The organism is Streptococcus sp. 27098_8_74 (assembly GCF_041431705.1).
Taxonomy (GTDB): domain Bacteria; phylum Bacillota; class Bacilli; order Lactobacillales; family Streptococcaceae; genus Streptococcus; species Streptococcus salivarius_E.
This window is the reverse complement of record NZ_JAPVYF010000015.1, coordinates 1-54,796: the sequence shown is the minus strand read 5'-3', so window position 1 is coordinate 54,796 and position 54,796 is coordinate 1. Positions and strand designations below refer to the sequence as shown.

The window sequence follows — 54,796 nt, the reverse complement described above, 5'->3', positions numbered from 1 at the left end:
AGTTTTTGACCAAGTTTTTGGCAGGAAGAGGAGTAGTAAAGGATAAATTTCCAAACGTCCTGCAATCATAGCAAATCCCATGATAAGCTTAGACAAAGGACTGAAAATAGCAAAGCTATCACTCGTTCCAAGTAAAGGTCCAATATTGTTAAAGGTTGAAGCAGCAGCGCTTGTCACAATCAAGAGGTCTTGATTATCCAGTGATAAAACAGTGACTAAACTTAGTATAATGAGTACATATACAGCTAAATATTTAAGAACACTGTGTTGAGTTTCTTTATCGAGAACACTTCCATTGATATGAAGTGACAGGATACGATTAGGATAGAGACTAGCCAGGGTCTGATTTCGTGCAATCTTAGCAATAATCATAGCACGGATAATCTTGAAACCACCGGCAGTAGAACCTGCTGATCCCCCGATAAACATCAGGAGGAGTAGGATATACTGAGAAAAGAGTGGCCATTTGGTAATATCCGTTAGACCAAAACCAGTTGTTGTGATGATAGTTGACACTTCGAAAAATGAGTATTTGAAAGAGTCAGCCAAATTGTGGTAAATCCCAAAAATATTGAGGAAAATCAAACCTGTTGAAATAGCCACAATCGCAAAGTAGGTACGTAGTTCTTCATCTTGGAAGAAAAACTTGATTTTGCGAAGGAGGATATAGAAATAAAGGTTGAAGTTAACCCCAAAGAGTAGGGTACCAACAGTAACCACATAGGTAATCAGATCACTGTGGTAGTGGGCGATAGAGTCATTATAGACAGCAAATCCCCCAGTACCTGCGCCCCCCATAGCAGTGATGATACTATCAAAGATTGGCATACCGCAAAGCCAGAGAATAACAGCAAAAATAACAAACATAGTCAGATAGATGATGTAAAGAATCTGAGCTGTATTTTTGAGCTTGGCAACGACTTTACCAAATACTGGACCAGGCACCTCTGCACGCATAACCTCATGGTGACCATTTTTACTGTTGTTCATGATGGCTAGGGCAAAGACCAATACCCCCATCCCTCCAATCAAGTGGGCGAAGCTTCGCCAGAAAAGTAGGGAGTGGGTAAGTACTCCAGTATCTGTGAGAATAGTAGCCCCCGAGGTTGTGAAACCAGAGCTCATCTCGAAAAAGGCATCAATGACACTTGGGATCTGACCAGCAAAGACGAAGGGCAATCCTCCAAAGAAGGACCAGAGCACCCAACAGAGGGCTACAATAAGCATTCCTTCTTTGGTGTAAATATGGTAGTTCTTTGGTTTAAAGAGAGTACCAAGCATCCCGAGAAAGAGGAGAATCCCCATCGTACCCAAGATGCTGGCAAATACTTTAGCATCTTCTTGATAAATAAGAGCGACGATAAGTGGTACAACCAAGAGAGCAGCCTCAATCAGTAGGAGCTTGGCAATAAGAAAACGGACAATAGATCGATTCATGGCAACTTACCTCTTCAACAAGTCGTAAATGTGAGTTACATTTTGTAAGAGTGTAACGACCACGATTTTATCCCCAATAGCGAGTCTGTCTTCTCCCGTTGGGAAAATAGATTTTCCATTGCGGATAATAGCAGCGATAAGGACACCGTTAGCAAATTCAAGCTCAGAAAGTTTCTTTCCGGCGATTTTGTTATTTTCCTTAATTTGGAATTGCAAGGTTTCGATACGACCATTAGCCACATGGTGAAGGGCATCAAGACTAGAGTCTTTGGCATTAAAACGCCCACGTACAAAGTGCATTACAGTGTCAACAGCGATACTCTTAGGAGTGACAATTGTTGTTGTCTCACGTGGATCGATAATCTCTAAGAGACTAGTACGGTTAACCTTAGTAATATTCTTGTGAATACCAAGGCTTTCGAGGAACATAGAGGTAATGATATTTTCCTCATCTACTCCGGTTAGGGTAGCTACGGCATCATAACTGGCTGCACTTTCCTCGAGAAGAAGGTCTTTAGCAGTACCGTCACCTAAGATAACAGAAACTTCAGGGAAGACCTGACTAAAGGTTTGCGCACGGTCCATTTTTTGCTCAATCAATTTGACCTTAATACGATTGTTTTTCAAGATATTGAGCAAGTAGTAGGAGATGCGCCCAGCACCAATCAACAAAAGTTTTTTGATGCTTTTTGGCTTGATGTAACTGTGGAAAAGTGCCATATCAACACGTTTACCAGTGACATAAATCTTATCCCCAATTTGCATGGTAGCATTTCCATCTGGAATGATGAGTTCACCCTGACGGTGAATCGTACAAACTAGAATATTGCCGAATTTCCTACGGAATTGTTCCATTGTCATACCAGATAATTGGCTATTTTCAGTAACTTTAAATGCCATAAGAATAACGCGTCCATTAGCAAAAGTTTCAACTGATAGGGCGTTTGGAAATTCAACTGTATTGGCAATATAGCGAGCTGTTAAAAGTTCAGGGTTAACTACTAATGAGAATCCAAGAAAGTTCTTGTCTTTGAAATAAGCATTAGAGTATTCTGGGTTACGTACGCGAACAACAGTTTCTTTGGCACCCATTTGTTTAGCCAGAACTGCTGAAATCATGTTCACTTCATCTTTATCAGTCATCGCGATAAAGACGTCACAGTTGCTAACTTCGGCTTGTTCCAAAATTTTAAAATTAGCTCCATTTCCAGCAAAGCCCATAACATCATAGCGTTTGCTGAGGCGTTTGAGGACCTCTTCCTTTTCTTCAATTAAAATAACATCGTGCTTCTCTTCAACAAGAGAACGACAGAGTGCGGTACCGACTTTACCGGCACCTACGACAATAATACGCATGAGTTACCTCCAAATAATCATTACTATGATACTCTATTTTAGCGGAAAAATCATCCTTTTCAGCTAGCTTTATCAACTATTCCTATTTAAGTAAATAAAGGTGAAATTTTTCTTTAAATTGTCTTGACTTTTAGACCAGAAGTGCTAAAATATATTCAAAGATTCGTTATTTTAAATCTAACCTGTCATGATTTAAGCTAATGAACGTCCACAACCATGTCGTCTGCTGAGCTTGACTCCGGGCGACATGGTATTTTTTATGTCTAGGAGAATTGAGATGTCACGTAATCATATTGTCTTGTTTGAACCTCGTATTCCACAAAACACCGGAAATATTGCACGTACCTGTGCAGCGACTAATAGCCCTCTTCATATCATCCGTCCTATGGGCTTTCCAATTGATGACAAGAAAATGAAACGTGCAGGTTTAGACTACTGGGATAAGCTTGACATCACTTATTATGACAATTTGGCAGATTTCATGTCTAAAAATCGAGAGGGGCGTTTGCATTTAGTCACGAAATTTGCGGATAAGACTTATTCAGAAGAGGCCTATGCCGATGGTGAGGACCACTATTTTATGTTTGGTCGTGAGGATACAGGCCTACCTGAAGATTTTATGCGTGAGCATCCTGAAAAAGCTATTCGTATTCCGATGAATGATGAACATGTGCGTAGTCTAAATGTGTCCAATACTGTTTGTATGATTGTTTACGAAGCGCTTCGTCAGCAACAATTTGAGGGGCTAGAGCTGAGTCACCGTTATCAGCATGATAAGTTAAAATAGATACTTTATTTTGTCTTAAAAGAATAATTATAGTCATTGACTATCAACAGATTAGAAATCCATAATTTGAAAACCTTGTCACCAAGGTTTTTTTATGTTATCCTTAAAAGGTCTTCAGGGCAGGGTGAAACTCCCGACCGGCGGTGATTCTTTGGATAAGTCCGCGAGCGCAAGCTGATGAGGTGTGATTCCTCAACCGACAGTATAGTCTGGATGGAAGAAGACCAGTCTTTTTGCGTAGGCTTTTTTTGGCATGGGCAAATCCATTGGGAACTTCTTTCAAATTGTTAAAATTTGGAGGAATTTTTTTATGACAAACACACGTAAATTGGCTTACATTGCCATTTTATCCGCAGTTTCATTCTTGTTGCTTTATTTTTCATTTCCATTGATTCCAGCAGCAGATTTTTTGAAGGTTGATTTTTCAATCCTTCCTGTTCTTATTGCCTTGGTTATCTTTGATTTTAAGAGTGCCATTGGTGTTCTCTTACTTCGTTCATTGTTGAAGCTCTTGCTAAACAATGGTGGACCAGGATCAATGATTGGACTTCCTATGAATTTTGTTGCTCTAGGCGTCTTTGTTTGGGGCCTAAGCTATTTTTGGAAGAAAAATCAAACAAGCAAGAATTATATTCTTGGTTCTGTTGTAGGAACTGTCTTGCTTACAGTTGTTATGGTTATTCTTAACTATATTTATGCAGTACCACTCTATGCTAAATTTGCCAACTTTGATATTGCGCAATTTATAGGTCTCTATAAATACCTTTTCGCTATGGTAGTACCTTTCAATTTACTTGAAGGTTTGATTTTTGCGCTAGCCTTTGCTTTGATTTATGCTCCACTTAAGTCTATTCTAGTAAAATTATAAATATGAAACACAAACACACACATTATACTTATGCTTCTTTTGCCTTATTGTTATTTGTTGCTCTCGGTTATATGGTTAAGTTCTATCCTGAAGCCTTGACAGGATTTGATAGCAACATTCAAACTTGGGTTCGAGGAGGATTACCAGCAGGATTGACACGCTTTTTTAAAACTATTACCATGCTTGGGAATACGCCTGTACAGGCTATTATTGCAATCGTAGCAGTCATCTGGCTTTATCTACGTCAGTATAAATCAGAAGCTATCTTTGTGGGAGCTAGTGGGCTTCTCGCTAGTATCTTGATTGTAAGTTTGAAGTATATTTATCAGCGTCAGCGTCCATCAATTACGCATTTAGTGCATGCTAGTGGTTATTCTTTCCCTAGTGGTCATTCTTTGGGAACTTTTATGATTCTTGGAGCAATTGCCATTGTCCTTGCTCAGCGTTTGGAGAAAAAAGAATCTAAAATAGTAGTTTATGCTATTACTGGGCTTCTGATTTTCCTTGTTGGACTTTCGCGTATTTATGTAGGTGTTCATTATCCAACAGATGTTTTAGCTGGCTTTACCTTAGCCTTTGGGTTGCTTAATGCGATTTATCCAACTTATGATCGTATTCGCTTTGAATGGCGATTCCAAAGTAAACAGAAATAAAAAAACATGTAGTTTTGAACTGCATGTTTTTTTGATACAAAGGAAGGTCTTTCCTATATAAAATGTATAAAAATAGCTTATTTTGACTATTGTTCTGTTAAAAATGCATTAACTGTATATTAATTATATTATAATTATGATATAATGTTTTTAAAATTTCGAAATAAAGGAGTGTCTCTTGAACATAAAAGACAGCATTGGACTAAGAATCAAAACTGAGCGTGAACGCCAGCAGATGTCACGTGAAGTGCTATGTTTAGATGGTGCGGAATTGACTGTTCGTCAGTTAATTCGCATTGAAAAAGGGGAGTCGCTCCCGTCTTTGGATAAATTATCTTATATTGCAAAACGTCTAGGAAAAAATATGACCGATTTATTGGATCATGATAATATTACTATCCCTGACGAATACTACGAGATGAAGAATCGTCTGATTAAGTTTCCAACGTATAGAAATCCAGAAAGAATAAAGGCTAAACTTGCCTTAATTGAGGAGGTCTATGAGAAATTCTTTGAACTTCTCCCAGAAGAAGAATTGTTAACTCTAGATATTTTGGAAAATATTTTGAGTTTTACTAGTTGGGAAGAGAGTCCTAAAGTTGAGGAAATATATGAAGACTTGTTTGAACAAGTCAAAAGGAAGAAGAAATTCTCAACTAACGATTTATTAGTTATTGACTATTATTTCTTCCATCTTTATGGAAGAAAGCAGTATGATAAAAAACTTTTTGAAAGAATCGTAAAGAGAGTATTAAATCAGGAAATTTGGACAGATGATGTCTATAATATTGTTTTATTTAACGATTTGATGGCTATCGCTGCTTTGAAGATTTTTCACAATTCCTTCTCAGACTTCTTAACAGTTGTGGATAAAGCCTTAGCTGTTATAGAAAAATCACAATTCTATAGCTATAAACCTAATGTTTTTGTTCTCAAAGCCAAATATGAACTTCTGCATAAAGGAAACAAGAAAGAGGCTGCAGAAAATTACGATAAGGCCATAATGTTTGCTTCCGTTTTAGAAGACTCGGTGCTAGAAGAAAGTATAAAGGCAGGTAAAGCGGCAGATGGTTTATAGAAATGGTGGTGACATAAATGTCACTACTTTTTTAATGGTTAAATGTTTACTATAGAAACATAAATAACAGTTAAAAGGAGTTTTATTTTGAAAAAACTAAAATTATTTACACTATTCTCACTACTTATTACTATCTTGCCTTATTTTGCAGGTTGTCTTTAATAAGGAGTCACCATGTCAAAATATCCATATATTTCACAGGTTGATCAGCGTGATTGTGGTGTCGCTACCTTGGCTATGATTCTTAAACACTATGGTTCATCTTATAGTTTAGCTTATTTGCGAGAGTTGGCTCAGACTTCTCGTGAAGGTACTTCTGCGCTTGGTTTGGTGGAAGCGGCCAAGCAGTTGGGTCTTGAAACTCAGGCTATTCGTGCGGATTTAGACTTGTTTAAACAAGAAAACCTATCTTATCCTTTTATTGTACATGTGGTTAAAGAAGGTGGGCTGCAACATTATTATACGGTGTTTGGTCAAATCAAGGGGCAGCTTGTTATTGGTGATCCAGATCCTAGCAAGAAGGTCATTAAAATGCCCTTAGAGGAATTTGCCAAAGAGTGGACGGGAGTTACTCTCTTTTTTGTTCCAGGAGAAACCTACACTAAATACAAAGAAGATGTACCTGGACTTCTTTCATTTTTACCAATTTTGTTTCGTCGTAAGGGTTTGATTGCAGTTATTGTCTTATTAAGTTTTCTAGTGACCCTTGTTAATATTATTGGTTCTTATTATTTGCAAGCTATTATCGACCGTTTGATTCCTCAGGGGGCCTATAATCTTCTGACCATGATTTCGCTAGGCTTATGCATCTCTTATCTTGCTCAACAAGTTTTTACTTTTTTCAAAGATTATCTTCTACATCGATTGGGTAATTACCTGTCCATTGCTGTCATTCTTCCTTATATCAAGCATGTCCTTTCCTTGCCTATTAGTTTCTTTAGTTCACGTCGTACTGGTGAAATCACGTCACGTTTTGGAGATGCTAACACTATTATCGAAGCTCTAGCTTCAACGATTTTATCGATTTTCCTAGATGTGACCATTGTGATGACTCTAGCTGTGGCTCTTATTGTACAAAATCAGTCACTTTTTGTGATGACTCTCACGGTAGTTCCTCTTTATGTTTTAATCATTGTGGTATTCTATAAGCTTTTTGAAAAGGAAAATTATCAATTGATGGAGGCAAATAGTCAGGTCAATACCGCTGTTATTGATGATTTGCGAGGTATTGAAACCTTAAAATCCTTGAGAGTTGAGGATAGACGTTATCGGGAAATTGAGGTGAAATTCCATGACTATTTGAAGAAGTCCTTGTCTAAGGCCAAGTGGCAATTAACGCAGGATGGGTTAAAGACAGGGGTTCAGTTAGTTTCTAATGTCTTTATCCTCTGGTATGGGGCACAATTGGTTATGGAAGGGCAACTATCTGCAGGTCAGTTGATTACCTATAATATGTTGTTGAATTATTTTACAACTCCTTTAATTAATATCATCAATCTCCAATCTAAAATTCAGCAAGCCAAAGTCGCCAATAATCGTCTTCAAGAAGTATATGTTGTGGACAAGGAAGAAAAAGGAAAACTTAAAGAGTTATCTTTTAAACAACTTGCTTTTAAAGGAGTTAGTCACCGTTTTAGTTATCAGCAAGAGACTCTTAGTAAGATTGATTTAACGATTCATAAGGGTGAGAAAATCGCCCTCATGGGTCAGAGTGGTTCTGGAAAAACGACCTTAGCTAAAATGTTGTCAGGTTATTATACGAAATCTAGTGGTCATGTAACCCTAGATAAAGATGCTATTAGCCATGCGGAGTTGCGTCAAATGGTGACTTACGTTCCCCAGCAGACCTATGTGTTTACGGGAACCATTTTAGAAAATCTGCTATTAGGATTTGAAGGAGAAGTTGACGAGAAAAAGCTTATTAAAGTTTGCCAACAAGCTGATATCTTAGAGGATATTCAAAAAATGCCACTAGGCTTTCAGACCCAAGTATCTGAAGACGGTGGTTTGTCTGGCGGTCAAAAACAAAGATTAGCTATAGCAAGGGCTCTATTGTCCAAACAACCTATCTTGATTTTTGACGAAGCTACTAGTGGTCTCGATAGTGATACTGAAAGCAGGGTCATGGCTAATCTTGCTAAGATTAAACGAACAATGATTTTTATTGCTCATCGCAATAGTGTACGTCAACATGTCAGTCGTGTAGTGACCATGGTGAGTGGCCAGATTGAGTCAGACAGTGCTAATTTCAATCCATTCCAGTTTATTTAAAAAAGAATCTTCCTATTATATATGTAGAAAACTTAAGAAGTCTAAATTTTCACATCTTGCACCTATCTTATTAATATAGTATACTGGTAGCATACTATTAAGAGGTGTAAACATGTTAGAGGCATATAAAAATTTTTGGTTAGGCTATCTCGATTTTTATGGTCGTACAAAACGATCAGACTATTGGTGGGTTGTCTTGATTAATGGAATTATCGGTAGTTTGATTTTCCTACTGATGGACTTACTTGGGGAAACAAGAGCTGCTGGCTTTACATTGACAGCTTTCATTCTATTTATAGCAGCAACGGCGCTTCCTACCATTTCTATGCAGATTCGTCGTCTACGTGATGCCAATTTCAATGTTGCTTGGATTGTATTAAAAGCGACACCACTACTAGTAGTACTTTGGGTGATGTATGCCTTTCCTACAAGAGATTCAAAATAACTCCAATATAAAAAGGGTGAAACTAGTTAATCTAGTTCCACTCTTTTTTCTTATAAAATAAAGCTACCTAAGAGGCTAATCAAGGTGAAGCTGATAGTTGCATAAAATACAGCGAGACGGGTTGCCTGGATAGGCTTATAAAGTCTAATAAGTGTTAGGACACACCAAATAAAGAGTACTGTGACAAACCAACCTGATAGTAAGCGGCGTGGCGTTACACCATAGAGTGCGATATAAACGCCAAAGAGTTTCCAGCCGGCGATAAGGGCAAAGAGGCTAGCGAAAGTAAAGAGTAGGGTACTCAACAAACGAAGCCCCTTGTGGGTGAAGAAGTTTTCTTTAGAAAAAATGTAAAGTCCAGCTAGGATTCCCAAGTTAAGGGTAGAGACTCGAACCAATTGCCAGAAGCCCTGAACAGCAATATGTGAGGCTTGATGAGCTGGAATGTTGACTTGGTTGAGAGAAAGGAGTTCTCCCATTTGACTAGTGGCAGTTAATATGAATAGGGCATAAGTAAGGCAGAGGCTTCCGAGTACGATATAAGCTGCTACTTTTGGAAACTGACGGGTTGTTTTAAGACGGCCTTCAAATCGTTTTCGACTAAGTGGCTTTTCTTTTGCCAAATAGGTTGCAACGAGTTGAGCAAAAAGTCCTAGAGCCAGAGGGATACTGGTTATTAAACGAGAGAACAATAATCCGTTATCCTTGAAGGAGATAGTGAAATCAAGTAGAGAAGCAAGTGTCTGGAAGAACTGTTGCCAAAGTTGTCCGAAAGCAGGCAAGACCTAACTAAGCTGACTAGCAGCGAATACAGTCAGTAGCAAGGCAATCACGATACTAATGAGAATCATCCATTTGTGGTTCTGAACTGCGTGTTTTTCTTCTTCAGAGAGCTCTTGTTTAGGTGCTGTTTTATAGAGTAGTGTCCAGGCTCCGATAAAGAAATATTTCAGTGGGAAGATGCAGCTAGTGTATATGAGGTCTAGCCAAACCATAATTCCCAAACGGTCTTGACTACTTTGTCCAGTACGTGCCATTAAGTAAAGGAGGATACTCGCATGAAGGCAAAGAATTTGAGCGCTCCCCCAGTTGTCGTGCAGACCCCAAAGACTAATTTGTAAACCTTGTAGTAGGCTAGTGCCCATAAATATTGCCGATTCAAGTCGCATTCCCTTTGCTTTTCCACCTAATAGACGACAGCCCAGTTCAATCGTACTTATCAAGACAAGGGTTGCTGGAAAGGCAAAGGAAAAATGGGTCAAGTAAGTGACATATAGGAAGCAGGCCACGAGACAGGCGACAATCAGTCCCTTAATTTTCCAAATGTCTTTTGGTGAAAAATATTCCAAGAGTTTCTTGGTTTTGGTTTGAAGACTAGTCTTTTCGTCGGAATATTCCTGGGAGACTAGCTGTAAATTAGTAGTATAGTTATTTGTTTCCATCATAATTCTCCTTTTGGATGTTAGTCCAAAAAAGACTTTATCATAAAAAATGTTCGATTTTGTCACCCAACTGTAAAATTACTAAAAATAGGTCTATGGACTTAGGTCTGAAGAATGAGTTGGAAAAATAGGTGAGTAAAAAATATTATGCTCACATTGAATGATAGATTGTACGGGCTATATTGTTAGAAACTGTCAAATGCTAAAGATAGTTTTTTAGAGATTAACTGTTTGTTTATCTGGGATTGAGCAAAGGACTTCTATCGAGGATCACTAAAGGTGATGTCATTTTTTAACACTATATGTTAGATTGACTACCATCTAAATGTTGCAAAATTTCTGAAAATTCGTTGACATGTGTTTTCAAAGTAGTATGATAATAACATAAAAAAACTTAGGAGGTTCTTATGTTAGGTGTCATCCTACTCTATGTTGGTATGGTTTTGATGAGTAATGGACTCCATCGTTTAGAGGGGATTCCTGATAAATCCAATGTTGTCATGAATATCTTTACGGGTGGTTTGGGTTTGATTCTCAACATTATTGTCATTGCTTACGGAGCTTGTACGGGGCAAGGCGCTGAATGGTTTTATGGTAGCGCCACTGGTCTTTTATTTGCCTTCACCTACCTTTACTCAGCGATCAATACGATTTTCGATTTTGATCAACGTTTGTATGGGTGGTTTAGCTTATTTGTGGCAATTAATACGCTACCAGCAGGGATTCTTTGCTTAACATCTGGATACGGTGGTAATGCTTGGTATGGTATTATTTGGTTCTTGTGGGGTATCCTATGGCTAACTGCCTTTATTGAAATTAATCTTAAGAAGAATCTAGGAAAATTTGTCCCTTACCTAGCTATTTTTGAAGGAATTGTAACAGCTTGGATTCCAGGGCTTTTGATGCTTTGGGGCAAGTGGTAAGCATTGATTTAAGGAGGAAAAACGATGCAATTGACAATGCGCGAGCAGGAAAAAATGATGATTAGCCTTGCGGCTATGATTGCTCAACGACGTAAAGACAAAGGAATCAAATTGAATCATCCAGAAGCAGTTGCTTTAATCACTGACTATGTGCTTGAAGGTGCAAGAGAAGGTAAAACTGTTGCCCAACTGATGGATGAAGCTCGCAATCTCTTAACACGTGAAGATGTTATGGAAGGTATTGCAGAAATGATTCCAATGATTCAAGTTGAAGCTACTTTTACGGACAGTACAAAACTGGTTACTGTTCATGATCCTATTCAGTAAGGAGAAGTGTAATGATTCCAGGTGAATACCATGTGGCGAGTGAGCCAATTGATTATAACGGTGGTTACGAAGCCATTAGTCTTGAAGTGAAAAATGTGGGTGACCGTGCTGCTCAAGTGGGTTCTCACTACCATTTTTATGAAGCAAACGAAGCTGGTCTTCAATTTGATCGTGAAAAGGCGCGAGGCAAACGTCTAGATATTCCAGCAGGTACAGCCATTCGTTTTGAGCCAGGTGAAACGAAAACAGTACAACTTATTGACTTTGGAGGGAAACGTCGTATTTTTGGTTTCAATAACAAGGTCAATGGTTTCTTAGACTAGAAAGAGGACAAATCGATGAGTTTTAAAATGGATCGTGAAGAGTATGCTCAACACTATGGACCAACTGTAGGGGATAGCGTACGTCTTGGAGATACCAATCTTTTTGCAGCCATTGAAAAAGACTTTACTGTTTATGGACAGGAATCTAAGTTCGGTGGCGGTAAAGTTTTGCGTGATGGTATGGGTGTTAGTGCTACGGAAACACGTGACAATCCATCAGTTGTTGATACCATTATTACAGGTGCAACCATTATTGACTATACAGGTATTATTAAAGCAGATATCGGTATTCGTGATGGTAAGATTGTTGCTATTGGTCGCGGTGGTAACCCAGATACAATGGACAATGTGGACTTTGTTGTGGGTGCTAGTACAGAAGCCATTGCTGCAGAAGGTTTGATTGTGACTGCTGGTGGTATTGACCTCCACGTACATTATATTTCTGCTGACCTTCCTGAATTTGGTTTGGATAATGGAATTACGACCCTCTTTGGTGGTGGTACTGGTCCCGCTGACGGTAGTAATGCAACAACATGTACACCAGGTAAATTCCATATTACTCGTATGTTGCAAGCTGTTGATGATATGCCTGCTAACTTTGGTTTCCTTGCCAAAGGTGTTGGTTCTGAGACTGAAGTGGTTGAAGAGCAAATTAAAGCTGGTGCAGCAGGAATTAAGACACACGAGGACTGGGGTGCGACTTACGCAGGAATTGATAATTCCCTTAAAGTTGCGGATAAATACGATGTTTCTTTTGCGGTCCACACCGACTCTTTGAATGAGGGTGGATTTATGGAAAATACTTTGGAATCTTTCCAAGGTCGTACCGTTCATACCTTCCATACTGAAGGTTCTGGTGGTGGGCACGCTCCAGATATTATGGTTTTTGCAGGTAAGGAAAATATTTTGCCATCATCAACTAACCCAACTAACCCATATACTACAAATGCTATTGGTGAGTTGTTAGATATGGTTATGGTTTGTCACCACTTGGATCCAAAAATCCCAGAAGACGTATCTTTTGCCGAATCACGTGTTCGTAAACAAACTGTGGCTGCAGAAGATGTTCTTCACGATATGGGAGCCCTTAGTATCATGACTTCAGATGCCATGGCAATGGGACGTGTCGGTGAAGTAGCAATGCGTTGTTGGCAACTAGCTGATAAGATGAAGGCTCAGCGTGGTCCACTTGAAGGGGATTCAGAGTTTAACGATAATAACCGTATTAAACGTTACGTGGCTAAATATACAATTAACCCTGCCATCACCAATGGTATTGCAGACTATATCGGTTCTGTAGAAGTTGGTAAATTTGCAGATTTGGTTATCTGGGAACCAGCACAATTTGGTGCAAAACCTAAGTTGGTGCTTAAGGGTGGTATGTTAACTTATGGTGTTATGGGTGACGCTGGTTCAAGTCTTCCAACACCTCAACCACGTATCATGCGTAAATTATATGGTGCTTACGGTCAAGCGGTTCACCAAACAAATCTTACATTTGTCTCTCAATATGCTTATGATCACGGTATCAAAGAAGAAATTGGTTTGAATAAGATTGTTCTTCCTGTTAAGAATACGCGTAACTTGACTAAGCGTGATATGAAGCTTAATGACTACGCTCCAAAAACAATCCGTATCGATCCACAGACCTTTGATGTCTTTATTGATGATGAGTTGGTTACTTGTGAGCCAATCCATACGACATCATTGTCTCAACGTTATTTCTTGTTCTAAGGAAAACGCTATATACATGAGGCTGGAATTTTTCCTCCAACCTCTTTTGTATTTTACAGCCATAACGTTTTTAGCACTTTATTAGGTTGCTATATGAGTCTGATGCTAGACTTTTAAAATGTAATAGAAAAGGAAAAAGTATGATTTTTACAAAAGTAGATGCTCTTGTTAAGGATATCGATGTGGACAAATACCATATTGAAACAGTCATTCTTTCGAGTGACGATCTTAACAAAAAAATTATTCGTGTGAAGAGTGATCATGGGAATGAATTTGGTATTCGTCTTGATAAGGGACAAAAATTGCAAAATGGCTCTGCCTTTTTTATCGATGATCACCATGTTCTAGCTATTGGTGTTGAGTCACAGGATTTGATTGTCATCTCACCTAAAGATATGGATGAAATGGGAATCACAGCTCACATTCTTGGGAATACTCATAAACCAATTGAGGTGAAAGATGCCAAGATTTATTTAGAGGTTGACCCAGTAGTAGAGCAAGTCTTGACTCAAAAAGAGATTGCCTACACGATTGAAGAAGTGGTCCTTGATAAACCCCTACGCCATGTGAATTTAACTGCCCATGAACATTAATCCCTTTGCTAATGTGTCTTTGCAAGATTATCTTGAAATTGTGCAAATTGTCGATTCCACCTTTCCAATTGGATCATTTAACCACTCATTTGGGATGGAAAATTATCTGCGTGAAGACACTGTAACAGATGATAAAGGTTACGAAGAGTGGCAAGAAGCCTATTTAGCTAGTCAGTTTAAATATGGTGAAGGTCTTGTAATCAAACTGGTTTATGATGCTATGGTTACAGATAACATAGAGCAGGTTTGGCATTATGATAAGGTCTTGACAGTTTCGACGCAAGCGCGTGAAACAAGACAGGGGACTAAAATGATTGCTAAGCAAATGCTTCGACTCATTCAAAGGCTTCATGCTATTCCGGTATTGGATGACTATCAGTCTAAAATACGTAAGGGTGTGGTCTTCGGCAATCCAGCTATTGTCTTTGCGCTCTATGTGTTTAACAAGGGCTTGGGATGTAGTGAAGCCATAGCACTTTATGGCTATAGTGTGATTTCGACGATGGTTCAAAATGCTGTGCGTGCCATTCCCCTTGGACAGTTTGCTGGACAGGAGATTGTTTTACGTAGCTTTTCACAATTAGAAAAAATGACACAAGAAATTCAAGAATTGGATGCGTCCTACCTTGGGGCCAATACGCCTGGTCTTGAATTAGCTCAGATGAAACATGAAACACAGGTATTCCGCCTATTCATGTCCTAAAATATCAACAAGGTTGAGAGGAAAAAACAATGACAAAACGTACTGTAATTATTGGAGTTGGTGGACCTGTTGGTTCAGGTAAAACCCTTTTGCTTGAGCGTCTTACACGACGTATGTCCGACTTAAATTTAGCAGTTATTACTAACGATATCTATACAAAAGAAGATGCCCTTTTCTTGGCTAAAAATTCAAGCTTAGACGAAGACCGTATCATTGGTGTAGAAACTGGAGGATGTCCTCATACTGCGATTCGTGAGGATGCCTCTATGAACTTTGAAGCGATTGAAACTCTTCAAGAACGCTTTAACCATGATTTGGATGTTATTTTCCTTGAAAGTGGTGGAGACAACTTGGCTGCGACCTTCAGCCCTGATTTGGTTGATTTTACCATTTATATTATTGACGTTGCTCAGGGTGAAAAAATCCCACGTAAGGCTGGTCAAGGGATGATTAAGAGTGATTTGTTCTTGATTAATAAGACTGATCTTGCACCTTATGTTGGAGCCAACCTAGACCGTATGCGTGAAGATACCCTTCATTTCCGTAACGAAGATTCTTTCATTTTCACAAATTTGAATAATGATGACAATGTTAAGGAAGTAGAAGAATGGATTCGTAAGAATTTCCTACTAGAGGACTTGTAAGATGACACAAGCATATGATGGCTTTGTCCATCTTGGATTTTCAAACAGAAATGGTCGTACAATTTCCCACAAGAAATATCAAGAAGGTAACTCTCGAGTGTCAGCGGATAATTCAGATGCCAATGGCGTTCCTTACTATTTCCTAATTAATATGGGTGGGGGCTTTGTCGAGGGTGAGCAGTATCAAGTGACCATTGATGTTAATAAAGATGCTCATGCCTTGGTGACAACTCAAACACCTACCTATGTTTACAAGTGTGAGAAAGGACAGTTGACACAACAGAATACGTCTATCACACTTGAAGAAAATAGTTATTTGGAGTACATGGCTGATGAAGTTATTCCATATTTAAAATCACGCTATTTCCAAACAAGTCGTATTGATATGGATAAGTCTGCCCACTTGATTTATTCAGATGGTGTAACGGCAGGTTGGTCTCATGAGGATTTACCGTTTCAATACCATTATTTTCGTAATTTGACACAAATTTACCAAGATAATGAACTTGTTTATAGCGATCAGACTCTCTTAGAGCCTCAGAAACAAGATATGTTTAAACTTGGTTATTTTGAAGGATGGCGTAATTACAATAGCTTGGTAATGGTGTCACCAAATATTGACGAGGCTTTTGTTAAGGCTTTGCGGAAGTACTTAGAAGGGCTAAATCTTGAGTCTGATTTTGCCATTTCATCCTTAGATATCTCAGGTTTGGTGTTACGTATCTTAGGAAAAACTGCTGAGGATAATCGTCGCGTCATTTATTCTTGTGCAGACTATTTTAGACAAGAAATACATGGATTAACCCCTTTGAATTTGAGAAAAAATGATATGAGGAGATAAAAAATGCATATTCCTGAAAATTACCTAAGCCCTATGACTTGTGTGGCAATGGGGGCAGTTATGTTGCCTATTTGGTATAAGGCTGTCAAGGAAGTGAAGGTAAAGGTTGACACTGATAAAAAAACGATTCCTATGTTGGGAATCGGGACTTCCTTGTCCTTCCTTATCATGATGTTTAATCTTCCAGCCCCAGGTGGAACGAGTGCCCATGCTGTTGGGGCAGTGCTAATTGCTATATTGTTAGGACCTTGGGCCTCCTGTTTAGCAGTTAGTGTGGCTCTAGCTATGCAGGCTTTGCTATTTGGTGATGGTGGGATTTTGGCCTTTGGTGCTAATGCCTTTTGTATGGCTGTTGTCATGCCATTTGTGGGTTATGCTGTTTATAAACTCTTGAATAAGTGGACAAAGAACAGGATAATTGCTAGCTTTTTTGGAGGTTATATTGGAATTGTAGTTGCGGCCCTGACTGTTGCGGTTTTACTAGGAATTCAACCGATTCTCTTTAAAGATAGCAGTGGTAATCCGCTTTACAATCCATACCCTTTGAGAGTGACGCTTCCAGTAATGGGCTTGACTCACCTGCTTATCGGTCTGGTAGAAGGATTTTTCACAGCCGGTGTTCAAGAATTCATTGAACGTTTGAATATTGATAATACTCAGGAAATAACGACTAAGAAACTACGTCCTTTATTGCTCTTTATCTTAGCCTTAATTATCCTAACGCCACTTGGTTTATTGGCGACGGGAACAGCTTTTGCAGAATGGGATGTCAAAGAGTTGGTAGAAAAATTGTCTCATTACCATGTGGAAGCCCAAGCGCCAAAAGGAATGTTGAATGGTTTTTCATTCAATGCCCTCTTCCCAGATTATAGTATCGCAGGCATTCCAGAAGTTTTGGGTTATATCCTGAGCGCTGCCTCTGCTGTTTTGATTTTCTTCATCCTCTATCGCTTGATTTTCGGTAGAAAGGTTGAAAAATGATTCTTCCAGATTGGATGTCGGAAGAGCGCCCAGTAGTCACTAAAGTCGGTAGAAATAACTTTCTTATCCGGAATCGTCACCATCTGGAAGCTCTTCTTCAAAAGTTTGAAACGCATCCTTTAAAAGTAGCATCAGTCTTTCATCCAACAGCTAAGGTTTTACTTCTCTTTTTCTTACTTGTTTCAGTGGGAATTAGCCGAAATCTCACAGTTTTGTGGATTCTAGCCTTGTTTTTAGGAGCTGGCGTGGCTTTTTTACCGCATTCTGTTTTAGTAAGAACTTTGAAAAAAACTGTAGTGTTGTTGATTTTCCCTCTCGTTCTTTATCTACCGCATCTCTTACTTAGCGGAGGTCAATCGCTCTTTCTTTTTAGACTTCCTTTGATTGCCGTAGCCATTGCTTATTATTCAGAGACAAGTACAATAAGTGAGATGCTAGTGGCATTAAAAGGGTTGCATTTTCCTGATCTTGTTCTGCTCCAGTTAGATATCACCATAAAATATATCGATGTCTTTGGAAAACAATTAATGGATTTGCTCAAAGGGATTGAAGCACGAAGCTTTGGCGGCAACCATCGTTTCCGGATTGGAAGTAATATCTGGGGAATTTTATACCTTAAAGCTATACGCTATGGTGAGGAACTAACTCAAGCCATGGAAGCACGTTGCTTTGTCGGTGAGTATGTCAAGTCATCACAGTCATTCACATGGAAGGACTGGCTGGCCTTGATAGGTCTAGTAGCAGTGATTTTAGGACAGATTCTGTTAGGAGGATGAGATGTTTCAATTGAAACAAGTGGCCTGTGCCTATGAACAAAAAAAGGTCTTTACTGGTCTTGATTTGGAGATTAGACAAGGACAATATGTGATGTTGATGGGGGAAAATGGGACTGGAAAATCAAGTCTTATCAGTTTATTAACTGGCTTCAAGCAGGAAGAATCTGGTCGCATTCTTTTCTTAGGGAAGGACCTCAAAGAATGGCTGAAGGACAAACGTCAAAAACGAGATTTTTATAGTCGCCTCGGAATCCTCTTTCAGGATGTGGATAGTCAGTTATTTAATAGTACTGTCTATGATGAGATTGCTTTTGGTCCTCGCCAGCTAGGTCTAACCGAAGAAGAAGTCTCACAGCGCGTTCAAGACACGCTATCCCTGCTTAAAATTGAAGATTTAAGAGACCGCGTTCCCTATCAACTGTCTGGTGGAGAAAAGAAGAAAGTGGCTTTTGCCAGTATCATGGTAACGAATCCAGATGTGTATATTCTTGATGAACCCTTCAATAATCTTTCTAAAGAATATGAAGAATTTTTTAGGGAACTTCTACATGACCTTCATTCAGCTGGTAAAACCATTATCATGTCTGCTCACCACTTCAAGCACCTTCATCATGAAAAGGCTGATGTTCTTCTTTTCGAAGATGGCAAAGCTGATTTCTTTCCTGTCCAGGAAGTGCTCAGTAACCAGCAAGTAGTTGAGCGTTTGTCACATTATTAATAAGGATAAGTAGGAAATCGTTCTAGGTTTCCTACTTTTTTCTTTGTCAAACAATTGATATTTTTAGGTGATAGTATTTTCTTATCACCTTGATTATGTTTAAGTATTAGTTAAGCTTAGTGAATTCTGTTACAATAAAAACAATCAATCTCAAAGGAGAGTATTATGAAACTTAAAAAAATTCTTGGAATTACGGGTGTAGCCATTGCTTCAGTAGCTTTGCTTGCTGCATGTTCATCTAAATCATCAAAAGAAGCATCTAAATCTTCAGGTGCTAAAGAAACAATTAACTTTGCCACTGTTGGGACAACAGCACCGTTCTCATATGAAGAAAACGGTGAATTGACTGGTTACGATGTGGAAGTGGCCAAAGCAGTCTTCAAAGACTCTGACAAATATGAAGTGAAATTTCAAAAAACAGAATGGTCTTCAGTCTTCACAGGTCTTGACTCAGCTAAATACCAAATGGCTGGGAACAATATCTCTTATTCAGAAGAACGTGACCAAAAATATCTCTTCTCATATCCAATTGGTACCACACCAGCTGTTTTGACTGTTCCAAAAGATAGTAATATTAAGAAATATGATGATATTGCTGGACACTCAACGCAGGTTGTTCAAGGAACATCGACAGCTACTCAATTGACAGAGTTTAATGAGAAACATTCAGACAAGCCAGTTGAACTTAACTACACAAATGAAAATATTACACAAATGTTGACAAGTTTGAATGAAGGTAAGTATGACTTCAAGATCTTTGATGCACCAACTGTTAATGCAATCATCAAAAACAATAAATTGAGCAACTTGAAGACGATTGAGCTTAAATCTGATCAACAACCATACATCTACTTCTTGTTCGCAGATAACCAAAAAGACCTTCAAAAATTTGTAAACAAACGTTTGGAAGAACTCCAAAAAGATGGTACTTTGGCTAAGTTGGCTGAAAAATACCTTGGAAACAAAGATTATATTCCAACTAAAGACGCTTTGAAAGTTCCAAGCAAAAAATAAGAAAGGAGCTGGGAATGAATCTCAGCTTTTTCATATAATTAAAATCTAGGACATGTTATAGTTGAAAACTATAGATATATACAATTATAAACAATTTGCTACAATTCTTATCCTATGGGATAATAATTTTACACTTAAAACAATTAAAGGGAGTTCGTTATGAAACTTAAAAAAATTCTTGGAATTACAGGATTGGCAGTCGCTTCAACAGTAGCTTTGGCTGCTTGTGGTGCTGGCGGTAACAAATCAGCTAAAGATGATAAAACATTAACAGTTGGTGTCATGACTTTGGATGACACTACTGAGCCATTGTGGGATAAAGTCAAAGAATTGGCAAAAGACAAGGGTGTTACTATCGAGTTGAAAGAGTTCACAGACTACAACCAACCAAATGAAGCCCTTAAAAACGGCGAAATCGATGTTAATGCTTTCCAACACATTTATTTCTTGAACAACTGGAACAAAGAAAATAAAGGTGATGTTGTTGCGGCAGCTGACACACTTCTTAGCCCAATCCACCTTTTCTCAGGTACTGAAAACGGAAAAGCTAAGTATAAAGATGTTAAAGAGCTTCCAGATGGAGCTACTATCTCAGTACCTAACGATGGTACAAACGAAAGCCGTGCTTTGACACTCCTTCAAACAGCTGGTTTGATTAAGTTGGATGTTAAAGATGGTGAATTGGCAACTATCAAGAACATTTCTGAAAATCCAAAGAAATTGGATATTAAAGAAATCGCAGCTGAACAAGCTGCCCAAACTCTTTCATCAGTAGATGCAGCAGTTGTTAACAACTCATACGCACAACAACAAAACGTTGACTATGACACAACTCTCTTCCAAGAAGATCCAAGCCAAGATTTAAAAGATTGGGTCAATATCATTGCAGCTAATAAAGATTGGGAAAAATCAAATAAAGCTGATGCTATCAAGACTTTGATTAAAGCCTACCAAAATGATGAAGTAGCGCAAATCATCTATGATGCATCTAACAAGGTTGACCTTCCAGCATGGAAAGGTGCCCCAACACAAGATCAATTGAAAGCTAATTCAAAGAAATAAGCTAAGGACAGAGGGCGTGTGAGAGCACGCCGTTTTGTCGTGTATGAAGGAGACGATTTGATGGCATTTTCAAGTGAAGAAGAGCAGTTACGAAAATTTCGTAACGATGAAATTGCTCAGCACTATTTTGAAGTTTTGCGGACTTTGATTTCTAAAAAATCTATTTTTGCTCAAAATATTGGTCTCTATGATGTGGCTGCTTACCTTGGTGAGATTTTCTCTGGTGTTGGCGCAGAGGTGACAATTGACGAGACTCATACGGCACCTTTTGTCTTGGCGAAATTCAAGAGTCCAAATCCAGATGCGAAAACAATTATTTTCTATCAACACTATGACACTGTTCCTGCGGACAATGATCAGCCATGGACCGATGAACCTTTCCGTCTGACTGTTCGAAAGGGATATATGTATGGTCGTGGTGTCGACGATGATAAGGGCCATATCACAGCTCGGTTGACAGCTCTTCGTAAGTACATTCGTGAGGTCGGAGATCTTCCTGTAAATATTACGTTTATGATGGAAGGCGCTGAAGAATCTGCATCAACAGACCTTGAAAAATATTTAGACAAATACCGAGATGACCTTCTTCCAGCAGACCTATTGGTTTGGGAGCAAGGGAACCGAAATAGTAAAGGTCAATTGGAAATCACAGGTGGCAACAAGGGGATTATTACCTTTGACTTGTCTGTCGATAGTGCTGATGTTGATATCCACTCTAAATTTGGTGCAGTGATTGAATCGGCGTCATGGTACTTGCTCAATGCTATCTCAAGCATGAGAGATGATCAGGGACATATCCTTATTGACGGCATCTATGAAAAGATTGTCCAACCAAACGAACGAGAGATGAATCTTATCGAAACTTATGCCATTGAAAATGCAGACAGTCTTCGTAGGATTTACGGCTTAAAACTACCCATTTTAGAAAGTGACCGCCGAGCGTTCTTGAAAACTTACTATTTTGAGCCTGCTCTTTCTATTGAGGGAATTTCAACAGGTTATCAGGGGCAAGGGGTTAAGACCATCTTACCAGCTCAAGCCAGAGCTAAGATGGAGATGCGTTTGGTCCCTGGCTTGACACCTGAGTACGTTTTGGAGTGTATCAAGGCTCACCTTAAAAAAGAAGGATTTGACCGTATCAAGGTGACCTTCACTCTTGGTGAAGAAAGTTATCGTAGTGATATGTCTGATCCAGCTATTGTCAATGTTATTGAGTTAGCAAAAGGCTTTTATAAAGAAGGTGTTGCTGTACTTCCAACGGCAGCAGGTACAGGGCCTATGCATATGATTCATCAAGCTTTGGGTGTACCAATGGCAGCCTTTGGTATAGGGAATGCTAACAGTCGTGACCATGGTGGGGATGAAAATGTTAGCTTAGCAGATTACTACACCCACATTGAACTAATTAAGGAGTTAATTGCAAGTTATGAGTAATGTCATTATTGATTTGAAAAATATTGATATCACCTTTACACAGAAACGCCGCACTATTCAAGCGGTTAAGGATGTGTCTATCCAGATTGAAAAAGGTGATATTTACGGAATTGTTGGTTATTCAGGGGCTGGTAAATCTACCCTTGTGCGCGCAATCAATCTTTTGCAAGTGCCTACAGCTGGTAAAATCACTATCGGTAAAGATGTGACTTTTGCAGATGGTAAGGTCCAATTGTCGACAAAAGAATTGCGTCAGAAACGTCAAACGATTGGGATGATTTTCCAACACTTTAACCTTATGGCTCAAAAGACGGCTTATGAAAATGTAGCCTTTGCCCTTCGTCATTCTAAACTAAGCAATGAAGAGAAAGACAAAAAAATTCGTGGTCTTTTGGAATTGGTTGATTTGGCTGATCGTGCTGAAAACTATCCTGCACAATTATCAGGTGGTCAAAAACAACGTGTAGCGATTGCCCGAGCCTTGGCTAATGATCCTGAAATCTTGATTTCAGATGAGTCTACATCAGCCCTTGACCCTAAAACAACTAAGCAAATTCTTTCACTTTTGCAGGATTTGAATAAAAAGCTTGGTTTGACAGTGGTTATGATCACCCACGAAATGCAAATTGTTAAAGATATTTGTAATCGTGTTGCCGTTATGCAAAATGGTCAACTTTTGGAAGAGGGTAGTGTCCTTGAGATCTTCTCAAATCCTCAAGAAGATTTGACACAAGAATTTATTGAAACTGCAGCAGGGATTGAAGATGCCTTGGCTAAGATTAATGCACAACCTTTGGTGAAAAACTTACCAAGCTCAGCCCTTCTCGTTCAACTTAAATATGCTGGTTCTTCAACAGATGAGCCACTCTTGACGGAAATTTTCAAAGATTACGGAGTTTCAAGTAACATTCTTTATGGTAATGTTGAGATTCTAGGTGATACTCCTGTTGGTGAATTGGTCGTTGTCTTGGATGGTGAGGCAGATAAGGTTCTTGCTGCTCAAAAAGCGATTGAAAATGCAGGTGTCAGCTTGCAAGTACTTAAGAAAGGAGCCCAATAATGGCAGATTGGATTCAACAAAACTTTCCAGATATTTATCGTATCGGTATGCAGGGGGTTAACTCTTGGCCAGACGCCATCTATGCGACTCTCTACATGACGGTTATTTCCTTCATCATTGGGGGACTTCTTGGTCTTGTTATGGGGCTCTTCTTGGTATTGACAGGTCCTCGTGGAGTTATTGAAAATAAATTTGTTTTCCAAATCTTGGATAAAATCACTTCAATCTTTCGTGCCATTCCTTTCATCATCCTCTTGGCGATTTTGAAAGGCTTCACTTACTTTATCGTGGGGACTAACCTTGGTATGACAGCTGCCTTGGTTCCATTGTCAGCTGCAACCTTCCCATTCTTTGCACGTCAAGTACAGGTGGTACTTGCAGATCTTGACCGTGGCGTTATTGAAGCAGCACAAGCAAGTGGTGCTACACTTTGGGATACGATTAAGGTTTACCTTGGTGAAGGTCTACCTGAGTTGGTTCGTGTATCAACCGTAACTCTGATTTCCCTAGTCGGTGAAACTGCAATGGCCGGTGCTATCGGTGCAGGTGGTCTTGGTTACATCGCCATCTACTATGGATATAACCGTTCTAGTACATCAGTTACCATTTTGGCAACTTTCTTAATTTTGATTTTGATTTTCCTTATCCAATTCTTGGGTGATTTCTTGACTCGTAAATTGAGTCATAAATAGGATTTGAGAGCCTGTTTGCCACAGGCTTTTCTAATGTCTTGACGATTTCAGATATTTATCATAGTATGGAAGCTATCGAATGCTTTATGGTTGACTAACCATAAAAAAGGAGTTAATGAGTTATGAAACGTTTTATTTCAACTTGGAATAGAACCAGTCTAATTAAGCGCATTGCCATTGGTGTGGTAATTGGTGCTGTACTTGGTTTGCTTGTTCCTAAGTTTACGGTTATTGGTCTCTTAGGGGATATGTTTGTTGGTGGCTTGAAGGCAATTGCTCCACTCTTGGTCTTTGCCTTGGTTGCCAATGCCCTTTCTCAAACGCGAGAAGGGCAACAAAGCAACATGAAGACAGTTATTATTCTTTATCTCTTTGGGACCTTTGCGGCAGCATTGACGGCTGTTATTTCTCACTATATTTTTCCAATTTCTCTGAAGTTGGGAGCAGCGGCAGCGACTAAATCGACGGCACCTCAAGGTGTGGGAGAAGTCTTTAAAGATTTGTTGCTTAAGATGGTGGATAACCCTGTCAATGCCTTGGCTCAAGCCAACTACATTGGTGTTTTAGTATGGGCGGTTGTCTTTGGTTTCGCCATGCGAACAGCTAGCACTCACACGAAAGATTTGCTACATACCTTGGCAGAAGTGACTTCACAAATCGTTCGTTGGATTATTAACTTGGCACCATTTGGTATCCTTGGTCTTGTCTTTAATACTATTTCTGAGAATGGTGTTGGTGTTTTGGCGGATTATGGTGTCCTAATCCTTGTTTTAGTGGGAACAATGGCCTTTGTTGCCTTGGTTGTTAATCCTATTATTGCCTTTGTGATGATGGGCAAAAATCCTTTCCCACTGGTTTTCCGTTGTTTGAAAGACTCTGGGATTACAGCCTTCTTTACTCGCTCGTCAGCAGCTAATATTCCTGTTAACCTTCAGCTTTGTAAAGATCTTGGTTTAAATCCTGATACCTATTCAGTTTCTATTCCTTTGGGGTCAACTATTAATATGGCTGGGGCAGCCGTGACAATCAATGTCTTAACTCTTGCTGCAGTAACGACTTTGGGAATTCAGGTCGATTTTGCGACAGCACTCATTCTTAGTGTGGTTGCAGCTATTTCTGCCTGTGGTGCCTCAGGTATTGCTGGAGGATCCCTTCTATTAGTGCCAGTAGCATGTAGCCTCTTTGGTATCTCAAATGATTTGGCCATGCAAGTTGTTGGTGTTGGCTTTATCGTAGGTGTCATCCAAGACTCTTGTGAAACAGCCCTTAACTCTTCAACAGACGTGCTTTTTACAGCAGTAGCAGAAAAGAGCCGTTGGAAGAAAGTATAGATAATTGTATAAGGTCGGCCTATTTGGCTGGCTTTTTGATTTTGGAGAAAACATAGTCAAAGACTATAGCTAGCTCAAGAATCTATCATCTTTAAAAAGCCCATAAAATATGGTAAAATAAACCGTTCAAAGAGAAAAGGTGAAACATTTATGACTAATAATTTATTGGTGCTTCAATCAGACTTTGGTTTGGTTGACGGTGCTGTTTCGGCCATGATTGGTGTAGCTCTTCAAGAAGAACCAAGTTTGGGAGTTCATCACCTTACACATGATATTACTCCCTACAACACTTTTGAAGCTTCCTATCGTCTGTTTCAGACTGTCGAGTACTGGCCAAAGGGAACAACCTTTGTTTCCGTAGTTGATCCGGGTGTCGGCTCATCACGTAAAAGTGTGGTTGCCTTAACAAAGACGGGGCAATATATCGTCACACCAGATAACGGAACACTTTCTTATATCAAGAAGGATGTCGGTATCGTTGCTGTCCGTGAAATTTCAGAAGTTGAGAATCGTCGTAGTAATACGGAGCTGTCTTATACCTTCCATGGTCGTGATGTTTATGCCTATACAGGTGCCAAATTAGCTTCTGGTCATATCAGTTTTGATGAAGTAGGTCCTGAGTTACCTGTGGACAAAATTCTAGAGCTTCCAGTGGTTGAAACCATCATAGAGGATAATTTGGTTCGTGGTGCAATTGATATTTTGGACGTCCGTTTCGGCTCTCTTTGGACCTCTATCACACGTGATGACTTTTATGCCTTGGAACCAAACTTTGGTGATCGATTCGAGGTGACCATCTTTAACAATGATATGTTGGTCTACCAAAATCAAGTTACCTATGGGAAATCTTTTGCGGATGTTCGTATCGGTCAGCCAATTATTTATATCAATTCCCTCTATCGTGTTGGCTTAGCCATAAACCAGGGGTCTTTTGCCAAGGCCTATAATGTTGGTGTGGGGTCTAACTGGCACATTGAAATCAAACATTTAGGAGATTAAAGTAAGATTATGAAAAATAATTCAATTCGTACAGTAGTTGCGACAGGTATTGGTGCAGCACTCTTTATTATCATTGGTATGTTTGTTAATATTCCTATTTTTGGGAATACCAGCATCCAACTTCAGTATGCTGTTCAAGCACTATTTTCAGTGATTTTTGGGCCTATTACAGGTTTCTTTATGGGCTTTATTGGGCATGCGCTTAAAGATGGTATTCAATACGGAAATATCTCATGGGCTTGGGTGTTTGCAAGTGCCATTACAGGTCTTGTAATTGGTCTATTCAACAAAAAATATGATGTGACAACTGGCAAGTTTTCTTTGATGAGTATGATTTGGTTTAACTTAGCACAAGCATTGGCCCTCCTTATTGCCTATGGTATCGTTACTCCTATTGGTGATAGACTCCAATTCGCACAAGCCTGGTCATATCTTTATGCACAAAGTTTTGTAGCTGGCGTAGCTAACTTTATTACAATTGCAATCGGAGGAACCCTCCTTCTTGCAATCTATGCTGGCTCACGTACACAATCTGGTAGTCTTACCAAAGACTAGCATGAATCATAGGAGAGTGGGACTGTCAGTTTGCTTTGATACCTCCTCTCTTTTTTAGTAGAAACATGGATAAATACATTAGTTTTAATCAGTTTACATTTCAATATGATGCGCAAGCAGAAGCGACGCTTAAAGATATCAGCTTTGATATTGTCAAAGGCGAGAAAGTGCTCATTTTAGGCCCTTCTGGTAGCGGAAAGTCGACCCTGGCTCAGTGTCTCAATGGTATCATACCTAATATTCATAAAGGTCAGGCAAAAGGCCAGGTAAGGATAGATGGTCAGGATATTTTCAAGCAATCTATCTATGATAAGTCACAGTTGGTATCTACGGTATTGCAGGATCCAGATGGTCAGTTTATTGGCCTAACAGTAGCCGAGGATTTGGCTTTTGCCTTGGAGAATGATTGTGCTGATCAAAGTGAGATGAAGGATAAGGTAGCTCTCTGGGCTGAACGTCTAGACTTGACTTCTCTTTTGAATCACCGCCCTCAAGACTTATCAGGTGGCCAAAAACAACGAGTTAGTTTGGCTGGAGTCTTGATTGATGAGAGTCCTATTCTTTTATTTGATGAGCCTCTAGCAAATTTAGATCCTAAATCAGGACAGGAAACCATTGACCTCATTGATAAAATCCACAAAGAGGTGGGAGCTACAACAATTATTATTGAGCATCGTCTAGAAGATGTTCTTTATCGTCCTGTTGACCGGATTTTACTGGTCAATGATGGTACCCTCCTCTTTAACGGTAGCCCAGATGAGCTTTTATCAAGTACTCTCTTACTGGAAAATGGGATTCGCGAACCTCTATATGTGACGGTTTTACGTCAGTTGGGATTTGACACAAGAGATGCACAAAATCTTAGTCAATTGGATGCTTTAGACTTATCTGACCTTGTTCTGCCAGATAGAGTTTTGAAAGATAAAAGAGACAGTTCAAGTGATTCTATTTTGAAGGTTGAGGGGCTTAGCGTTTCCTATGGGGATAATCCAGCGATTATAGAGGATATGTCTTTTAGCTTGAAAAAAGGTGAGCGACTAGCGATTGTCGGTAAAAATGGAGCTGGAAAGTCGACGCTTGCCAAAGCTCTATGCGGTTTTGTCCCTAGTCAAGGGAAATTAACTTACAAGGGTCAGAATATCAGTCAGGATAGCATCGCCGAGCGTTCAGAACGTATAGGCTTTGTTTTGCAAAACCCAAATCAGATGATTAGCCAAACTATGATTTTTGATGAGGTCGCTCTTGGTTTGCGTTTGCGAGGTATTGAAGAGGCTGAGGTTGAAGCGCGTGTTCATGAGGTCTTGAAGACTTGTGGTCTCTATAGTTTTCGTAAATGGCCCATTTCTGCGCTTTCCTTTGGTCAGAAAAAGCGCGTGACCATTGCGTCTATCTTAGTTTTGAAACCTGAAATCATTATCTTGGATGAGCCAACGGCTGGTCAAGATTACAAGACTTACACAGATATCATGAATTTCTTGGACAGTCTTCAGAAGCAAGGTCATACGATTGTGATGATTACCCATGACATGCAGCTCATGTTGGAATATAGCGATCGTTGTCTCGTTGTGGTTGAGGGTAAAATCATTGCAGACGACAACCCTGTTACAATTCTTAATCAGAAGGATTTACTAGAGTCAGCCAATCTCAAGCAGACCTCTCTTTATACTTTGGGTCAGAAATTGTCAAGTGATCCAGTAGAAGTAACCCAGTATTATATTGAAAAAGGAGGCCCTAATGTCTAATCGTTTAATTGGTTATCAGTCCGGTCAAGGTTTCCTCTATGATTTGTCTGGGGCAAGTAAGATGCTTTTCTTTATCTTGGTTTCAGTTGCCTGTATGGCAACCTATGATCCACGCTTTATCCTAGCAGTAGGCTTACTTTCCATTTATCTCTTTTATTTGGCTAAGATTCGTTGGCGAGATATTTCTTTTGTTGTTAAGATTATTGGATCCATTGCCCTCTTTAATTTACTTATGGTCTACCTTTTCGCACCTGGTTATGGTGAAGAAATTTACGGAGCAAAGACAGTTCTTATTGAAGGCTGGGGGCGTTTCTATCTAACCAGTCAGGAGCTTTTTTACCTTGCAAATCTATTGCTTAAGTATTTTTCAACGGTCCCTCTTGCCATTCTTTTTCTTATGACCACTCATCCGAGTCAGTTTGCGGCTAGTCTTAATCAGATTGGAATTCCTTATAAATTTGCCTATTCCGTTAGTTTAACCTTGCGTTATATTCCAGATGTCCAAGAAGAATTCTTTACGATTCGTAAGGCTCAAGGGGCTCGTGGTTTGGATTTGTCGCAAAAGTCGGGATTGGTCAAACGTATTCGCGGGAATCTCCAAATTGTTCTTCCACTAATTTTTTCATCTCTCGAACGAATTGATACCATATCGACAGCTATGGAGCTACGTCGATTTGGTCGCTATAAAAAACGTACCTGGTATGTGCATAAATCTTTGATGAAACAAGATTACCTTGTCATCGTGTCAGCTATTCTTTTATTGGGGATTAGTATAGGCTTAATCTTCCTCAATCATGGTCGTTTTTACAATCCATGGGGATGATATTCTTGGCTTTTAGTAAAAGTATGCTATTAAGCACAACTAAAAACGTTCCAGTCTTGTCTAGATGAACGAGATTGGAACGTTTTTTGTTATTTTAAATATCCTAAATAATCAAATTTTTCTAGTGTTCGATTGTCAGCGACAACTAGTATGATCCCTTCATCAGGTAGTTTCTTACTTGGGTCAAAGTGGGTGTTTAACTTGCCACTTTTCTCATCTCTAAAACCAATAACATTGACGTTATAATTTTGTCTTAGATTTAAAGTATGCAAGGACTTTCCAGCCCATTCACTAGGAATTTTAAGTTCAATTAAAGCTACGTCATCCTCTAAATGAAAAACATTTGATATGTTATAGCGGAGGATATTTGAAGCCAATTCTTTTGCTGTGCTACGTTCAGGAGTGATGACCCAGTTAGCACCCATTCCGTAAAGGACTTCCTCATAATTGTTATTCATAGCTTTGGCAATAATATTCTTAATACCAAGTTTTTTGCACTGCAAGAGCGCTAGCGCAGACGATTCTAGGTGTTCTCCAGTTGCAATAATGACCGTATCGCAAGTATCAATACCAGCAGAACGTAGAAAGTCAATGTCAGTAATGTCACCAACAGCGGCCTTAGTCACCTGATCAGCAAGGGAATCAATTGTTGTAGAGTTATTATCTAAGGCGATAACGTCTTGTCCAAAAGAGGAGAGTTCGGTTGCAATGGTTTGTCCAAAGATTCCCAAACCGAGGACCCCAATAATTTGTGTTTTCATATAAAATCCTTTCAGAATATTGTCAATGAATAAAATTGTTTAGCCAACTGAAATATCAGTTGGGGCATAAGAGACATGCTTTTCTTTTTTGGTCATCAAGCTCAAGAGAACAGTGATAGGTCCAACACGGCCAATGAACATCAGAGACATGATAACGAGTCGTCCTAGAGTATTTAGATTAGGGGTCAAATCCATTGAAACACCAACGGTAGCAATGGCTGACACACTCTCAAAAAGTAGGCCAAGGGGCGATAGTGTAGGATTAGTCTCCAGCAAAATAACATAGCCGACAAAGAGCATTGTTAGGAAAAAGAGTATAACTGTGAATGCTTGCAAAACAGTCTTATTAGATATAATACGATTTCGAAAAACAACGCTCGAGTTAACAGATAGTTCTGACTTAAAAAGCAGGAACATGATAGAGGCAGTTGTCACCTTGATACCACCCGCAGTTCCTCCAGGACCACCCCCAATAATCATTTGAATCATAAAAAGAAGATTTGTGGAGAAATCGGCATTGGTATAGGAAATAGTCGCAAAACCAGCGGTACGCATGGTTACAGTCTGAAAGAAACTTACCAGAAGTTGTTGCCAGACATTGAGAGTACCGATTGTCTTAGAGTTATCCATTTCCAGTAACCAAGCAAGTAGTGTTCCTCCTAAGAGGAGACAGCCTGTACTTATAAGAACAAGACGACTTTGATTGCTGAGAGGTCTACAAGCTAATTTCCAATTCCTTGGACGATCTTTAATATAACGTCGCAATAGTTGAATCAAATCAATCCAAACTGCAAATCCCAAACTTCCAGACATAATGAGAAAAGCTACAGCAAGGTTAATGGTTGGATTGGTTGCATAATCCTGTAAACTGTTAGAACCTAAGTTGTCAAATCCAGCATTACAAAAGGCAGAGACAGCTAGAAAGAGACTATTAAAAATGCCGTGACCAAGTCCAAAACGAGGAACGAAATCAGTCATGATCACAAGTGCTGCCAAAGCTTCAATAGAAAAAGTAATTTTATAGACCTTAAAAAAATAAGCTTTCAAATCTTTTTGGTTATCCCTGCTAAGTGCGGATTGAAGGAGATCTTGATCACTCAGTCCTAATTTATTTTTCAGGGTATAGGTGCTAAAGGCTATAAGAGAGACGAGCCCAAGTCCTCCCGTCTGCATGAGAAGCATAGAGAAAATTTGACCGAGACCATTGTAAGCCTTACTGACCGGGACAACAGAAAGTCCAGTTACACAGACCATTGACACAGTATTGAAGAGATGATCCAGGTAGCTTGTTTCTGGACTATTTGCATAGTGGCTTATGGGAAGGCTAAGTAAAATACTCCCCACTATAATGACAAAGACAAAGCTGAGCACAAGCTTTTGCGTGACAGAAAGACGATTGATCAATGAAAACCTCCGAGTTATCATAAGAGTAAATAATAATCCAAGGAGTAAGACACCTCCTTGGATAAACGTTATAGCGGCTTCTTGTTAGGAATTCCAGCACGACGTGGGTACTTATTTGGGGTTTCTTTTTTCTTATCGACAATAGTGACATTACGTCCATCCCCATTTGGCAGTCTGTAGTTCTCGTTGAGAATAGGCTTTGCAAAAAGCGAGTTCAAGGCATTTTTAGCATCGGCTAACTCTTCATCAGCTGCTGCAGCTTTAAGTGCAATAAGTTGTCCACCAACCTTTAAGAAAGGAATGGTCAATTCTGAGAGAACCTGCATGCGTGCGACGGCACGGGCAGTAACAATATCAAACTGAGCACGGAAGGCCTTGTCTTGTCCAAAATCCTCTGCACGTCCGTGATAGAAGTGAACACCGCTGAGCTCAAGTTCATCAGCCAAGAGATTGAGGAAATTGATGCGTTTATTAAGTGAGTCGATGATAGTCACATCAAGCTCAGGGCAAAGGATTTTCATAGGGAGACTTGGAAATCCAGCTCCAGCTCCGATATCCAGAAGTCGAATACTTTGATTTTTAATATGCCCTTGAAGAACAGGAGCCAAAGAATCAAAGAAATGTTTGAGGTAGACCTCGTCTCTTTCTGTGATTGCAGTAAGGTTGATCTTTTCGTTCCATTCTACCAAAAGCTCAAAGTAGCGTTGGAATTGGTCTTTTTGTTTTTGGCTGAGATCGAACCCCAGTTCTTTCAAAGCCTTGTAAAAATCTTCAGGTGTCATTATATATTCCTTTTATCTAGTTTCAATGCTCTTATTTTACCATAATTAAGAGCTTTCATCTAACTCTATAGGACAGATGGAAACTGGGTCTGAGTAAGTTTCTCATTAGCTGTGAAAAAAGTTCTAAGTTTAAGAAATATGTAATATTAAAGGTGTTATTTTTTCTTAAAAATTTGATATAATACTAATTAAGTCTAAAATCATAATCATGCTCTCTAATGAAAAGTGAATGTAGGGGATTATGGTCTTGTGGATTGAAAATAGATCCCTATGGGGAAATTTAATTTGAGGATTAAGAATGATTTATCTTTCAGAAGTTAGAAAGTCTCCAGAGGGGCTCGCCTTTACCGAAGCACCTTCTTTGTTGGAGTCTATTAAAGAACGCTATGATCAAGTTTTAAATCTTGAACAGATTCAAGCAAGTGGTCAGGTAGCCTATGATAATGGCTTGTACCTTTTGGACTATCAACTTAGCTATGATATTACCTTGCCATCTAGCCGTTCACTTGAACCTGTGACACTTAGCTTTAACTATCCGGTTTCAGAAACCTTTATACAAGAGGCAGATGCAGCTCTTCAAAAGGAATTAGTCGAAGAAAATCTAGTTCTTATCTTGGATGGGGATACCATTAATCTTGATGAGAGTATTTTAGATAATATTCTTCTTAATATTCCTTTGAGAGTATTAACACCTGAGGAAGAATCAGGACAAATTTCGCTCTCAGGTAATGACTGGGAAGTCTTGTCAGAAGAGGATTTTGCCGCACTTCAACAGGAGAAAAAAGAGGCAAGTAATCCCTTTGCCCAATTGAACGGTCTATTTGACGAAAATTAATTCAAAAAAATAAACTAAAAATGTTTGACAATTTTAAAAATCTGTATTATTATATCATTAGAAGTTAATTTTCGGATTTATTTATAGGGTAAATCTACAGACTTTTTAAGGGAAATAGAAGTCAAAAAATTTTAAGAAAGTGGTAAATACTTATTATGAGCAAACGCATTTTGATTGTTGAAGATGAGAAAAACCTTGCTCGTTTTGTCTCTCTTGAACTTCAACACGAAGGATACGACGTTGTGACAGCAGACAACGGACGTGAAGGACTTGAAATGGCACTCGAGAAAGATTTCGATCTTATTCTCTTGGACCTTATGTTGCCTGAGATGGACGGTTTTGAAGTAACACGTCGTCTCCAACAAGAAAAAGATACTTATATTATGATGATGACAGCCCGCGATTCAATCATGGACATTGTTGCTGGTTTGGACCGTGGTGCTGATGACTATATTGTAAAACCTTTTGCGATTGAAGAACTATTGGCACGTATTCGTGCAACCTTCCGTCGTCAAGATATCGAAGCTGCTAAGAATGCACCAGCTAAAGCGTCAACTTATCGTGATTTGAAATTGGATGTTCAAAACCGTACAGTTGTTCGTGGTGATGAAGCAATTCCATTGACAAAACGTGAGTTTGATTTGTTGAACACACTTTTGAGCAATATGAACCAAGTGATGACCCGTGAGGAACTCTTGCTTCAAGTTTGGAAATATGATGATGCAATCGAAACAAACGTTGTAGATGTTTATATTCGTTACTTGCGTGGAAAAATCGATGTTCCAGGTAAGGAATCATACATTCAAACAGTGCGAGGAATGGGTTACGTTATCCGTGAAAAATGAGTAAATTACAAGATAGATTATTTGGTAAAGTAACCATTAGAAAAAAGTTGACCATGACAACTGCTGTGGTCTTCTTTCTTGTATTGTCGATGTTCACTCTGGTTGTTGTTTTCTCGGCCAATACGCTTCTTTTGCAACGTGAACGTCAAAATGTAAATAATACAATTTCGAAAGTTGTTACTTATATCGAAAAGGACTGGGATTCTGATGAAGAGTTGAGTCCAGAACCGCTTTTAGCGGCCCTTTATTCGCCTAAAAATATCTATGCATCAATCATTAATGGTGTGCTTTCTGAAAAGCACTCTTTGGATGGTCAAGTTGCAATTTCTAATAAATTATTTTCTAACCAATCTGTTTTTGTTTATGACAAAAAGGGAACGTTTATCTTTACTTCTGAGGAAAACACAGACTCTCCTCCAGGCATGTCTGAAGTAAACAAACTGAAGTCAGTGTCCTATAAAGGAAAGCGTGGTTTCTTACTACAAGTTCCAATTTACGGTAAGGATAAAAAGACCATCGTTGGTTATGCCCAGATTTTCCATGATTTGGAATTCTACTATGCTCTGAAAGAGCGTTTGATTTTCTTATTGATTTTCCTAGAAGTGGGGATGACGGTCCTAGTTATCGCAGCAACTGTGGTTGTCTTGACATCTATTCTTCGTCCGATGAGACAGTTGCACGAAACGATGGGAGTTATCACCGATTCGCCAAGTGATTTGGAACTTCGTTCTAAGATTGAAAGTCACGATGAAATTGGTGATTTGGCGGTTAACTTTAACCGTATGATGGATAAAATCCAAGAAAATAATCAGATGCAGATGCGTTTCTTGAGTGACGTCAGTCATGAATTACGTACGCCGATTGCGGTTATCAAGGGCCATATGGACCTCTTGCAACGTTGGGGTAAAAATGACCCTGAGATTCTTGAGGAGAGTCTTGAGGCTGCAAGTCACGAGGCCAACCGTATGACGATTATGATTAATGATATGTTGGACTCTATCCGTGTCAAAGGATCATTTGAAAATCATAGAAATGATACGTGTGATTTGAATTCTTCAATCCGTACGGTTATTGGTAACTTCCGTGTCTTGCATGAAGATTACCAATTCTATCTCAATGATTTTGAGAGCTCAGAGCGTCTAGCACAGATTTACAGCCAACACTTTGAACAGGCGATTACTATTTTGATTGATAATGCGGTCAAGTATTCTCCTGTTAACAAGGAAATCCAGGTTACAATTAAGGCTCTGGAAGATGAAATGTTGGTACAAGTACAAGATAATGGTGAAGGGATATCTGATGAAGATATTGAGCATATCTTTGAACGCTTCTATCGTTCAGATAAGGCACGTAACCGTACATCCACTCAATCTGGTGTAGGTATTGGTTTATCAATTCTTTACCAGATTGTGGAGGCCTACCGATGTCGTATTGAGGTTAGTTCAGAGCTTGGTGTAGGGACATGTTTCGATTTTTACATTCCATTTGCGGATGGAGAAACGACGACACCTCAACTTGAGCTTTAAATCAATTTATAAGAGTCTTAGAGTGATTCTTGGTCGTGAGCACGCCTCGTTTAGAGCGTGCTTTTTATGTGTTTTTATGGTAAAATAGAGTACCGAATTTCAAAGATTGGTGGTGAAGTGCATGCGTTGTCCAAAATGTCAACATAATAAATCTAGTGTTATCGATAGCCGTCAGGCAGAGGATGGGAATACCATTCGTCGTCGTCGTGAGTGTGATTCTTGTCATGCTCGTTTTACAACTTTTGAGCGTGTGGAAGAAGTTCCACTTTTGGTTGTCAAAAAAGACGGTACTCGTGAACAATTCTCTCGCGATAAGATTTTCAATGGTATCTTGATGAGTGCTCAGAAGCGTCCGGTTTCTAGTGAGGATATCGAAAATGCCATCACCCGTATTGAGCAAAATATTCGCCGTAACCATGATGGAGAGGTTGATAGTGATGTCATTGGGAATTTAGTGATGAAAGAACTCGCTGATCTTGATGAAATTACTTATGTACGTTTTGCCAGTGTCTACCGTTCTTTCAAAGATGTTGATGAGATTGAAGAGTTGCTTCAAGAAATCACCAAAACTGTACGTGCGAAAAAAGAGTCTAAAAAATGAGACCTATTGAAGAATTTGTCTATGTTGGCAATCAGGTTATCGTTCCCGATCAGGCAAGTTTGATGCGTTGCTATTATCCCATTATTGGGGGTGAGGGCTACGCTCTCTACCAGTATTTCGTGGCTTTTTATGACAATGGTAATCACCGCCATAAGTTTGCGGCTATTCTGAACCATCTTAACTTTGGAATGCAGCCCCTTCAGGAAGCACTGGCGGTTCTGACAGCAGTAGATCTCTTGGCCTTTTACCAGTCACCTCAAGGGTTTTATGTTATAGAGCTTAAGTCTCCCTTATCAATTGAGCAGTTTCTAAAACATGCCGTTTATAGTTCACTTCTCGAGCAAAAGATTAGTGAACCAGCAGTAGATGCTTTGAAACCGGCAGGTCTACAAGGCTTGCAAGATTTATCTAAACGTTTTTCGGATGTCTTTACCGATGAGCGTTTGGCTCAAAAGTCTGTGTCTGAAATCAAGCCTAAAAATTCGTTTGATTTAAGCAGTTTCAGGAATCGTATGCAGGCTGACGGACTTGTATTTACAGATGAAAAGACAGATGTGCCAGAAATCTATAAATTGTCTGAAACTCATGGCATGAATTGGTATGATACCTATCTCTTAGCGAAAAAGACAGCCGTGAACCACCAGATTATTGTCAAGCGTATGCAGGTGCAATTAGAACAGGCTCAAGCTCAAACATTGGGTGGTGATTCTGCTTTGACGGAGACGGAGAAAAAGATTCTTAAAGCGGTTAGGTCCGAAAAGCCTATAGATTACTTGCAAAGTGCTAAAGGCCCAAGCGGGACTGTGACTAATTCTGAGAAGCAGATTCTCACGGATTTGGCACAAAGAGGCTTTATGGATGAGGTAATTAACCTCATGGTTGCCTACAGTTTGGGACGGACACGTTCAACGAATGTAAATCGAGAGTATATCTCTAAACTTGCCAACGATTTTGCCTTTAAGAATATCGTCACTGCTGAACAGGGGCTTTTAGCTTTGCGTAGTGGTTACGATAAGAAATCACAGCAAGCAAAAGCTGATTCTAAGAAGAAAACAAATGTGCCGAGCTGGAGTAATCCAGATTATGATAATCAAACCAGTCAGGCTGATCAGGCCAAGTTGGATGAAATTAGACGTCGAGCTTTGGCAAAACTAGAAAAAGGAAAGGAGTAGCCTATGGAAAGAGTTGGACAAACCCTAAACCGAACAGGGCATCATGGGTCTGGCAATGCAACAGATTTAACGAAGCAAATTTTAGCGGATCCAAGAGTGGCTAGCTTTATTCAAGAGCATAGCCTAAGCCAGGATGAAATCAAGCGTAGTCTTCCTAAGTTTAATCAATTCCTGGTGGAATGCCGTAAGGTAAAGGAAGGTGATGCCTCGTATATTGCCAAAGGGTATGAACCGATTCTGACCATGAATGAAGGCTACGCTGATGTCACCTATAAGGAGACGCGTCAGCTCAAAGAGCAACAAGAACAGCAGGCTATTGCTAAACGGATTAATTTGGTGAGTCTGCCTCAGTCTTATCGTAAGATTACCTTTGCGGACATTGCTCTAGATGATGTGGCTCGTGTTGATACCTTTGAGAGTCTCGTGGATTTTGTGGCGAATTACCCTAGTCCAGACCAGAAAGGCCTTTATATCTACGGAGACATGGGGGTTGGAAAATCCTTCATGTTGGCTGCTATGGCTCATGAACTTTCAGAGACCAAGAAGGTTGCGACGACCATTATTCATTACCCATCATTTACTATTGATGTTAAAAATGGAATCAAGGATGGTTCTGTCAAGGAGCAAATTGATGCTGTCAAACAGGCGGAAGTTTTGGTTCTAGATGATATTGGTGCAGAACAATTCTCTTCTTGGATTAGGGATGATGTTTTGCAAGTTATCCTCCAGCATCGCATGATTGAGGAGCTGCCTACCTTCTTTACGTCTAACTATAGTTTTGCGGATTTAGAAGCTAAGCTATCCAATGGACGTCAAGGAGACGAGACTTGGCAGGCCAAACGTGTGATGGAGCGTATCCGTTTTCTTGCCAAAGAGGTTCACTTGAAGGGTGTTAATCGCCGTTAGGGTGATCCTAATAATGATAAAGAATAAGAGAGTTTGCTTTCCTTGGTGGAAGTGAGACTGCTAAATGAAGAAAGGAATCCCTATTTAATCAGGGACTTAAACATATGACATTACCTACAGTTGCTATCGTGGGTCGCCCAAACGTTGGGAAATCGACCCTATTTAACCGAATTGCGGGTGAACGTATCTCTATCGTCGAAGACGTTGAAGGGGTAACACGTGACCGTATTTATACCTCTGCTGAATGGCTTAATCGCCAGTTTAGCTTAATTGATACAGGTGGTATTGATGATGTTGATGCACCATTTATGGAACAAATTAAGCACCAAGCTGACATTGCCATGACTGAAGCTGACGTTATTGTCTTTGTCGTTTCAGGTAAGGAAGGCGTGACAGATGCGGACGAGTACGTTGCTCGTATTCTCTATAAGACCAACAAGCCTGTTATCTTGGCGGTAAATAAAGTGGATAACCCTGAGATGCGTGCAGATATCTATGATTTTTATTCTCTTGGACTTGGTGATCCTTATCCAGTTTCATCTGTTCACGGTATCGGTACAGGGGATGTTCTCGATGCTATCGTTGAAAACCTCCCAACAGAAGTTGAAGAAGAAAATCCAGATATCATTCGTTTTAGTTTGATTGGACGTCCAAACGTCGGAAAATCAAGCTTGATTAACGCCATTTTGGGTGAGGACCGAGTGATTGCCAGCCCGATTGCTGGTACTACTCGAGATGCCATTGATACAAACTTTGTGGACAGTGAAGGTCAAGAGTATACCATGATTGACACCGCTGGTATGCGTAAATCTGGTAAGGTTTATGAAAACACAGAAAAATACTCTGTCATGCGTTCAATGCGTGCCATTGACCGTTCTGATATCGTCCTTATGGTTATCAATGCCGAAGAAGGTATCCGTGAGTATGATAAGCGTATTGCTGGTTTTGCCCATGAAGCTGGTAAAGGGATTATCATCGTAGTTAACAAATGGGATACGATTAAGAAAGACAATCATACCGTTGCTAACTGGGAAGCAGATATCCGTGATCAGTTCCAATTTTTGAGCTATGCACCAATTATCTTTGTATCGGCTGAGACGAAACAACGTCTTAACAAGTTGCCAGAGATGATTAAACGCATCAGTGAGAGTCAGAACCGTCGTATTTCATCAGCTGTTTTGAATGATGTTATCATGGATGCCATTGCCATCAACCCAACACCAACTGACAAAGGAAAACGCCTTAAGATTTTCTATGGCACACAAGTTTCGGTTAAACCACCAACATTTGTTATCTTTGTCAATGAAGAAGAGCTTATGCACTTCTCATACATGCGTTTCTTGGAAAATCAAATTCGTCAAGCCTTTGGTTTTGAGGGAACACCAATCCATTTGATTGCTCGTAAACGTAAATAAAAAAAGAGACCAACCGGAATAGAATCGTTATGGGTTGGTCTTTTATCATTGTAAGGAGAAAACGATGTTAGAAAATATTCAATCTTATTTATCTAAACAAGGGGTTAAGTATATCAAACCTGAAAAAGCGGGCCCACATAAGGAAGAGATGGAAGACCTCAAGGCACTTGGTCAAGCAGCTCGTAAGGAGATGCAGGCTTTAGCAAAACTTCTAGAGGAGCGTTTGGCACCCTTTAAGATGGATCGTGTCAGTAATTGGGCTAATCAAGCACAAATATGCCGGCCACACTTTTGGTGCTATTACAGGGCCCCTGAGGATAGTTTAGACGATGTTGCCATGGCGATTCGACTTTATGGTCAGCCTGAAAAATGGGGGATTTCAGTAGAAGTTAGCTTTGTCGAACGTAAAAAATCAGATACCACTCTAGCTAAGCAACATAAGGTCCTAGACTTACCGATTGCACCCTCTCTATACTATTTTGCCCAGGAAAATGGTGTTAGTCATCGTGTGGAAGGAACTGAAGAGAATCGCCAGATGCTTAAAGAAGCAGTTAGAGATGGTCGTGTTCGTAAGGTCTTGGTCAAGTATGATGTCCCTGTGACTGCTAGTGAAACAATGGAAGAGTTGGTAGAAGAACTCGCTGATGGATTCTATAAGTTGAAACCATACTACGAGGAAGCTAATCAAAACTAAAAAAATCTCCAGTTTTTCTGGAGATTTCTCTTATTTATTTTGGTGAAATCACTTCAGCACCACCCATGTAAGGACGAAGAACTTCAGGGATAGTTACTGAACCATCTTCGTTTTGGTAGTTTTCAAGGATAGCGGCTACTGTACGTCCAACAGCAAGTCCTGAACCGTTAAGAGTGTGAAGAAGTTTTACCTTACCATCAGCTTCGTCACGGTAACGGATTTGTGCACGACGGGCTTGGAAATCTTCTGTGTTTGAACATGAAGAAATTTCGCGGTAAGTGTTTTGTGCTGGAATCCAAACTTCCAAGTCGTAAGTTTTCGCAGCTGAGAATCCCATATCGCCAGTACACAAAGTGATGACACGGTATGGCAAGTTAAGTTTTTGAAGGATGTTTTCAGCGTTAACTACCATTTTTTCCAACTCATCATATGAGTCCTCAGGTTTTGAGAATTTGACCATTTCAACCTTGTGGAATTGGTGAAGACGAATCAAACCACGTGTATCACGACCAGCTGAACCAGCTTCTGAACGGAATGAAGGGCTCATAGCTGTGAAGTAGATTGGCAATTCTTTACCGTCAAGGATTTCACCGCGGTAGTAGTTTGTCAAAGGAACTTCAGCTGTTGGGATAAGGACGTAGTCAGTACCGTCAAGCTCGAAAGTATCTTCCTTGAATTTTGGATATTGACCAGTACCGAACATTGAGTCGTGGTTAACCATGTAAGGTGTGATCATCTCAGTGTAACCTTCTTTAGCGTGCTCATCCAACATGAAGTTGTAGATTGCACGTTCCAATTTTGCTCCAAGGCCTTTGTAGAAAAGGAAACGAGAACCAGTGACTTTAGCACCACGTTCCCAATCTAGGATACCAAGGTCTTCCCCAAGATCCCAGTGTGCTTTAACTTCAAAATCAAATTCACGAGGTGTTCCCCAACGACGAACTTCTACGTTTTCATCTTCGTCAGCGCCTACAGGAACAGAGTCATTTGGTGTGTTTGGAAGTGTCACAACGATGGCATTAAGCTTTTCATCGATAGTAGCAAGTTCTGCATCAATTTCCTTAATTGCTGCAGAGACTTTTTGCATTGCTGCGATTTGTTCAGAAGCATCTTCTTTGTTACGCTTAGCTTGAGCGATACCATCTGAAGCAATGTTACGTTGAGCTTTGAGTTCTTCAGATTTGATAAGAAGTTCGCGACGTTTAACATCAAGCTCTTTAAGTTCATTTAAAGTTTCAGCAGCGACACCACGTGTAGCCAATTTTTCGGCAAGGGCATCGAAGTCGTTACGAATACGTTTTACATCTAACATAAGTTCCTCCAAAAAGTAAAACACTCCAGTGAAAGTGTTGGAGTGACATAGGCCACGGTTCCATCCAACTTCACAGGAGTGCACTTGTTTATGTTTTTAATTATTAGAAACGGTAGAATTTCGTAGGTCAACCCTACCTGCTCGCAGCAACCGCAGGCTTTCTGTAAGGGTCTAGCTAGTACTTATCCGTCTGTTATATTATACAAAAATTATGATTTTTTGGCAAATAAACCTTTGAGTCGAGCCCCAATAGTTTGAATGAGAGTTGGTAGCTTGACGACTTTTTCATTGCCAAGGTGTTCCCTAGCAATTTTTAGAATCTTCCCAGAATCTTTAGAAGCAAAGAGGAATTTGCTCTTGTCTGTCAACACTTCAAAGTGACGGCTAATTTTCTTTCCTGATACATTCGCACCGATTTGAGTAATGCTAGTCCATGGGATTTGAATGTATTGCTCGACATTGACATCTGGGTAGAATTCAAGAGCCACATCTCCGATTAGAAATTTACCGACTTTCCCTCCGATAGCCATGTAGGAAACGCCTGTTGTATGCAATTCAACTGTTTTGTTTAGTGATTGTGCCATATCTATCTCGCTTTTTGATTGTAGTACTTTTATTATAGCATAAGAAAAGAGTTCAGCTTTGCTAAACTCTTACTCTTTTTTACATGATTCCGAAGAAGCTTGCAACAATACCAACTACAAAGAGTCCGATGATGATTGTGATTGGTGAAACTTTCTTCTTAAGCAACCACATACATGCAAAAGTAAGGAGAAGTCCCATCAAACCTGGAATCAATGAATCCAATTGTTTTTGGAGGGTATCAACTTGAATCTTATCGAAGCTAAGTTTGTCATTAACTTGGCCGAGGATAGTCTTAAGTTGGTCACCGCTAACATTGCCTTTAGGCCATTCGATATAGGCACCTTTAGACAAAACTTTACCTGGAAGGTTTACAGTGAAGACGATAGATACCCAACGTTCAACAAGGACAGCCAAGATGAACATACCAAGGATTGATGCCCCTTTAGTAATATCTTTCAAGATACCACCAGACATGTCTTTAGTGATTTCTGAACCTGCTTTGTAACCAAGTTCTTGAGTGTACCACAAGAAGGCCATACGGATAAGGTTCCAACCGATGAAGAAGATAAGTGGACCAGCGATGTTACCAGCTTGTGCCAATGATGCACCAAGGGCACCAAGGATAGGACGAACTGTGAACCAGAAAACAGGGTCACCGATACCGGCAAGAGGTCCCATCATACCGATTTTAACCCCTTGGATAGCAGCATCTTCGATGTCAGTACCGTTAGCTTTTTCTTCTTCAAGAGCCAAGGTAACACCCATGATAGGAGCAGCTACGTAAGGGTGGGTATTGAAGAATTCCAAGTGACGTTTAAGAGCTGCGGCTTGGTCTTCTTTGTTAGTATAGAGTTTTTTAATAGCAGGAATGAGTGAGTAAGCCCAACCCAAGTTTTGCATACGTTCATAGTTCCATGAACCTTGCAAGAATTGTGAGCGCCACCAAACCTTTTTACGATCCGCTTGAGATAATTGAATTTTTTCAGCCATGAGAGCACCCCTTCCTAGTAGTCTTCCAAGATATCGCCGATTGGGTCGCCAGAACCAGATGAAGTTCCGCCACCATTTCCGCCACCTTGTTTAGAAAGGTTGAGGTAGATGAAGGCAATAGCGACACCGATAGCACCAAGAGCGATAAGTGTCAATTGGCTAATAGCAGCAAAAGCAAAACCGATGGCGAAGAATGGCCAAACTTCACGAGTTGCCATCATGTTGATAACCATGGCGTAACCAACGGCTACGACCATACCACCACCGACAACCATACCGTGGTTGAGCCAGTCAGGCATCAATCCAAGGGCATGTTGAACAGATTCTGCTGGGATAGCAAGAAGAAGGGCGGCTGGCACAGCGATACGCAAACCTTGAAGAAGGAGGGCGAGGTAGTGTGCACGTTCAACACCAGCAATGTTTCCACTTTCTGCAGCTTTATCTGCGGCATGAACAAGGGCAACAGAGGCTGTACGAACAAGCATAGTTAGGAAGAGACCGGCAACCGCAAGTGGGATAGCTGTTGCAGTCGCAACACCGATACCTTCAGTTGTGAAGTTACCACCTTTAACCAAAATAATGGCAGCAGCAACAGAGGCAAGGGCAGCGTCAGGAGCGACAGCGGCACCGATATTAGCCCAAGCAAGGGCGATCATTTGAAGAGAACCACCAAGCATGATACCTGCAGTGAGGTTACCTGTAGCAGCACCGATGAGGGTACATGCAACAAGTGGTTGGTGGAATTGGAATTGGTCAAGGATACCTTCAAGACCAGCAAGGAAGGCAACAACTACGACCAAAATTGCAGAAATAATTGACATATCTGACATGGTAATAATTCCTTTTCTATTGAGTTGTGATTAGCTGAGAGTATCAACTAATTTATCCGAATGAAGGTTATTGAACGTTAGCTTTTTTGATAAGGTCGAACAAGTCTTTCTTAGAATCATTTGGTACCTTACGGACGTCGAATTCAACGCCAAGGTCACGCAATTTTTCGAAGCAAGCGACATCGTCTTTGTCCATAGACAAAACGTTGTTAACCATTGTTTTACCAGTTGAGTGAGCCATAGAACCAACGTTAAGTTCTTTGATTGGCACGCCACCTTCGATAGCACGAAGTGCGTCTTGAACAGTTTCGAACAAGATAAGCGCGTGTGTGTTACCAAAGCGAGGGTCCTTAGAAGCATCAATCAATTTTTGAATTGGAACAACGTTTGCTTTAACCCCATTTGGTGCTGCTTGTTTGATCAATTCTTTACGAAGCTCATCTTTAGCAACGTCGTCTGAAGCAACAATGATACGGTCTGCTTTAGAAGCAGGTGTCCAGTTAGTTGCTACTTGACCATGCAAGAGACGTGTGTCCAAACGTGCCAAGTTAATCTTGAGTTTACCATCTCCGATAACTGTCCCTTCTGGGATAGCTCCTTGAGGTGCAGCAGCTTCTACAGGAGCTGCTGTTGTTTCCTCAGCTGGATTAAGCTCCTCTGGAAGTGCCTTGATACCACCCTTAGCTTCCTTGATGATATTAGCAGCAACTTGCTCTGCAGTAGCGTTAGCATCCATCATACGTTCAGTGTATGCTTGGATAAGCATTGGCAAGTTAAGTCCTGTGATGATAGCAATCTTGCGATCTGGATTTTCTCCAGCAATTCGACTGGCTTGGTTAAATGGTGAACCAGACCAAAGGTCAGCCAAAACAAGAATTTCATCATCAGCATCGAATTGTGCAATGGCGTCGTTGAAGTGAGCGTACAAGTCATCAGGACCTTCACTTGGCATGAAAGTTACGACTTGAACTTTCTCTTGGTCTCCAAAAATCATAGAGCCTGATTGGTGGATTCCTTCAGCGAACTTACCATGGCTGGCAATAATAATACCGATACCCATTCGTGTTCTCCTCCTTATAAATTATTTTTTCCTAGGCTTAAAAAGACTATCTCCGATTTTTATCAAGACGCTAAAAAAAGCGTCTCTCAATCTTTTTAAACATAAGAAATCAAGAACAATTATATTCTAAAACGCTTTCAAGAAAATGTCAATAGCTAGTGAGATAAAATTTCAAAAGAAGTCAAACTCTTTCAAAAATGAGCAAAATATTATAAAAAGATTGCCCAACCATTAGATTGGACAATCTTTTTATAATATTCGGAGATTATTTCTTCTTGACAATGAGTCGGAAAAGATTTTTAAAGCCTTGTTTGAGGACAGCGATAAAGCTAGGTGCTTTTCGTAAACTTTCTCGAGGAATTCTTTTTTGAATTTCTTTCAAAGTTATTCGGCTTTTTCGACTGGCAAAACGGAAACGTCCATTTTGCTTAGTACGGATTTCAAAGCGTGGGATGAATTTACCACCGAAGTAGACATCGGCAATCACATAAGTGATTTCATCCCAAGGAATTTGAACGTAATCTTGCAACTTCGTATCATTGTAAAATTCGAAGGCCTTATCTCCGACCATGATATTTCCGTAAATAGGTCCTTCACGAAACCAAGTTCCCTTAGTTGTGTGAGCCATTTCGGTATTGAGCGATTTAACCATACCTTGCTCCGATTAGAGTACACCAATAATGTGGAGCACAATAGCTAGAACAAAGATACCTAAGATGATAACAATTGGAGAAACTTTTCTCTTAAGAAGGTACATACAGAGGAAAGTCAAACCAAGGGCGGCAAGACCAGGAATCAATTGGTCCAAGTTATCTTGCAAGGTTGTCACCTTGTTGGCTTCGAGTGATTTACCAGCAGCTTGTTCTAGGAAGGCTGCTTTAACACCGGCAATACCTTTTGGAAGTTTATCCCAATCGATATAAGCGCCTTCTTGTTGTTTAACAACAGAGACAACTGGTGTGAAGGTAATGCTAACCCAACGTTGGATAAGAGAACCGATAACGAACATCCCCATCATTGATGCGCCACGAGTTACTTGTTGAAGAAGGTTACCTGACAAGTCGTCTGTAATCGCAGTACCAGCACGGTAACCGAATTCTTGAGTATACCATTTAACAGCGGCAACCATAACGTTCCAGAGAACGAAGAAGACGATTGGGCCTAGGACGTTACCTGAAACAGCCAAACCTGCTCCTAGTGAAAGGAAGATTGGACGAAGGGTGAACCAGAAGAGAGGGTCACCGGCACCTGCAAGAGGTCCCATCATACCGACCTTAACCCCTGAGATAGCGGCATCATCAATCTCAGCACCGTTGGCACGTTCTTCTTCCAAGGCAAGGGTAACCCCAAAGATTGGGTTGGCCATGAAAGGTTGTGTATTAAAGAATTCCAAGTGACGCTTAAGCGCAGCAGCACGGTCTTCTTTAGTTTGATAAAGTTTTTTGATTGCAGGAATAAGGGTGTAAGCCACACCACCATTTTGCATACGTTCATAGTTGAATGAAGCTAAAAGGAAGTATGAGCGCAAGAAAGCTTTGAAACGATCTGCTTTTGTTAATTTAATTTTTGAATCAGCCATTTTCTTTCCTCCTAATTAAAAGTCTTCCAGAATTTCACCGAGGGGATCACCTGATCCTCCATCATTTGAAGAACCATTTGAACCACTAGCTTCAAGTGCAAGGTACATAACGGCAAGACAGAGGCCGATGATACCCAAGCTAATCAAGGTCAACTCTTTAAGGGCAGCCAAAGCAAAACCAAGGAAGAAGAATGGCCAAACTTCACGACTAGACATCATGTTGATAACCATGGCATAACCAACGGCTACAACCATACCACCACCGATTGTCATACCTGATTTTAACCATTCAGGCATAGCTTCAAGACCAGATTGTACGAGGTGTGCAGGAATCAAGAGCAAGAGGAGGGCAGGGATAGCAACACGGAGACCTTGAAGGGCCATACCGATAAAGTGCCATCTTTCAACACCAGCGATATCAGCAGCTTCTGCACGGCTATCCATAATATGAGCGATGAAAACAGTTGCTGTACGGACAACCATTGTCAAGGCAAGACCGGCAACAGCCAAAGGCACCGCAAGGGCGATGGCAGGACCAATTCCTTTAGTTCCTTGACCACCCAAGATAAGGATAATTGTAGAAGCAACAGCGGCAAGTGAGGCATCTGGTGCCATGGCAGCACCAACGTTAGCCCATCCCATAGTAATCAACTGTAAGCTACCACCCAACATTACGCCGAGTTCGAGATGACCAGTAACAAGACCGATAAGGGAACAAGCCACAACTGGCTGGTATGTTTCGATTTGGTCGTTAACTGAGCTACAACCGATGATGAAAGCAACAATTACGACTAAAATAATTTGTACTAAACTCATTTATGCATCCTCCAAAATTATTTCTTCTCTGCTAATTTAGTTTCAGCTGACTTAATCAAGGCATCAACGTTTGCTGGGCTATCACTTGGTACCCCACGAACGTCAAATTTGACACCCAATGATTGCAACTCTTTGATAGCATCCACATCTGTTTGGTCAAATGAAAGAGCTTTAGTAACGTTGACTTTTCCTTCTTTATAAGCTGAAGAACCAAGGTTGATTTCTTTAACATCAACACCTGCTTTAACAGCAGCAAGAGCATCTTCAACAGATTCAAAGAGAAGCATAGCACGTGTATCTCCAAAACGTGGGTCATTGTTTGCTTTAACCATGTTTTTAATTGGGATAACGTGAACTTGAACACCAGATGGAGCGGCTTGTTTAATCATGTTTGTACGAAGTTTATCATGACAAACAGTGTCTGAAACAACGATGATACGGTCTGGGTGAGTTGAGTGAGTCCAACCAGTCGCAACCTGACCGTGGAGGAGACGTGTGTCAACACGAGCCAAAACGTATTTGATTTTTCCATCACCAAGTACTGTTCCTTCAGGAATGGTACCTTTAGGAACAGAAGGCTTAGCGTCGGCTGGTTTAGTGTCTTCTTTAGGAATAAGGCCTTCTGGAAGGACTTTAACGCCTTCTTTTGTTTCCTTATAAATGTTAGCGACAATCTCTTCAACCCCAGCATCAGGAGCTACCATACGTTCCGTATATGCTTGGATAAGCATTGGCAAGTTGAGTCCTGTCACGATAACCATCTTGCGATCAGGATTTTCTTCCTTGATACGGCTTGCCTGGTTAAATGGTGACCCAGACCAAAGGTCTGCAAGGACAAGAATTTCGTCGTCAGCGTCAAATTGAGCGATGGCATCTTTGAAGTGAGCGTACAAGTCGTCAGGACCTTCATTTGGCATGAAAGTAACCACTTGAACTTTCTCTTGTTCACCAAAAATCATAGAACCTGATTGGTGAATACCTTCAGCGAATTTACCATGGCTAGCAATAATAATACCGATACCCATTAGTGTTCTTCCTCCTTTTATATATTGCTTCTTAGGAATAGAAAAATGATTATTGGTATTATCATTCATGACATGAAAATGACAACAATATTTTTTTAGTCCCTCGAAAATTAGAACAATCTAATTGTAAAACGTTATCATAGATTTGTCAATGCTTTTCGTAACAAAAGTGTCATAAAATTGAAAAAAATATCAAATTATCGCAAATATACTTTCTTTTCAGACAAAAAGAGTTAGATATAGTTTGAAGCTATATCTAACTAGAAGAAATGGGATTAAGAAAAAATGAGATAAATGCTTGTAATAGCTATTAATGGCTGCTATAATTTCTTCAATTAGCTATTTAAGGTTAAATCTATAAGAAAAGAGGACCTCCTTATGTCAGATTTACTAAGTATTTATAATGAATTGCAATCTAAGAAATGGGTTGACTTGACCCACAAAATTAATGCAGAAAGTCCACACTTTCCAGCTCTCCCAGCTTTGAAACAAGAAGACCTTTTCACATTAAAAGATGGTTTCCATGTTCAAAAATTTACAGTAGTTGGTCAATACGGAACGCATATTGATGCACCGATTCACTTTGTAGAAGGTGGTCGTTGGTTGGATGAGATTGCTCTCAAAGATCTTCTTTTACCACTCTATGTTATCGACAAGTCTAAAGAAGTTGCTGCGAATCCAAACTTTATCTTGAGCAAACAAGATATCTTAGACTTTGAAGCAGAACATGGACAAATTACTGAAGGGGCCTTTGTCGCTTTTCGTAGTGATTGGTCGAAGCGTTGGCCAGATCAAGATGCTATGCGCAACCTTGATGAAAATGGGGTTCAACAAAGTCCAGGGTGGAGCCGTGAAGCTCTAGAATTCTTGATTCATGAACGCCATGTTAAGGCTGTGGGTCATGAGACTTTTGATACAGATGCTGGTATTCCAGCAGCAGAACATGGCTTGGTTAACGAATACTACCTCTTGGAACAAAACATTTATCAGGTAGAAGTCTTGAATCAATTGGATCAAGTTCCAGCTGTTGGTGCTTTGATTTCGATTGCATTTCCTCACTGGGACAAGGCGACAGGTTCCCCAGTGCGTGCAGTGGCTATTTTACCTTATTTATAAAAAGAGTTCCTGGAGTTTGCGAGCAACGCCATCCTCTTCATTAGTCCACTCAATTTGTTCGTTAGCGTGGGGGAGAAGAACAGAGCTAGCATTTTTCATGGCATAACCAGTTTTAGCAAGTTCCAACATCTCTGTGTCGTTGTGTTCGTCCCCAAAAGCAATCAGATCATCCGTTGATTTGCGCATGGCCTTAAGTAAGTAGTTTAGGGCGTAGGCCTTGTTTATGCCTTTAGGCGAAAATTCCAAGATATTAAGCGGGCCACCCCAAGAATCAACTTCAATTTCTTCCTTGAAGTCCTTCTTGATGTCATCGGCAAGTTGGTACTTATCCTCATGACGAGTTTGCATAAGGAGAGCGTTAGGGTTGCGCGTGATTTTAGTTGGTTCTAAACGCATAGCCTCAATAATTTTATCAACACCAAAGAGTTGTGGTTGAATACGCTCCGGGTGATTCATAGTGATATAGAAGTGTTTTCGATATTCACTAGCCAGAAAATCCATCTCTAATTCATCATGGCGTTGTAAGAGGCTAATCAGATATTTCTTATCTAATTTAACCGAATGCTCATAAGCCCAGTCTTGGTCTGGAAGATTGGTCAAAGAGCCGTTAAAGGTGATGAGGGGTGTTTCTAACCCTAGTGTTTTGTAATGGTCAATAGCCATACGATAAGGACGACCTGTAGCAATAACGACTTGGTGTCCTTTGTTTTGTACGTCTTTAATCGTTTTTTGTGTAAATTCTGAAATAGTTCCATCTGGGCGCAAAAGCGTTCCATCAAGATCTAGTGCAATCAATTTTTTTGTCATGTTCCTATTATAGCAAAAATCTGTCCTTTGTTGGTGATTAAGAAAGAGCTTTCTAAGAACGTTCGGTTTTTCATAAGAAAAGTCTCAGGAAATAAACCTTGCACCGTCAAATAATTTCATGTAGAATAGTAATGTTGCATTCTACGTGAGAATGTTCCGAAATTATTCGGATTTTGACAATATTTTTTATTAAGGAGTCTAAACTTTCATGGAAAAGTTTTTCAAATTGAAAGAACATGGTACTGACGTCCGTACAGAAGTGACTGCCGGATTGACAACTTTCTTTGCCATGTCTTACATCCTCTTTGTTAACCCAGCGATGTTGGCCCAAACAGGAATGCCTGCACAAGGTGTTTTCTTAGCAACAATTATTGGTGCGGTTGCAGGGACATTGATGATGGCTTTTTATGCTAACCTACCATACGCTCAAGCGCCTGGTATGGGGCTTAATGCCTTCTTCACCTACACAGTGGTCTTTTCTTTGGGTTACACTTGGCAAGAGGCCTTAGCAATGGTCTTTCTATGTGGTGTTATTTCATTGATTATCACAGTAACTAAAGTGCGTAAGATGATTATTGAGTCTATTCCAACAGCCCTCAAATCTGCTATTTCAGCAGGTATCGGTGTTTTCCTTGCCTATGTTGGGATTAAAAATGCTGGTTTTTTGAAATTCTCAATTAATCCACACACCTACACTGTAGCAGGTAAAGGTGCTGATATGGCCAAGGCTTCAATTACAGCTTCATCGTCAGCTACACCAGGTTTGGTTGCTTTCAATAACCCAACTGTAATTGTAGGTTTGATTGGTCTTGTGATTGCGATTTTCTTTATTGTTAAAGGTATTCGTGGTGGTGTTCTTCTTTCAATCCTTGTAACGACTATCATTGCTATTTTTGCTGGTGTTGTTGATCTTGGAAGCATTGACTGGCACGCAGCTAGCTTGACATCATCTATTAAAGACCTTGGTCAGGTCTTTGGTGCAGCGCTTGGATCTAAGGGATTGGGATCACTCTTTGCAGACGTTTCTCGTTTGCCTGGTGTCTTTATGGCTATCCTTGCCTTCTCATTGACTGATATCTTCGATACTATCGGTACCTTGATTGGTACTGGTGAGAAGGTTGGTATCATTGCTTCAACAGGTGATAACAACGAATCAAAAGCTCTTGACCGTGCTCTTTACTCTGACCTTGTTGGTACAAGTATTGGTGCCATTGCAGGGACTTCAAATGTTACAACTTACGTTGAATCTGCAGCAGGTATTGGTGCTGGTGGACGTACTGGTTTGACAGCTCTTGTGGTTGCTGTACTCTTTGCCATCTCTAGTTTCTTTAGTCCAGTGGTATCAATCGTTCCTAATGCTGCCACAGCGCCTATCCTTATTATTGTAGGTGTTATGATGCTCTCTAACCTTAAGAGTGTCGATTGGGAAGACTTGTCTGAAGCTATTCCTGCCTTCTTCACTTCTATTTTCATGGGATTCTCATATAGTATTACCTATGGTATCGCAGCTGGTTTCCTTACTTATACTTTGGTCAAAATCGTCAAAGGTCAAGCTAAGGATGTCCACTTTATTATGTGGATTTTGGATATCTTGTTTATCCTTAACTTCATCAGTATGGCTGTGTTCTAAAGCTTGAAAGTTAAAAGTCTGTATATTTGTCAGGCTTTTTCTTTTGCGATTTTATCTGGGGAATGTGAGAGAGTTTTTTTGATTAACTTTCAAATCTATAGTAAGTTTTACAAAACGATTTCTAATCTATGAGTGATTGATGTGGTTAAAATAAATTGAAGATTAAAATACATATCTTAACTTCTTACTTAAATGATTCAATATTTATAAGTTTCTACTGTATTTTTACAGTGGATTCTAGTCCATATTTTTATTTTTTGATATAATGAAAACATGATTTACAGTCAAAATGAAGAAGAATTGATTAGTATCGGCCAAAAGCTAGGTCGACTGCTCGATTCTGGAGATATAATTGTTCTCTCAGGGGATCTGGGAGCTGGCAAAACGACCTTGACTAAGGGAATTGCCAAAGGTTTGGATATTTCACAGATGATAAAGAGTCCAACCTATACTATTGTAAGGGAGTATGAGGGGCGACTGCCACTCTATCATTTAGATGTCTACCGCATTGGTGATGATCCAGATTCTATTGATTTAGATGATTTTCTGTATGGTGAAGGTGTGACAATCATCGAGTGGGGTGAGCTCCTAGATGAGAGTCTGTTAGGGGATTATCTCCTAATTTCGATATCTCATCATGGAGATGGACGTCAGTTGCTTTTTGAATCTTTCGGTCCTAGAAGTAAGGAGATTCAGGAGGAAATGATAAATGGCTGAGCAAGAATTAGTCATTGAGGAAGCTCAAAGAGAGGATGCTGCCTCTCTAGCTCGTTTACTAGAGACTGTAGCCTTGGAATCGGATTTTCTAGCACAAGATGATAGAAGTTCTATACTGAGTGCTGAACAGTTAGCCACTTATATTGAAAGTCATCAGCATAGGCTTAATGAGATTTGTTTGGTGGCGAAATTGGGTCATGAGGTCATTGGTGTTTGTAATGTTACCTCTGATCAAGATACTAAGACCAGTCATATTGGCGACGTATTTATTGCGGTTTCTAAACCCTACTGGGGGAATGGTGTTGGCCAGTTTCTTATGGAAACAATGATTGACTGGGCAGATCATACACCAACTATCCGCCGCTTAGAGTTGACGGTTCAAGCACGTAATAAACGGGCGGTTCATCTCTATCAAAAATTCGGATTTGACATTGAAGGCACTAAGAAACGTGGTGCAAGAACTAAAAATGGAGAATTTCTAGATGTTTACCTTATGGCTAAACTCATAGATTAGGAAAAAACATGAAACTTGGACGAAAAATTTTATTGATGTTGTTGGCGATTTTTGCAACGACAGTAGTAGCTGCTGGTATTTACCTAACGACAACTTATAATTACGCCACAGGCGAATTGTCAAAAACGTTTAGGGCTTCTAAAGCAACTTCAGGGAATAGTAAGGCTATTCAACAGACTAAGCCTATAACTATTCTCTTGATGGGGGTAGATACAGGATCCAAAGAACGTAAGGAAACCTGGGAAGGAAACTCTGATACCATGATTTTGGTAACAGTGAACCCTAAGACTAAGAAAACAACCATGACCAGTTTGGAACGTGACCTTTTGACAGATATTGAGGGGTCGGGTGAAGCAAAACTAAATTCAGCATATGCTGAGGGTGGTGCTGACTTGGCTATTTCAACCATTCAAAAGGTTTTAGATATTGATATTGACTATTATGCACTGATTAATATGCAGGGTATGATTGATTTGGTAGATGCTGTTGGTGGTATTGAGGTAACGAATCATTTTGATTTTCCAATTTCGATTGCAGAAAATGAACCTGAATTTCAGGCAAAAGTTGAGCCCGGAACCCATAAAATCAATGGTGAGCAAGCTTTAGTCTATTCACGTATGCGTTACGATGACCCTGATGGTGACTATGGTCGTCAAAAACGTCAACGTGAGGTTATTCAAAAGGTTGTAGCTAAGCTATTGAAGATGGACTCTATTGGTTCTTACAAGAAAATTTTGTCGGCTGTAAGTTCAAATGTTCAAACCAGTATCGATCTTGGTGATACCAATACTTTGCGTAGCTTGATGGGTTATAGTGATGCCCTTAAAAATATTAAGTCCTACCAATTGGCTGGTTCGGATGCCATGATCAATGGTGGAAGTTATCAAGTAGCTTCAACTGAGGATATTCTTAAGGTACAAAACCGTATTAAGAAGGAAGTCGGTAAGAAGAAAGTTTCTGAATCTAATCTTAAGACTAGTTTGGTTCTCTATGGTTCTGGTAGCTCTAACTATGGCTCAGATGATTTCGTTAATTCTAAAGGAAGTGCGGCTTCGAGTGAAGCTTCTTCAAATTATGAGGCTGGGACATCTGAGGCAGCTGGTGGTGGATCGGTAAGTACCTACAATGGAGGTACTACCTATAGCAATAACTATAGTGAAAACACAGGTAATTATGTTCAGGAACAAGGTACGACAACCCCTACATACAATAATAATGGATCGGGTGTAACTACTTATAGCACTGTTCCAGCGACGCAATAA

Annotated in this window: 57 protein-coding genes and 1 riboswitch; of the genes, 40 read left to right on the top strand and 17 right to left on the bottom strand. The window is 39.9% G+C overall.

The features are described from left to right. Together O3670_RS07350 and trkA are read right to left on the bottom strand one after the other, a co-directional pair. On the bottom strand, window positions 1-1,437 hold a 1,437-nt coding region (locus O3670_RS07350; protein ID WP_002886535.1), incomplete at its 3' end, for a TrkH family potassium uptake protein. A gap of 6 nt (window positions 1,438-1,443) precedes the next feature. After that, window positions 1,444-2,793 (bottom strand): Trk system potassium transporter TrkA, encoded by a 1,350-nt coding sequence (gene trkA, locus O3670_RS07345; RefSeq protein ID WP_037598979.1) that lies wholly within the window; start codon window positions 2,791-2,793, stop codon window positions 1,444-1,446. 277 nt (window positions 2,794-3,070) lie between these two features. On the opposite strand from trkA, the gene O3670_RS07340 reads away from it, so the two are divergent. The 6 genes from O3670_RS07340 (at window position 3,071) to O3670_RS07315 (ending at window position 8,895) form a co-directional block, all read left to right on the top strand. Further along, entirely contained in the window at window positions 3,071-3,580 is a 510-nt protein-coding gene (locus O3670_RS07340) for a tRNA (cytidine(34)-2'-O)-methyltransferase (protein ID WP_002886541.1), read from the top strand. A gap of 106 nt (window positions 3,581-3,686) precedes the next feature. Continuing rightward, window positions 3,687-3,809: riboswitch (FMN riboswitch) on the top strand. Between the two features lie 81 nt (window positions 3,810-3,890). Beyond that, window positions 3,891-4,448, top strand: coding sequence for an ECF transporter S component (locus O3670_RS07335; RefSeq protein WP_037598980.1), 558 nt, complete (start codon window positions 3,891-3,893; stop codon window positions 4,446-4,448). 2 nt (window positions 4,449-4,450) lie between these two features. After that, complete coding sequence (locus O3670_RS07330) at window positions 4,451-5,101, top strand: phosphatase PAP2 family protein (RefSeq protein ID WP_037598982.1); 651 nt, start codon at window positions 4,451-4,453, stop codon at window positions 5,099-5,101. A gap of 178 nt (window positions 5,102-5,279) precedes the next feature. After that, window positions 5,280-6,179: a helix-turn-helix transcriptional regulator gene (locus O3670_RS07325; protein WP_037600269.1), complete on the top strand. Its 900-nt coding sequence runs from the start codon at window positions 5,280-5,282 to the stop codon at window positions 6,177-6,179. Between the two features lie 174 nt (window positions 6,180-6,353). Next, the gene (locus O3670_RS07320) at window positions 6,354-8,450 is read left to right on the top strand and encodes a peptide cleavage/export ABC transporter (protein WP_371595934.1); all 2,097 of its coding nucleotides are present in this window, start codon (window positions 6,354-6,356) and stop codon (window positions 8,448-8,450) included. Window positions 8,451-8,562: 112 nt separating this feature from the next. Then, window positions 8,563-8,895 carry a DUF805 domain-containing protein gene (locus tag O3670_RS07315; protein ID WP_002886546.1) on the top strand — a complete coding sequence of 111 codons (333 nt, stop codon included), beginning with the start codon at window positions 8,563-8,565 and terminating at the stop codon, window positions 8,893-8,895. A 50-nt stretch (window positions 8,896-8,945) separates the two neighbouring features. Here O3670_RS07315 and O3670_RS07310 read toward each other — a convergent pair whose 3' ends face one another. Then, a complete protein-coding gene (locus O3670_RS07310; protein WP_229103931.1) occupies window positions 8,946-9,677 on the bottom strand; it encodes a DUF4153 domain-containing protein in 732 nt (243 codons plus the stop codon). Window positions 9,678-9,680: 3 nt separating this feature from the next. After that, on the bottom strand, window positions 9,681-10,340 hold the full coding sequence (locus tag O3670_RS07305) for an urease cluster protein (RefSeq protein ID WP_229103932.1): 660 nt from the start codon (window positions 10,338-10,340) through the stop codon (window positions 9,681-9,683). A gap of 404 nt (window positions 10,341-10,744) precedes the next feature. Here O3670_RS07305 and O3670_RS07300 point away from each other — a divergent pair, with 404 nt between their 5' ends. From O3670_RS07300 to O3670_RS07200, 21 genes are all read left to right on the top strand, one after another. Continuing rightward, on the top strand, window positions 10,745-11,260 hold the full coding sequence (locus O3670_RS07300) for an AmiS/UreI family transporter (RefSeq protein ID WP_002886548.1): 516 nt from the start codon (window positions 10,745-10,747) through the stop codon (window positions 11,258-11,260). A 24-nt stretch (window positions 11,261-11,284) separates the two neighbouring features. Beyond that, window positions 11,285-11,587 (top strand): urease subunit gamma, encoded by a 303-nt coding sequence (locus tag O3670_RS07295; protein ID WP_002886558.1) that lies wholly within the window; start codon window positions 11,285-11,287, stop codon window positions 11,585-11,587. 11 nt (window positions 11,588-11,598) lie between these two features. After that, window positions 11,599-11,910 carry an urease subunit beta gene (locus tag O3670_RS07290; RefSeq protein ID WP_002886559.1) on the top strand — a complete coding sequence of 104 codons (312 nt, stop codon included), beginning with the start codon at window positions 11,599-11,601 and terminating at the stop codon, window positions 11,908-11,910. 15 nt (window positions 11,911-11,925) lie between these two features. Further along, window positions 11,926-13,644: an urease subunit alpha gene (gene ureC, locus O3670_RS07285; RefSeq protein WP_049545718.1), complete on the top strand. Its 1,719-nt coding sequence runs from the start codon at window positions 11,926-11,928 to the stop codon at window positions 13,642-13,644. 140 nt (window positions 13,645-13,784) lie between these two features. Next, on the top strand, window positions 13,785-14,237 hold the full coding sequence (gene ureE, locus O3670_RS07280) for an urease accessory protein UreE (protein ID WP_002949549.1): 453 nt from the start codon (window positions 13,785-13,787) through the stop codon (window positions 14,235-14,237). Then, the gene (locus O3670_RS07275) at window positions 14,227-14,940 is read left to right on the top strand and encodes an urease accessory protein UreF (RefSeq protein WP_073949314.1); all 714 of its coding nucleotides are present in this window, start codon (window positions 14,227-14,229) and stop codon (window positions 14,938-14,940) included. The genes ureE and O3670_RS07275 overlap by 11 nt, the downstream gene beginning before the upstream one ends. A gap of 29 nt (window positions 14,941-14,969) precedes the next feature. Further along, window positions 14,970-15,584 (top strand): urease accessory protein UreG, encoded by a 615-nt coding sequence (gene ureG, locus O3670_RS07270; RefSeq protein ID WP_002889928.1) that lies wholly within the window; start codon window positions 14,970-14,972, stop codon window positions 15,582-15,584. Window position 15,585: 1 nt separating this feature from the next. Beyond that, window positions 15,586-16,425 carry an urease accessory protein UreD gene (locus O3670_RS07265; protein ID WP_175057394.1) on the top strand — a complete coding sequence of 280 codons (840 nt, stop codon included), beginning with the start codon at window positions 15,586-15,588 and terminating at the stop codon, window positions 16,423-16,425. A gap of 3 nt (window positions 16,426-16,428) precedes the next feature. Then, complete coding sequence (gene cbiM, locus O3670_RS07260) at window positions 16,429-17,406, top strand: cobalt transporter CbiM (RefSeq protein ID WP_175057395.1); 978 nt, start codon at window positions 16,429-16,431, stop codon at window positions 17,404-17,406. Then, window positions 17,403-18,182, top strand: coding sequence for an energy-coupling factor transporter transmembrane component T (locus O3670_RS07255; protein WP_371595933.1), 780 nt, complete (start codon window positions 17,403-17,405; stop codon window positions 18,180-18,182). Before cbiM ends, O3670_RS07255 begins: the two co-directional genes overlap by 4 nt. A gap of 1 nt (window position 18,183) precedes the next feature. Beyond that, on the top strand, window positions 18,184-18,900 hold the full coding sequence (locus O3670_RS07250; protein ID WP_060973162.1) for an energy-coupling factor ABC transporter ATP-binding protein: 717 nt from the start codon (window positions 18,184-18,186) through the stop codon (window positions 18,898-18,900). 165 nt (window positions 18,901-19,065) lie between these two features. After that, on the top strand, window positions 19,066-19,914 hold the full coding sequence (locus O3670_RS07245; protein WP_060972174.1) for an amino acid ABC transporter substrate-binding protein: 849 nt from the start codon (window positions 19,066-19,068) through the stop codon (window positions 19,912-19,914). A 159-nt stretch (window positions 19,915-20,073) separates the two neighbouring features. Further along, window positions 20,074-20,976, top strand: coding sequence for a MetQ/NlpA family ABC transporter substrate-binding protein (locus tag O3670_RS07240; RefSeq protein ID WP_013990049.1), 903 nt, complete (start codon window positions 20,074-20,076; stop codon window positions 20,974-20,976). Window positions 20,977-21,036: 60 nt separating this feature from the next. Next, window positions 21,037-22,410: a M20/M25/M40 family metallo-hydrolase gene (locus O3670_RS07235; protein ID WP_175057397.1), complete on the top strand. Its 1,374-nt coding sequence runs from the start codon at window positions 21,037-21,039 to the stop codon at window positions 22,408-22,410. Then, complete coding sequence (locus O3670_RS07230) at window positions 22,403-23,470, top strand: methionine ABC transporter ATP-binding protein (protein WP_175057398.1); 1,068 nt, start codon at window positions 22,403-22,405, stop codon at window positions 23,468-23,470. Before O3670_RS07235 ends, O3670_RS07230 begins: the two co-directional genes overlap by 8 nt. Beyond that, entirely contained in the window at window positions 23,470-24,162 is a 693-nt protein-coding gene (locus O3670_RS07225; RefSeq protein WP_002883771.1) for a methionine ABC transporter permease, read from the top strand. Before O3670_RS07230 ends, O3670_RS07225 begins: the two co-directional genes overlap by 1 nt. Before the next feature lie 122 nt (window positions 24,163-24,284). Next, window positions 24,285-25,493 (top strand): serine/threonine transporter SstT, encoded by a 1,209-nt coding sequence (sstT, locus tag O3670_RS07220; protein ID WP_037600290.1) that lies wholly within the window; start codon window positions 24,285-24,287, stop codon window positions 25,491-25,493. 150 nt (window positions 25,494-25,643) lie between these two features. Next, on the top strand, window positions 25,644-26,492 hold the full coding sequence (locus O3670_RS07215) for an SAM hydrolase/SAM-dependent halogenase family protein (RefSeq protein WP_037600294.1): 849 nt from the start codon (window positions 25,644-25,646) through the stop codon (window positions 26,490-26,492). A gap of 9 nt (window positions 26,493-26,501) precedes the next feature. After that, entirely contained in the window at window positions 26,502-27,047 is a 546-nt protein-coding gene (locus O3670_RS07210) for an ECF-type riboflavin transporter substrate-binding protein (protein ID WP_002889953.1), read from the top strand. A 65-nt stretch (window positions 27,048-27,112) separates the two neighbouring features. Next, window positions 27,113-28,789: an ABC transporter ATP-binding protein gene (locus tag O3670_RS07205; protein ID WP_037600297.1), complete on the top strand. Its 1,677-nt coding sequence runs from the start codon at window positions 27,113-27,115 to the stop codon at window positions 28,787-28,789. After that, the gene (locus O3670_RS07200) at window positions 28,782-29,612 is read left to right on the top strand and encodes an energy-coupling factor transporter transmembrane component T family protein (protein ID WP_037600301.1); all 831 of its coding nucleotides are present in this window, start codon (window positions 28,782-28,784) and stop codon (window positions 29,610-29,612) included. The genes O3670_RS07205 and O3670_RS07200 overlap by 8 nt, the downstream gene beginning before the upstream one ends. 89 nt (window positions 29,613-29,701) lie before the next feature. On the opposite strand, the gene O3670_RS07195 is transcribed toward O3670_RS07200, so the two are convergent. The 3 genes from O3670_RS07195 to rsmG all read right to left on the bottom strand — a co-directional run bounded on the left by O3670_RS07195 (window position 29,702) and on the right by rsmG (window position 32,559). Continuing rightward, complete coding sequence (locus O3670_RS07195; protein ID WP_022496217.1) at window positions 29,702-30,373, bottom strand: potassium channel family protein; 672 nt, start codon at window positions 30,371-30,373, stop codon at window positions 29,702-29,704. A 39-nt stretch (window positions 30,374-30,412) separates the two neighbouring features. Next, window positions 30,413-31,777 (bottom strand): TrkH family potassium uptake protein, encoded by a 1,365-nt coding sequence (locus tag O3670_RS07190; RefSeq protein ID WP_080702550.1) that lies wholly within the window; start codon window positions 31,775-31,777, stop codon window positions 30,413-30,415. A 68-nt stretch (window positions 31,778-31,845) separates the two neighbouring features. Then, entirely contained in the window at window positions 31,846-32,559 is a 714-nt protein-coding gene (gene rsmG / locus O3670_RS07185) for a 16S rRNA (guanine(527)-N(7))-methyltransferase RsmG (protein WP_037600311.1), read from the bottom strand. 298 nt (window positions 32,560-32,857) lie between these two features. On the opposite strand from rsmG, the gene O3670_RS07180 reads away from it, so the two are divergent. The 8 genes from O3670_RS07180 (at window position 32,858) to O3670_RS07145 (ending at window position 40,553) form a co-directional block, all read left to right on the top strand. Then, window positions 32,858-33,394 (top strand): DUF177 domain-containing protein, encoded by a 537-nt coding sequence (locus O3670_RS07180; RefSeq protein ID WP_037600313.1) that lies wholly within the window; start codon window positions 32,858-32,860, stop codon window positions 33,392-33,394. 155 nt (window positions 33,395-33,549) lie between these two features. Continuing rightward, a complete protein-coding gene (locus O3670_RS07175) occupies window positions 33,550-34,239 on the top strand; it encodes a response regulator transcription factor (RefSeq protein ID WP_002883757.1) in 690 nt (229 codons plus the stop codon). Next, on the top strand, window positions 34,236-35,765 hold the full coding sequence (locus O3670_RS07170; protein WP_037600314.1) for a HAMP domain-containing sensor histidine kinase: 1,530 nt from the start codon (window positions 34,236-34,238) through the stop codon (window positions 35,763-35,765). The genes O3670_RS07175 and O3670_RS07170 overlap by 4 nt, the downstream gene beginning before the upstream one ends. 121 nt (window positions 35,766-35,886) lie before the next feature. Continuing rightward, window positions 35,887-36,366, top strand: coding sequence for a transcriptional regulator NrdR (nrdR, locus tag O3670_RS07165; protein WP_002883820.1), 480 nt, complete (start codon window positions 35,887-35,889; stop codon window positions 36,364-36,366). Then, window positions 36,363-37,538 (top strand): DnaD domain protein, encoded by a 1,176-nt coding sequence (locus O3670_RS07160; RefSeq protein ID WP_096832795.1) that lies wholly within the window; start codon window positions 36,363-36,365, stop codon window positions 37,536-37,538. Before nrdR ends, O3670_RS07160 begins: the two co-directional genes overlap by 4 nt. A 3-nt stretch (window positions 37,539-37,541) precedes the next feature. Further along, complete coding sequence (gene dnaI / locus O3670_RS07155; RefSeq protein WP_002883792.1) at window positions 37,542-38,444, top strand: primosomal protein DnaI; 903 nt, start codon at window positions 37,542-37,544, stop codon at window positions 38,442-38,444. 104 nt (window positions 38,445-38,548) lie between these two features. Continuing rightward, window positions 38,549-39,859, top strand: a complete 1,311-nt coding sequence (gene der / locus O3670_RS07150) for a ribosome biogenesis GTPase Der (protein WP_002886596.1) — start codon at window positions 38,549-38,551, stop codon at window positions 39,857-39,859. A gap of 64 nt (window positions 39,860-39,923) precedes the next feature. Further along, window positions 39,924-40,553 carry a hypothetical protein gene (locus tag O3670_RS07145; RefSeq protein WP_021143564.1) on the top strand — a complete coding sequence of 210 codons (630 nt, stop codon included), beginning with the start codon at window positions 39,924-39,926 and terminating at the stop codon, window positions 40,551-40,553. 34 nt (window positions 40,554-40,587) lie between these two features. Here O3670_RS07145 and serS read toward each other — a convergent pair whose 3' ends face one another. The 9 genes from serS to O3670_RS07100 form a co-directional block, all read right to left on the bottom strand. Continuing rightward, window positions 40,588-41,865, bottom strand: a complete 1,278-nt coding sequence (gene serS, locus O3670_RS07140; protein WP_155124078.1) for a serine--tRNA ligase — start codon at window positions 41,863-41,865, stop codon at window positions 40,588-40,590. Between the two features lie 209 nt (window positions 41,866-42,074). After that, window positions 42,075-42,449, bottom strand: coding sequence for a DUF956 family protein (locus O3670_RS07135; RefSeq protein ID WP_021145043.1), 375 nt, complete (start codon window positions 42,447-42,449; stop codon window positions 42,075-42,077). A 79-nt stretch (window positions 42,450-42,528) separates the two neighbouring features. After that, entirely contained in the window at window positions 42,529-43,440 is a 912-nt protein-coding gene (locus O3670_RS07130; RefSeq protein ID WP_002883717.1) for a PTS system mannose/fructose/sorbose family transporter subunit IID, read from the bottom strand. Between the two features lie 14 nt (window positions 43,441-43,454). After that, complete coding sequence (locus O3670_RS07125; protein ID WP_002883747.1) at window positions 43,455-44,270, bottom strand: PTS mannose/fructose/sorbose transporter subunit IIC; 816 nt, start codon at window positions 44,268-44,270, stop codon at window positions 43,455-43,457. A 67-nt stretch (window positions 44,271-44,337) separates the two neighbouring features. Continuing rightward, a complete protein-coding gene (locus O3670_RS07120) occupies window positions 44,338-45,330 on the bottom strand; it encodes a PTS sugar transporter subunit IIB (protein WP_002883770.1) in 993 nt (330 codons plus the stop codon). 265 nt (window positions 45,331-45,595) lie between these two features. After that, on the bottom strand, window positions 45,596-45,982 hold the full coding sequence (locus O3670_RS07115) for a DUF956 family protein (protein ID WP_013990069.1): 387 nt from the start codon (window positions 45,980-45,982) through the stop codon (window positions 45,596-45,598). A gap of 12 nt (window positions 45,983-45,994) precedes the next feature. Then, on the bottom strand, window positions 45,995-46,909 hold the full coding sequence (locus O3670_RS07110; RefSeq protein WP_021143566.1) for a PTS system mannose/fructose/sorbose family transporter subunit IID: 915 nt from the start codon (window positions 46,907-46,909) through the stop codon (window positions 45,995-45,997). 15 nt (window positions 46,910-46,924) lie between these two features. After that, window positions 46,925-47,725 (bottom strand): PTS mannose/fructose/sorbose transporter subunit IIC, encoded by an 801-nt coding sequence (locus O3670_RS07105; protein ID WP_002886606.1) that lies wholly within the window; start codon window positions 47,723-47,725, stop codon window positions 46,925-46,927. 17 nt (window positions 47,726-47,742) lie between these two features. Next, a complete protein-coding gene (locus O3670_RS07100) occupies window positions 47,743-48,750 on the bottom strand; it encodes a PTS sugar transporter subunit IIB (protein WP_021143568.1) in 1,008 nt (335 codons plus the stop codon). Between the two features lie 378 nt (window positions 48,751-49,128). Here O3670_RS07100 and O3670_RS07095 point away from each other — a divergent pair, with 378 nt between their 5' ends. Continuing rightward, a complete protein-coding gene (locus O3670_RS07095) occupies window positions 49,129-49,866 on the top strand; it encodes a cyclase family protein (protein ID WP_021143569.1) in 738 nt (245 codons plus the stop codon). Here O3670_RS07095 and O3670_RS07090 read toward each other — a convergent pair. Beyond that, on the bottom strand, window positions 49,861-50,673 hold the full coding sequence (locus O3670_RS07090) for a Cof-type HAD-IIB family hydrolase (protein ID WP_014633589.1): 813 nt from the start codon (window positions 50,671-50,673) through the stop codon (window positions 49,861-49,863). The two genes, O3670_RS07095 and O3670_RS07090, sit on opposite strands and share 6 nt — an antisense overlap. 208 nt (window positions 50,674-50,881) lie before the next feature. Between O3670_RS07090 and O3670_RS07085 the strand changes: the two genes are divergently transcribed. The 4 genes from O3670_RS07085 (at window position 50,882) to lytR (ending at window position 54,796) form a co-directional block, all read left to right on the top strand. Further along, entirely contained in the window at window positions 50,882-52,303 is a 1,422-nt protein-coding gene (locus O3670_RS07085; RefSeq protein ID WP_014633906.1) for an NCS2 family permease, read from the top strand. Window positions 52,304-52,576: 273 nt separating this feature from the next. After that, window positions 52,577-53,020, top strand: a complete 444-nt coding sequence (gene tsaE, locus O3670_RS07080; protein ID WP_002889989.1) for a tRNA (adenosine(37)-N6)-threonylcarbamoyltransferase complex ATPase subunit type 1 TsaE — start codon at window positions 52,577-52,579, stop codon at window positions 53,018-53,020. Then, the gene (locus O3670_RS07075) at window positions 53,013-53,534 is read left to right on the top strand and encodes a GNAT family N-acetyltransferase (RefSeq protein WP_021143570.1); all 522 of its coding nucleotides are present in this window, start codon (window positions 53,013-53,015) and stop codon (window positions 53,532-53,534) included. The genes tsaE and O3670_RS07075 overlap by 8 nt, the downstream gene beginning before the upstream one ends. Before the next feature lie 8 nt (window positions 53,535-53,542). Continuing rightward, window positions 53,543-54,796: a glycopolymer--peptidoglycan transferase LytR gene (gene lytR, locus O3670_RS07070; RefSeq protein ID WP_014633909.1), complete on the top strand. Its 1,254-nt coding sequence runs from the start codon at window positions 53,543-53,545 to the stop codon at window positions 54,794-54,796.

What these genes read in the sequence shown, in the direction of transcription:
- tsaE (WP_002889989.1), top strand. Translation starts at nt 52,577, where the DNA reads ATGATTTACAGTCAAAATGAAGAAGAATTGATTAGTATCGGCCAAAAG.
- lytR (WP_014633909.1), top strand. Translation starts at nt 53,543, where the DNA reads ATGAAACTTGGACGAAAAATTTTATTGATGTTGTTGGCGATTTTTGCA.
- nrdR (WP_002883820.1), top strand. Translation starts at nt 35,887, where the DNA reads ATGCGTTGTCCAAAATGTCAACATAATAAATCTAGTGTTATCGATAGC.
- O3670_RS07225 (WP_002883771.1), top strand. Translation starts at nt 23,470, where the DNA reads ATGGCAGATTGGATTCAACAAAACTTTCCAGATATTTATCGTATCGGT.
- O3670_RS07095 (WP_021143569.1), top strand. Translation starts at nt 49,129, where the DNA reads ATGTCAGATTTACTAAGTATTTATAATGAATTGCAATCTAAGAAATGG.
- O3670_RS07315 (WP_002886546.1), top strand. Translation starts at nt 8,563, where the DNA reads ATGTTAGAGGCATATAAAAATTTTTGGTTAGGCTATCTCGATTTTTAT.
- O3670_RS07250 (WP_060973162.1), top strand. Translation starts at nt 18,184, where the DNA reads ATGTTTCAATTGAAACAAGTGGCCTGTGCCTATGAACAAAAAAAGGTC.
- O3670_RS07175 (WP_002883757.1), top strand. Translation starts at nt 33,550, where the DNA reads ATGAGCAAACGCATTTTGATTGTTGAAGATGAGAAAAACCTTGCTCGT.
- ureG (WP_002889928.1), top strand. Translation starts at nt 14,970, where the DNA reads ATGACAAAACGTACTGTAATTATTGGAGTTGGTGGACCTGTTGGTTCA.
- serS (WP_155124078.1), bottom strand. Translation starts at nt 41,865, where the DNA reads ATGTTAGATGTAAAACGTATTCGTAACGACTTCGATGCCCTTGCCGAA.
- O3670_RS07305 (WP_229103932.1), bottom strand. Translation starts at nt 10,340, where the DNA reads ATGATGGAAACAAATAACTATACTACTAATTTACAGCTAGTCTCCCAG.
- O3670_RS07265 (WP_175057394.1), top strand. Translation starts at nt 15,586, where the DNA reads ATGACACAAGCATATGATGGCTTTGTCCATCTTGGATTTTCAAACAGA.
- O3670_RS07205 (WP_037600297.1), top strand. Translation starts at nt 27,113, where the DNA reads ATGGATAAATACATTAGTTTTAATCAGTTTACATTTCAATATGATGCG.
- O3670_RS07105 (WP_002886606.1), bottom strand. Translation starts at nt 47,725, where the DNA reads ATGAGTTTAGTACAAATTATTTTAGTCGTAATTGTTGCTTTCATCATC.
- O3670_RS07275 (WP_073949314.1), top strand. Translation starts at nt 14,227, where the DNA reads ATGAACATTAATCCCTTTGCTAATGTGTCTTTGCAAGATTATCTTGAA.
- O3670_RS07125 (WP_002883747.1), bottom strand. Translation starts at nt 44,270, where the DNA reads ATGTCAGATATGTCAATTATTTCTGCAATTTTGGTCGTAGTTGTTGCC.
- ureC (WP_049545718.1), top strand. Translation starts at nt 11,926, where the DNA reads ATGAGTTTTAAAATGGATCGTGAAGAGTATGCTCAACACTATGGACCA.
- O3670_RS07170 (WP_037600314.1), top strand. Translation starts at nt 34,236, where the DNA reads ATGAGTAAATTACAAGATAGATTATTTGGTAAAGTAACCATTAGAAAA.
- O3670_RS07295 (WP_002886558.1), top strand. Translation starts at nt 11,285, where the DNA reads ATGCAATTGACAATGCGCGAGCAGGAAAAAATGATGATTAGCCTTGCG.
- O3670_RS07215 (WP_037600294.1), top strand. Translation starts at nt 25,644, where the DNA reads ATGACTAATAATTTATTGGTGCTTCAATCAGACTTTGGTTTGGTTGAC.
- sstT (WP_037600290.1), top strand. Translation starts at nt 24,285, where the DNA reads ATGAAACGTTTTATTTCAACTTGGAATAGAACCAGTCTAATTAAGCGC.
- O3670_RS07330 (WP_037598982.1), top strand. Translation starts at nt 4,451, where the DNA reads ATGAAACACAAACACACACATTATACTTATGCTTCTTTTGCCTTATTG.
- O3670_RS07210 (WP_002889953.1), top strand. Translation starts at nt 26,502, where the DNA reads ATGAAAAATAATTCAATTCGTACAGTAGTTGCGACAGGTATTGGTGCA.
- O3670_RS07230 (WP_175057398.1), top strand. Translation starts at nt 22,403, where the DNA reads ATGAGTAATGTCATTATTGATTTGAAAAATATTGATATCACCTTTACA.
- O3670_RS07290 (WP_002886559.1), top strand. Translation starts at nt 11,599, where the DNA reads ATGATTCCAGGTGAATACCATGTGGCGAGTGAGCCAATTGATTATAAC.
- O3670_RS07245 (WP_060972174.1), top strand. Translation starts at nt 19,066, where the DNA reads ATGAAACTTAAAAAAATTCTTGGAATTACGGGTGTAGCCATTGCTTCA.
- O3670_RS07200 (WP_037600301.1), top strand. Translation starts at nt 28,782, where the DNA reads ATGTCTAATCGTTTAATTGGTTATCAGTCCGGTCAAGGTTTCCTCTAT.
- O3670_RS07110 (WP_021143566.1), bottom strand. Translation starts at nt 46,909, where the DNA reads ATGGCTGATTCAAAAATTAAATTAACAAAAGCAGATCGTTTCAAAGCT.
- O3670_RS07160 (WP_096832795.1), top strand. Translation starts at nt 36,363, where the DNA reads ATGAGACCTATTGAAGAATTTGTCTATGTTGGCAATCAGGTTATCGTT.
- der (WP_002886596.1), top strand. Translation starts at nt 38,549, where the DNA reads ATGACATTACCTACAGTTGCTATCGTGGGTCGCCCAAACGTTGGGAAA.
- dnaI (WP_002883792.1), top strand. Translation starts at nt 37,542, where the DNA reads ATGGAAAGAGTTGGACAAACCCTAAACCGAACAGGGCATCATGGGTCT.
- O3670_RS07340 (WP_002886541.1), top strand. Translation starts at nt 3,071, where the DNA reads ATGTCACGTAATCATATTGTCTTGTTTGAACCTCGTATTCCACAAAAC.
- O3670_RS07090 (WP_014633589.1), bottom strand. Translation starts at nt 50,673, where the DNA reads ATGACAAAAAAATTGATTGCACTAGATCTTGATGGAACGCTTTTGCGC.
- O3670_RS07240 (WP_013990049.1), top strand. Translation starts at nt 20,074, where the DNA reads ATGAAACTTAAAAAAATTCTTGGAATTACAGGATTGGCAGTCGCTTCA.
- O3670_RS07195 (WP_022496217.1), bottom strand. Translation starts at nt 30,373, where the DNA reads ATGAAAACACAAATTATTGGGGTCCTCGGTTTGGGAATCTTTGGACAA.
- O3670_RS07180 (WP_037600313.1), top strand. Translation starts at nt 32,858, where the DNA reads ATGATTTATCTTTCAGAAGTTAGAAAGTCTCCAGAGGGGCTCGCCTTT.
- cbiM (WP_175057395.1), top strand. Translation starts at nt 16,429, where the DNA reads ATGCATATTCCTGAAAATTACCTAAGCCCTATGACTTGTGTGGCAATG.
- O3670_RS07145 (WP_021143564.1), top strand. Translation starts at nt 39,924, where the DNA reads ATGTTAGAAAATATTCAATCTTATTTATCTAAACAAGGGGTTAAGTAT.
- trkA (WP_037598979.1), bottom strand. Translation starts at nt 2,793, where the DNA reads ATGCGTATTATTGTCGTAGGTGCCGGTAAAGTCGGTACCGCACTCTGT.
- O3670_RS07320 (WP_371595934.1), top strand. Translation starts at nt 6,354, where the DNA reads ATGTCAAAATATCCATATATTTCACAGGTTGATCAGCGTGATTGTGGT.
- rsmG (WP_037600311.1), bottom strand. Translation starts at nt 32,559, where the DNA reads ATGACACCTGAAGATTTTTACAAGGCTTTGAAAGAACTGGGGTTCGAT.
- O3670_RS07100 (WP_021143568.1), bottom strand. Translation starts at nt 48,750, where the DNA reads ATGGGTATCGGTATTATTATTGCTAGCCATGGTAAATTCGCTGAAGGT.
- O3670_RS07235 (WP_175057397.1), top strand. Translation starts at nt 21,037, where the DNA reads ATGGCATTTTCAAGTGAAGAAGAGCAGTTACGAAAATTTCGTAACGAT.
- ureE (WP_002949549.1), top strand. Translation starts at nt 13,785, where the DNA reads ATGATTTTTACAAAAGTAGATGCTCTTGTTAAGGATATCGATGTGGAC.
- O3670_RS07255 (WP_371595933.1), top strand. Translation starts at nt 17,403, where the DNA reads ATGATTCTTCCAGATTGGATGTCGGAAGAGCGCCCAGTAGTCACTAAA.
- O3670_RS07075 (WP_021143570.1), top strand. Translation starts at nt 53,013, where the DNA reads ATGGCTGAGCAAGAATTAGTCATTGAGGAAGCTCAAAGAGAGGATGCT.
- O3670_RS07300 (WP_002886548.1), top strand. Translation starts at nt 10,745, where the DNA reads ATGTTAGGTGTCATCCTACTCTATGTTGGTATGGTTTTGATGAGTAAT.
- O3670_RS07130 (WP_002883717.1), bottom strand. Translation starts at nt 43,440, where the DNA reads ATGGCTGAAAAAATTCAATTATCTCAAGCGGATCGTAAAAAGGTTTGG.
- O3670_RS07115 (WP_013990069.1), bottom strand. Translation starts at nt 45,982, where the DNA reads ATGGTTAAATCGCTCAATACCGAAATGGCTCACACAACTAAGGGAACT.
- O3670_RS07085 (WP_014633906.1), top strand. Translation starts at nt 50,882, where the DNA reads ATGGAAAAGTTTTTCAAATTGAAAGAACATGGTACTGACGTCCGTACA.
- O3670_RS07135 (WP_021145043.1), bottom strand. Translation starts at nt 42,449, where the DNA reads ATGGCACAATCACTAAACAAAACAGTTGAATTGCATACAACAGGCGTT.
- O3670_RS07120 (WP_002883770.1), bottom strand. Translation starts at nt 45,330, where the DNA reads ATGGGTATCGGTATTATTATTGCCAGCCATGGTAAGTTCGCTGAAGGA.
- O3670_RS07335 (WP_037598980.1), top strand. Translation starts at nt 3,891, where the DNA reads ATGACAAACACACGTAAATTGGCTTACATTGCCATTTTATCCGCAGTT.